Here is a 57,084-nt window from a genome sequence, read left to right as displayed (position 1 = left end):
AGAGATCCCGGTGATGACGTCCGCGAAGTACGGCTCCGACCTCAGCCGCGCCAGGCTCTCCGGGACGACCAGGGCGACGACGTCGGTGCGCGAGGTCACCAGGGACCGTGCCGCCTGGTTGGGTACGTAGCCGAGCTCGGCGACGGCGTGCTCCACGGCCTCCCTCGCCCTGGCGCTCACCTTGGGCGAACCGTTGATGACCCGGGACACCGTTCCCCGGCTGACTCCCGCGCGGGCGGCCACGTCCTCCACCGTCGGTCGCGCGGCAGACCGGGCGCTTCCGGGGCCCGGCCTGTCAGTTCGGGTCATGATCACACTCCGGTGTGGCTCACTCTCGGGAGTGGCCATCCTACACGGCGTGAGAGCGCTCCCACCGGCGCTCCCACCGGCGCTTCCACCGGCGCTCCCACGGGCCCGGCCCGTCGGCCGGTCGGGAGGGTGTCCGACCGGCCGACGGAACCGGCGGTCACAGGGGCATGCCCCGCCAGCCGCCGAGGTTGGTGGGCGTCGTGCCCGTGCGGTAGTAGACGCGGCCGTCCGTGCCGATGGCGAACACGTACAGGACACCGCCGCCGTCGACGAGCGCGGTCGGGTAGTCGAGGACGGTGCCGCCGAGGTCCTGCCAGGCGCCGTAGCCGGCGTTCGGGGCGGTCTGGGCGGTGGTGCTCACGCCGCCGCCGCCGTTGCGCTCGAACAGGACGACCCGCCCGCCGAGGTTGGCCATCGCCGGCTCGCCCACTCCTGCGTGGCCGCCGAGGTTGCCCGGGGACTGGCTCCACGGTCCGCCGGGCTGGGTCTGGTAGCTGACGAGCATCGCGCCGGTGCCGGCCTCGCGGTAGGCGAGTTCGATGCGGCCGTCCTGGTCGAGCGCGGCCTTGGGCGGGCTGGCCGGCCGGGAGTTCGGGATCGGGCCTGGGCCGTTGATGGCGTCGTTCGGAGCGGTCTGCCACCAGTTGACGACCCCGTCGCGGGTGCTGGCGAAGACCTCGATCCTTCCGACGCCGTTGCGGATCGCGGTGACCGGGTCCTGGATGTCGGTGCCGTGCAGGTCATCCCAGGTGGTCGTCCAGGCGCCGTTCGGGCTGGTCTGCCGGATGCTGCTGAGGCCGCCGCCGCCGTTCTTGACGAAGAGCTCCAGCCGGCTGTCCTGGGAGGCGACCACCGCGGGCACGCCGACCTGGCCCGCGTTGTCGAGCCCGGCGTTGGGGTTGCCGAGGTCGGCCCAGCTGTCCCGCCACACGCCGTTGGGCGTGGTCTGCGGGACGGAGACGATGTGGTGGTCGGTGAGGCGGCGGGCGAAGACCTCCATCCGGCCGTCGGCGTTGGTGCCGACGGCGATGCCCGGCGCCAGTCGCCCGCCCGGGTCGGCGAACCGTGCCGGGCCTCCCCAACTGCCGTCCCCCTGGCGCCAGTACGTGTAGAGGGAGCCCGCCCGGACGACGAAGACCTGCGGCCGGCCGTCCTGGTTGAGTCCGACCCAGGAGGTGCCCCGCGACCAGCGGTAGTACATCCGGGAGAACCAGGCGGTTTCGTAGTTCCCCGAGTGGTCGTGGCTGGCGTACTCGGAGACGAACACGCCCTTGGCGCCGACCGTCGCCGGGTCGAGGTTCACCGGGCAGTCGCTGATGTTGTAGTCCCGGTAGTTCACCTGGATCAGCGAGCCGCCGTACTGGCTCGCCGCCACGCCCGCGAACTTCGCGGCGGAGATGTGGTCCGAGTGGTCGTCCTTGTAGCGGGTGTCCGGGAGTTCGTCCTGGGCCCGGAGCACGGTCGGCTGGTACGTCACCATGATCTGCCGCAGCACCTCGACGACGTCCGCCGCCGTGTAGGTCGACGGCCCGGACAGTGGGCTGTCCTTCGGGACGACCGTGGTGTCGGTGCCGCCGTTCAGCACGTTGGCGAGCCCGGCGTCGTGCAGGTTGAGGAAGATCAGGTGCACCGGCCGGTCCTTGAGCATGTACCGCTCGACCTGCTTGCCCGCGACCGTCCACGCCTCGACCGTCCAGTGCCCGACCTCGTCGGTCGCCGGGTCGTTGTCGCCGACCCCGGTCATCCGGGAGTAGGCGTTGACGGCGCCCATCTGGCGGTTCCAGGTGCGCAGTGGGTCGCCGGCGGGGTCCCAGCAGCCGCCCACGCACGGGTCACCGGTGATGTTCCCGGCGGTGACGAACACCGTGACGGACGGTGTGCCGTTGCCGAGGGCGTTGGACAGGTCCGGGTTCATGAACAGGATGTCGTCGTCCTCGTGGGCGACGACCTGCATGAACAGCGGCCCGGAGCCGGCGGCCATACGTGCGGCCGTACCCGTACCCGTACCCGTGGCCGCGGAGGCGCGGGTCGCGGTCCCCTTGGCCAGGACGGGTGCGGCGAGGGCGGTCAGCGCGAGGGAGGTGAGGAGTTGCCGTCGTCCGATTGCCATGTGATTTCCCCTCATTCGAGATTCGAGGTCGGCAGGTGATCACGCCAGGAGGAGATTGGCGGATTGTAGGGCGGGAAGTGCCCGAGACGGTATATCGCAAATCCCGTCAGGCGCGACAGTCAACTGACGTGCAATCAAGCCACTCCGTCTTTTTCTCGCCGATCTTGCCTGTACAGCGCGGTTTCTGCTGGAACTTCCCCATGGTTTCCGCCTGATGTTCCTCCTGGCGAAATCCGGACCGGCGGTGATTGCATGATGGATGGCGAGCGGGCTCCGAGATTTCTCGGCCATTCTCGGACCTCCTCCTTCGGGAAACGGATCGCCACCATTTCTTCGTCACCCGAGCCATGCGGGAATGGTTTTCCGTACCCGGCGAAAGGACTCCTGTGCACGTCACCCACCGCCCACTGCGGGGTCGCCCGTCCGCCATGACGGCAGCCGCCGTCGTCCTCGGCGCGTTCGCCGCCCTGCCGCCCGCGGCCCCGGCGAACGCGGCCGTCGGCTGCGGGCCGGTCCCCGCCGCGCTCCCGTCGGCCCCGGGCGTGGCGCGCCCCGAGTCCTCGGCCTGGACGGGGAGTTGGGGTACCGCCATGAGCCTGGCAGGACCGTCGGCATCCTCGGGCGTGACGGGGCAGCAGACCCTGCGCATGGTCGTCCACACCAGCATCGGCGGCAGCTCCGCCCGGATTCACCTGGTGAACACCTTCAGCCCGGACCCGGTGACCATCGGGCACGTCACCGTCGCGGCCCAGGACAGGGCTTCCGCCCGGAACGGGAATCCGGCCACGGCGGCGGCCACGCCGGCCACCCTGACGTTCGGCGGTTCGGGCCGGACCGTCGTCCCACCCGGCGGCGAGGTCTACAGCGACCCCGTCGCCTTCCCGGTCACCGCAGACGAGAACCTGCTGGTCAGCCTCTGGCTGCCCGACGGGGTCACCACCGCGCCCTACCACCCGTACACGCTCACCACCTCCTACACCTCCGCCCCCGGCGACGGTGCCGACCGCACCCAGGACACGGGCGGCGCCAACCTCTCCACCCCGTACGCCTACTGGGCCTTCCTCGGCGGCCTGGACGTCACGGCCGCCGGCAGCGACGGGACGGTGGTCGCCCTCGGCGACTCGCAGGTGGACGGCGGGCACACCAACCAGGACTCCAACACCCGCTGGGCCGATGACTACGGGCGCGCCCTCAGCGCCCGACCGACGCCCGAGGGCATCGTCAACAAGGGCATCTCCGGCAACCGGATCCTCACCGACGGGACGGGAGGACGCGTCGGCTTCGGTCAGAGCGCGCTCAACCGCTTCGACCGGGACGTCCTCTCCCAGACCGGAGTGCGGAGCGTCGTGCTCTACGAGGGCATCAATGACATCACGATGGACGACGCCTCCGACTCCGCGCTCGAGTCGGGGATCCAGCAGCTGGCCTCACGCGCGCACGCGGCCGGGCTGCGCTTCACCGTTGCCACCATCCCCGCCTTCCAGGGCTACACCGACTACACCGCCGCCCGGGACCGGGTGCGCCAGTGTGTCAACGACTGGATCCGCACGACGACGGCTATCGACGGCTTCCACGACTTCGACCGGGCGACCCGCGACCCGCTCAACCCGAGCGCCGCATTCGCCGGTTACGTCTCCTCCGACCACCTGCACTTCACCACCAACGGGAACACGGCCCTCGCCGAGGTCCTCGCCCCGCGGCCCGCCCCGACCAGCCCCTCCCACACCTTCTCCCAGACGACGGCCGGAGCCTTCCACGGCAAGGGCATCGGCGACCTCGTCGCCCGAGACGAATCGGACGGGCACCTGTACGAGTGGGCGGGGCTGGGAGACGGGTCCTTCACGGCCAGGACCGACCTGACGGCCGGCTGGGGCGCGTTCTCCCAGACCACCGCCGGCGATTTCCGGGGGACCGGTCACGCGGACCTGATGGCGAGGGAGGACGCGACGGGCAACCTGTACATGTGGCCCGGTAACGGGGACGGTACCTTCGCCGGCCGCGTGCTCGTCACCGACGGGTGGGGTCCGTTCTCGCAGACGGTCGCCGGTGACTTCCGGGGGACCGGTCACGCGGACCTGATGGCGAGGGAGGACGCGACGGGCAACCTGTACATGTGGCCCGGCAATGGGGACGGTACCTTCGCCGGCCGCGTGCTCGTCACCGACGGGTGGGGTCCGTTCTCGCAGACGGTTGCCGGTGACTTCCGGGGGACCGGTCACGCGGACCTGATGGCGAGGGAGGACGCGACGGGCAACCTGTACATGTGGCCCGGTAACGGGGACGGTACCTTCGCCGGCCGCGTGCTCGTCACCGACGGGTGGGGTCCGTTCTCGCAGACGGTTGCCGGAGACTTCCGGGGCACCGGCCGTGCCGACCTCATCGCCCGCAACGACACCTACGGCGTCCTCGATGAATGGATGAACACGGGCGGAGCCTCCTTCTCCCACGCCTTCCGGCTCACCGACGGCTGGTGACCGGCCGGTCGGCCCGTCCAACTCGTCCTACCCGGCCAATGCGCTTGCACGGGACCACCGTTCGCAGCGGCGGCCCACCGGGCCGGGCGGCTCGCCGAAGGCGAGGAGGACGTCCAGCAGGTCGCCCGGGGCCTCGGCCGTGACGTCGGGTCCGGCGGGCAGGCCGTGCACCGTCCACCGCGGGTGATGGGCCAGGCGTCGGCCGCGGTCTTCCTGGACAAGGGCCACCCGACGACCGTCTGGAACCGCTCGGCCGGCAAGGCCGAGCAGCTCGTCGCCAAGGGCGCGCCCCTCGCCGGCTCGGTCAGGAGCGCGCTCGAGGCGAGCCCGCTGGTCGTCGTCCGTGTCTCGGACTACGACGCCGTGCACAGGTTGCTGGACCCGGCCGCCTCCTCCCTGGCCGGCCGCACCCTGGTCAACTTGACCATGGCGAGCTCCACCCAGGCCCGGGAGACCGCCGAGTGGGCGGCCGAGGCCGGCATCGACTACGTCGACGGCGCGATTCTGGCGGTGCCCCAGGCCATTGGCACCGCCGAGGCCACCCTGCTGTAAGCCGGCCCGGAGTCCTGGCGCTCGAAGGCACGCGTGAGCGTGCCTTCGAGCGCCCGGACGTCGCTGGCCTCGTGCGGACGGTTGACTCGTCGGCCCCCAGGCAGCGGGCGGTACGGTCTCGGGCCCCCGGATCGGGGCCATGATGCTCCGGCACGACACGTTCATCCGGGACGAGCGGGTCACCCTGCCGGTCGCCGGGCATGACGCCACCGCGACCACGCCGACCGGGCTGTTCCTCCACCCCCACCAGCGCCGCCTACAGCACCACCGTCCGCCCCGACGGCCCCGTTCCGGCGGTACTCACCCAGGGGTGGACGGGCGGCCCCGCCCCGGTCACATCCGCGAGCGTGACCGGGGCGGAGTCCCGCCGGTGGCGAGGGGTGAGCCTGCCGTTCTCAGGACGCGCTGAACCTCAGAAGGAGGCGGGGGCATGGCGCCGCGACCTCCTCCTCGGGAGGAGGGCCCCATGCCGCGAGTGCGGCGGAAACCCCCTGTGGGCCGGATTCCAGATAGCAGATCATGTTCACCGGGTACCGACTGTTGTCGAGCATGTAGCGGTCCATCGGTGTCGGCTCCTCGCTTATTCGCAGCCCTCGCTCTTCGGGTGGGCCGATCCGGTGCCAGTCGGGATGCAGATGGATGGAGCCCAGGATCTCGGCCCCGTCACGGTCCGCCTGCCGGTGAATACGAAGCAGATCCTGCGAGCTGCACCAGAATCCCCGGCGGGGGTTTCGGTAGGCGCTTCCGAAGCACGGCTCTATGGAGCTCGAGAACTCTTCGAGCGCCATCGGGTCGGTGGCACGGACGTTGGTCGCGAACTGGACCGAGGTGATGGCCGCGACACCGTCGTCGACGGTGCCGAGCAGGAGGGCGAAACAGGAGGGTGGTTCCTGCGGGGTACAGGCCTCGTATTCATCGCGCGCTACCGAGATGAACGACTTGACGGCGTCGAATCCGATCAGGGCGGTGTGGGGGGTGAGGGTCACGGCGGCTCCTCCTCCTTCAGCCGACATGCGCATGGTGGTCCGCCGCGGTGGTCCGTGAAGCGAGGTCCAGCGAGTGAACCTCGGCCGGGGAGAGTTCCAGGGTCGCTCCCGGGGTCAGTTCGGCGAGCTGCTCGGGCGTCCTGCTGCTGGCGAGCGGAGCGACGACATGGGGCTGCGCCCTCAGCCAGGCCAGGGCCACCGCGGCGGGGGCGGTGTCGTGCTCGGAGGCGATCGTGTCCAGCGTCCGGAGCACCGTGCGGCCGCGGGGCGTTTCGCCGTACGGTCGTGCCGCGTCGCTGCGGACGCTGGGAACGGCGGGTGCGCCTTCGCGGTACTTGCCCGTCAGGAAGCCCTGCGCCAGGGCGAAGTACGGGACGCAGGAGACGCCCTCGCGCTCGCAGACCGGGGCGATCCCGCTCTCGAAGGGCTCGCGTTCCATGAGGTTGTAGGGAGGCTGGACCGCCACGTACGAGGCGAGCCCCGAACGCTTCGAAACCTCAAGGGATTCAGCCAGCCTGGGACCGCTGATGTTCGAGGCGCCGATATGGCGCACCTTCCCTGCCACGATCAGTGTGTCGAGTGCGGCGAGGGTCTCTTCGAGGGGCGTTTCCGGGTCGTCCGCGTGCGTGTAGTAGAGGTCGATATGATCCGTCCGCAGACGGCGCAGGGATTCCTCCACGGCCTGGTGAACGACCTTCGCCGTGAGCCCGGACAGTCCGTTCAGTCGGCCTACCTTGGTGGCGATGACGAAACGGTCCCGCTGACCGCGCGCGGCCAGCCAGTTGCCGAGGATGGACTCGGACTCCCCGCCGGTGTTTCCGGGGGCCCACTGGGAATAGGAGTCGGCGGTGTCGATGAAGTTCCCGCCCGCGGCGGCGTAGGCGTCGAGGACGCGGAAGGATGTCCGCTCGTCGACGGTCCATCCGAAGACGCTGCCGCCGAGGCAGAGTGGAAAGACGTCGAGCTCGGAGTCTGCGATGGTAACCAATGGACGCCTTCTGGGTTCTTACCGGTTTCGGTGGTCGGTTCCGGTGCGGAGGGTGGGGCGCAGGGGGGCGCGACTCGGCGCAACCCCCCACCTGAGGGGTCGGCTGACGCCCCCGACAGCAATGTCCAATGAATAGCGTGCACTTGATATTCAGTCAGTGTGGAAACCGATACTACCTTCTGGTCCGATGCCATGCCGAGGCGTCGGCTGGATTCCGTCGTGGTCGGGGTGTGCGCCTGCGCCGTCGTTCTGCGCTCGAACAGCTCGACGGCGAGGCCGCCCCCGGTGGTTACCGGGCCGAGGCGGGTCGCGGCCGGGTCGTGGGTCGCAGGCCGTAGGCGCGGGTGGTCCGCGCGTCCACCGCCCTGGTGCGCATGGCCTTCGCATGCCGCGAGGCTGGATCGCCCTCCTGCCAAGGGAGTTCGGGCGAAGGGCGCGGGGTCGGACCAGCGACCGGCATGGGTGGCGGCGCGCTCGACACAGGCCTCCACCGCCTTCGCGGCGGAGTGATCGCTTCCGGGGCGCCGGTCGTACGAGATGTTTCCGGCCCCGCGTCAGTGAGCCGAGAGTCGGCGTCCCCGGTGGGCTTGGCCAGCTCGTCGACCAGCGTGAGGCCTCTCATCCGTCCTGCCGATCGGCCGCGTTGTCCTGGGCCGGGCGCCCTGCGGGCGACCGTCATCCGGGACGGCAAGTGGGTGGCCATCACGGCCGGCCACAAAGTGGATGCGGTCGGGGCGCCGGTCTACCAGCCCTCCTGGGTGGCGAAGGACCGCTATGACGTGCACGTCATCGGGCGGGTCGGCGGGAGGACGCACTGGGTCGACTACCGGAGCGTGGCGGAGTACTTGAACCGTCGCGAGGACATGCTGTACGACTTCGCAAGGATGCTCGCCGTGGTGGGGGAGACGACCTCGACCATTCCGGGCGGTGGCGTCCAGTATTCCCTCCTCCGCCCAGGAGCCGGAGCAGCGGAGTACCCAGGTCGTCAGGATGCAGAGGGTCGTGGACAGACTGGCCAAGTTGAAGCGCCTGGGGATCGGCATCAAGCCTTGAGCGGCCATCGCCGCCCGGCCGGGCTGCCGATCACGGGAGTGAGCGGCTCGCTCCTGTCCCGCCCGCGGCGGCGCCACCAGGTCGTGGCCCACCGGGGTGGCAGGGTGAGGTCCGGGGAGCCGGACGCCGGCCAGGTGGCGGCCGACCGGGAAGGCGCGCCGGCCGGAGCCGGCGAAAACAGAGCGCCAGGGGCCATCCGGCGAACAGGGAAGCCGCTCGGCCATTGGCAGCGGCGAGCGGTTCGACGGGGCGACCGTCGGCGCGTGGCACCTCGCCGCGGAGGAGGCGATCGAGGCCGGCGGGCTCGTGTGGACGATGCTGCGCCCGCCGAGCTTCGCCTCGAACCTCTTGTGGTACCGGACCCTGATCCAGGCCGGAGAACCGATCCCGAACCTGACCGGCGACTCCCGGCAGGCCGTCGTCGACCCGAGGGACGTGGCGGCGGTCGCCGTCGCCGCCATGACCGGCGACGCGCACGACGGGCAGCGGTACGACCTGACCGGGCCGGAACTGCTGACGTCCGCAGACCAGGCGGCGATCCTGGAGGGCGTGCTGGAACGGCCGGTCAGGATCACCGACACGAATGCGCTCGACCAGTTGCCGGCCGGGATGGTCACCGGCATCGGCTGGGCACGCGCCGGCGGTGCGGCGTACGTCACCGACCACGTGCCGCGGGTGCTCGGCCGGCCGGCGGGCACGTTCGAGCAGTGGGTACGCGACCATCGGGAGGCATTCGCGGCAATGCCGTAACCGACCGCCGCCGACGGCCGCCAGGGCTCGGGTAGTTCAAGGGATACAGCCCGTTCTCCTTTGGTGCTCCGCTGGAGCTGGTGAGAACTCGCGCAGATGGGTGTGGGGTCGTGGTCGCCGGGTGGGGCGGTCGTCCCTGCGGTGGGTGGTCCGGGCGCGGCGAATGAGGCTATGCACGGTGATGACGGCATCCGTGAGGTCGAAGAAGGCGTTGATGACGTCGATCCGGTGCACGGTGATGTCGTCGGGCAGCGGGCCCAGGCTGTCCGGAAGATCCAGGGTCGGGGCGAGCAGCGGCGAGTCATGGCAGTTCGCTCCGGCCAGGACGCGGCCCAGCGGGATGCCGTGCCCGTCTGTCATCCCCGAGCGTTTGAGGCCCTGTTTGCCCCGGTCGACCGGTGAGCGTCCGGCAGCTTCTCCGCCTCCGGGTGCTTTGGTGATCGACCCGTCGATGGCGATCTGGTCCAGGACGAGCCCGACGATGCGGTCGTACGCCGGCCAGGGCGATATGCCGGAGCCGGGTACCGACGACCCTCCCTCGCTGGACCCCGCCCGGTGAACGCCCCGGCGTCGTACCTCGGAGCCCAGACGGGCGGGACCGGCGCCAAGGTGTTCACCGGGCGTAGTCGACCTCGGGGAAGTCGGGGGAGGGACCGTCGAGCAGCCGCCCCTGGTCGCGGAGGTGGAGGTCGAAGAAGGCTCGCGGGTAGGCGCGTTGGAACGCCTGTGCCCGGTGCCCGGGAATCGTCCCGACCTCGTCCTCCAGGTCGGCCGGTGGCATGCCCAGGAGAGGGGCGATCAGCGGCAGGATCAGCTCGTCGTCGCCGAACGACTGGTGCGCGGCTCCCCGTACGGTCAGGTGCAGGCGCCAGCCGCGCAGACGCGACCAGAACGCGCGCAGGGCGGGGTTGTTCTCCATGCTGCCCTTGCCCGGGGTGTCCACGACCAGGAACGGACGGTCGAGCCCGGCGTCTACCACCGGGCCGGCCGCGCCCCCGTCCAGGCTCATGCCCGCCGTGATCCGTCCGTCGGTGAGCATCGTCGCGGCGGTGGTGGCGCCGCCCAGGGAGTGGCCGAGCATCCCGACGCGCCGCAGGTCGGGCGCCCCGCGCAGGCCGGGGGGCAGCGGGGTGCGGCAGACGCCGGGGTGGCCGCCCGCGCGGAGGACGGCGAGCCGGTCCAGGACGAAGCGGATGTCGGCGGTACGGACCGCGAGGGCCTTGGCGTAGTCGCTGATCCCGCCCGGCGGATTCGTCTCGACGCGTCCGCCGGGGAAGGCGACCGCCGCCGCGTCGTAGGTGTGGTCGACGGTGACCACCAGAAAGCCGTGACTGGCGAGGTCTTCCACGACGCCGGTGCCGAACGACCGTGACGCGTTGGCGCCGGGAGAGTAGAGCACGACGGGCAGGGGGCCTGGTGGGCCGCCGACGGGAGCGCCCTCGTGGCCGTGGGTGCCTCCCAGCCGTACCCGGCCGGGAGGCAGGCCGACGAGGGCCAGGTACCGGTCGGCCGCCGCCGGAGGCATCCAGGGAACGGTGGGACGGGCCGCGCAGCCGCGGGCGGGGTACCAGATGCTGATCATCAGCTCACGGCAGGGGCGGGAGGGCACCCAGGGGTCCGGCCGCGCGGTGTCGGCCAGGTGCAGCGCGATCGTACCCAGCGGGTACGGTCCGTTCGGGGCGGGCAGCTGGAACCGCACGGGTTCCTCCTGCCCCGGTCGCGCGGCGGCCACCGGCGCGAGCGGACCCGGGATCATGGCGGCGGCCAGTCCGGCGCACGAGGACAGCAGTGTTCTCCGATTCATGGCTCCACTGTTCCGTCCGATGAGCCCGGCGGCTTCGCCCCCGGGGAGTAACCCGGTGTCAGCCCAGGAGGGTACGACGGGCATCGGCCGCGCGGATGACTCAGCCCGTGGGATGACGTCCTCCGGGCTGACGGGCCCCGGGCCCCGTTTGGATAGCGTGGCCGGCATGGGCGACGGGGAGTCACGGCCGCTGGTGGCCAGACGTCTGCGGGACGGACAGTGGCACGGCGTGGACACGGTCGCGGCCGTGCTCCTCGCCCTGGCGTTCGGCGCGAGCGAGACGCGTAGCGGTGGCTGGGGCGCGGGAGCCGTGGCGGCGGTGGTCTGGCTGCCGGTCGCGGTACGGCGTAGACGGCCCGTCCGGGTTCTGTACACGGTCCTGGCCGGAGCGGTCTTCGCCATGGCGTTCACCGGATGGGAGGAGTCCTGGGTCCCGGTCGGGGCCGCCCTGTACACGGTGGCGGCGCGGGAACCGGGGCGCCGGTCCGCGACGGCGCTCGGCTGCTCGCTGGGCGCCGTCGCGGCGGCCATGGCCCTCGTACCGCGACCGGTCCCGGCCTCCGGGGTAGCGTGGGGCGTCGTCTTCGCGTTTTTGATGATGACCCTGCCCTGGCTGGTGGGCACCGCGCTGAGAGAGCAGCGGTCGTACGCGGAACTCGCCGCCCGGCAGGCCGTGACGGACGAGCGCCTGCGGATCGCCCGCGAACTCCACGACGTGGTGGCCCATCATCTGACTGTCATCGCGGTACGGGCCGAGGTGGCCCGTGCGGTGGCCTCCACCAACCCGCAGGAGGCCGAGCGGACCCTCGCACTGGTCGGGACGGCGGGCCGGACGGCGCTCACCGAGATGCGCCGCATGCTCGGCGTTCTGCGATCACCCGGTGACGGAGCCGAGTTGGGGTCCGCCTCCGGTCTGGCGGACCTGCCCGCGCTCGCGGCCGGCGCGGGCCCGCGCGTGGAGCTGTCCGTCGACCCGGATCCACCGCTCCCCCCGGGTGTGGAACTGGCGGTCTACCGGATCGTTCAGGAAGCCCTCACCAATGTCGTCAGGCACGCGGGATCGGCGGACTGCCGGGTGAAGCTGTCCCGGATGGGTCCCGAGGCGGTCGAGATCGAGGTCGTCAACGACGCGCCGTCCCGGCTCCCGTCCCGGCGTCCTGGCGGCGGGCACGGACTCATCGGGATGCGGGAGCGGGCGGCCATGTGCGGCGGGACCCTCTCCGCCGGCCCCCTGGCGACGGGCGGATTCCGGGTGCATGCGCGGCTGCCCTGCGGATCGGAGGCAGCACGGTGAACCGGCCGGTCCAGGTTCTGATCGCCGATGACCAGGCGCTGTTGCGGGCGGGCTTCCGCCTGCTCATCGAGAGCGTGCCGGACCTCACCGTCGCGGGCGAGGCCGTCAGCGGCGAGCAGGCCGTCGAACTCGCCCTGCGGCTGCGGCCCGACGTCGTGTTGATGGACATCCGGATGCCGGGCATGGACGGTCTGGAGGCCACCCGGCGCATCTGCGCGGACCCGGACGCCGTCGGCACCCGTGTGCTGGTCCTCACCACGTTCGACCTGGACGAGTACGTGTACGCGGCACTCCGCGGCGGAGCCAGCGGATTCATCCTGAAGGACATCCTCCCCGCCGACCTGCTGACAGCCCTACGGGTGGTCGCCTCCGGCGACGCCCTGCTCGCGCCCGCGGTCACCCGCCGTCTGATCCGCGAGTTCGCCGGACGCCACGAGCCGCGCCCGCGACTCGCCCGGGAGCTGGCGGGTGTGACCCCACGGGAACGGGAAGTCCTCCGATTGGTGGCCCGGGGACTGCCCAACCACGTGATCGCCGAGCATCTGGGGCTGAGCATCGCGACCGTCAAGACACACGTCCGGCGGCTGCTGGCCAAGCTCCACGCCCATGACCGGGCCCAGATGGTCGTCATCGCCTATGAGACAGGCATGGTCACCGCAGGTGGGAACCTCCCGTCCACAGGCTGACGCCTCACCGGCTGGGATGGTGGACCTGAAGGGGACTTCCCCGGTGGTGCGTAGACTCCGTGCACGGCTTCCGCGACTTCGACGACCGCAACCTGCTGGGCTTCGTCGACGGCACCGAGAACCCGGAGGGCGGGGCGGCGACTGGGGGCAGCTCACCGGCCGCCGGGCCGAAGTCCGTGCCACCGGACGCGGCGTGCACCGCCCCGTACCGCTGGGCTGTGGCTGCCCACCGGGGGTGGCAGCGTCACCACCACCGCTCCTGGCACCGCAGTCACCGGGGAGCGGCAGGACGTTGTTGCCGCTTCCGGGTAGCGGCAGAACAGGAACCCGTCCGCACCGCCGGCCTGCGGCTGCCGGGTGGCCCACCACCGTTGCGTCGGCGGACAGGGCTGGTGCGACGCCGGTGCCGGGGCCCGCCCGGCCGGACTGCGGCCGGGCGGGTGCGTAGCCGGCGGGCTGGGGTCAGCGCGCGAGGACGAAGCCCTCGAAGTCCTCGTCGACGAACGCCGCCGGCTCGCCGCCCTCCCGCAACGCCCCTCCGCCTGGGTGGAAGTCGAGACCGGCCAGACCTTCGCCGATGCCTGGACCCAAGCCGACCAGGAAAGGCGCCGCCAACTCCTCCTCGGCCTCAAGGCCCGCCTCTACATGACACCCACCATCGAAGGCTGGTACCTGCCCGCCGAAATCGAAGCACGAGTATCGAAGCTGGACCGCGCTGGAAGGTCGGCGTAGATCGCGAAGCGGACGAGCAACTGGCGGCCGTCATCGACAGATTCGACGGGCCGCTTCCGTGCGGGGGAGCGGCTACGGCGCTAGCCTCTACCGTTGGCTGCTGGTAGCACCGCCGTGGATGCCCTCGACCACGAGTGGGCCACCCTGACACTCCGAAGTGGCCACCCTCCGGGCCACCGGATTGGCTGCCTCCGATGCCGTCGACCACGGCCTCGGCTACAGCTCTCCCCAACAAGCCGAAGATAAGCGATGAGTTGGTCGAGCGTCGGGCACTGTAGTCATCGAGGAGTTGGCCACGATCAAGCCCGGATCTGCCGAATCATCCAACCGAGGAGTCCTGGGCTGGCAGGATGGTCGGACCGGTAGTTGACGCCGGTGCTGGACGAGGAGCATGTGTGGGACCGCATGTGATCAACGATCGCTTCCTGCTGGTGGGAGACAGCGCGCGCAGCGGCGGTCTGTCGAAGGTGCGAAAGGCCGTCGACACGGCAAATAGCGACAGTGACAGGCAGTTCGCGGCGATCAAGTTACTCAAGCGGCGCGACGACGAAATCATCAAGGTCTTCCTGGAACGGGAGACCGCCGCACTCAAAGCTGTCGAGCACCCTCATATCGTGCGGATGCTGGAGTCGGGCTGGGACCCGGTTCTGGAGCGGTACTACATCGCCCTGGAGTGGGTGGAGCGGTACTACATCGCCCTGGAGTGGGTGGAGCGCAGCCTGAAGGACGATCTACAGGCTCGTCGGCTGGGACGCCTACTTCGAGAAGATCGTGTCACCACCTTGTAACAGTCAGCGATGATCAAGGAGCGGCACAGTGTCGGGCCCACCGGCCGGGACCGCGCGGCGAAACCCCGGACGGGCATCGCTCCGGGTGAGAGGTTCGCCTGTTCGGCTCAGCGAGGATGACGGCCAGGAGACGGCGCCCGGAGACCCTCCTACCGTTGGACCCCGGGAGGCTGCATCCCCGCGGAGCCCGGCCGAGGACCTCTCGCCCGTCGGCCACCGCTCACGCCGAACCCGGCAGTCGACTTCCACCGTGACCACGCAGGGTCCGGGTCGAAGGAGATGAAGGACATGAACACCACGCGCACCGCCCGCACGCCCGCGACACCCGCACTGAACGGGTGCCGGACATCACGCCACCGCCTTCGGGCACGGATCGGGCTCGCCGTGACCGCCACGGCCCTGTCGCTGCTGCCGATCGCCCCGTCCACCGCCAGCGCGGCACCCCATCTCCCGCTCACACAGATCGTGCGGGAGGCCAAGGTGAAGGCGCAGCAGGAGCACCCCGGCTCGCAGTTCTACGACGCGGACGCCGTCCTGCTGACACCCACGACCAACCCCAATGACGTCCAGGCCTGGTGGATCCGCTTCCGGGCCAAGGGCTCGGAGCCGTCCTTCGAGTACAAGTACTCGACCACCGGTCAGTACCAGAGCACGCAGCCGTGGAGCGTCCCGATCGGGATCCAGGCCATCTCCCCGTTCACCATGACGGAGGTCCAGGCCCACGATCTGGCCGTCAAGGCCGGGCACACCGGCGCGTTCAAGCCCCTGTACCTCAATGAGCCCGTCGTGCAGAACCCGCATCCCACCTACTACTTCTGCATTCCCAGCGAGGGCAGGACGGTGGCGGTGGACACCGTGACGGGCCACGTCACCACGCCGTGGTCGTGCTAGTGACCACGGTGTGAGCCCTGTTCGGTGGCCGTCACCCAGCGGGGGTGACGGCCATCGGCGGCTGGCGACCCTTGCCCTCCGCCCGCTCGGTGCCGCCGACCGGGCGGGCGATAAGGGTCGCCAGCCTGGAGCGCGAAGAGCCGGCTGCCGCCGGTCAGCCGGGCCCGGGTACGAGCGGGGGCCGTGCCGGTTCGGCCGGTCGCCGCGGATCCGCGCTGGCCGTTGCGGCCAAAATCCACTCCGGGAGTGCCGTGCGACTTCCTTCGCCGCTGGCGTATTTGCTACCGAGAGGAAGCCCCGACGTGTGGAATGCCCCGCGTCGGGGCCGCCTCTTGATTCTGTCGAACTACCAGTTTCTGCTGCCTAGTTGTTCAGATCGAACACTGCCGTGACCGGTGCGTGGTCGGACCAGCGCTCGGTGTGGGTGGCGGCCCGCTCGACGTAGGCCTCGACGGCCTTGGCAGCGAGGGTGGGGGTGGCGACCTGGAGGTCGATGCGCCAGCCGGAGTCGTTGTCGAAGGCGCGGCCGCGGTAGGACCACCAGGAGTAGGGGCCGGTGCGGTCGGGGTGGAGGGTGCGGACGACGTCGACGTAGCCGGCTTCGTCGTAGACGCGGGAGAGCCAGGCGCGTTCTTCGGGGAGGAAGCCGGCGGACTTCTGGTTGGCCTTCCAGTTCTTGAGGTCTTCGGGGCGGTGGGCGATGTTCCAGTCGCCGCAGACGACGACCTCGCGGCCGTCGGCGGCTGCGCGGGTGCGGAGGGTGGTGAGGTGGACGAGGAATTCCGCCATGAAGCGTTCCTTCTCGTCCTGGCGTTCGGTGCCGACCTCGCCGGAGGGGAGGTAGAGGCTGGCGACGGTCAGCCCGGGCAGGTCGATTTCGACGTACCTGCCCGTGTTGTCGAACTCCTCGGACCCGAATCCGATGACGGTCCGCTGCGGCTCCTGGCGGGACAGGACGGCGACGCCGGCCCGGCCCTTGGCGACGGAGGGGGCCCAGACCGCGTGCCAGCCGTCGAGGTCGCGCAGTTCGACGGGCAGTTGCTCCGGCTCGGAGCGCACCTCCTGGAGGCAGACCACGTCCGCCTCGGTGCCGGCCAGCCACTCGACGAAGCCCTTCTTGGCTGCCGCCCGGATTCCGTTCACGTTCACACTCGTCACCACGATCACCCGGGCAGCCTACCGAGTGCCGGGGCCTGCGCCGAAGCGTGACGCGCACCAGCCGTGGGATGACGTGAACGCGGCATGAATGTGTGCGACAGTCGCACCAAGCCGCGCCATTGGTCTTGACCATCTCCGGACGATGCACCTAGGGTCGCTTACTGCAAAGACCTTTAATAAAGAAGGACGGATAAAAGCCCGCTCTCCCACCTGCCGCATCCGCGGACAGCGGGCCCGGGATCCGACCTCCTTACCGCAGGGTGGACAAGCAGGGTGGAGGACACGGTGGGGACGACTGGACAGCTTTCGGCGGTGCCGGAACCGAAGTACTGGCACCTGCGCACGGTGCTGCTGCGGGCCATCGACTCGGAGTTCTCCACCGGCCAGGTCCTGCCCAACGAGCGCGAGCTCTCCGCCCGCTTCGGGGTCGCCCGGGCAACCCTGCGGCAGGCCCTCGACCAGCTGGAGCTGGAGGGCCGCCTGGTGCGCCGCCGGGGGATCGGCACCCTGATCGCCGCCCCGCGGGTCGGCGTCCCGGTCAACCGGCAGGAGGAGGGCTGGCCCGGCGTCGGCCGCAACCAGGCCTGGCGGACGGTCGACTGCACCACCGCCCCCGCCCCGGCGCAGCTGGCCAAGGGCCTCGGCATCGCCGAGGGCGCCACCGTGCACACCGTCCGCCGGGTTCGCCTGGTGGAGGGCCGGGCGGTGGCCACCGAGTCGCTGCACGTCCCGGCCGCCGCGCTGCCGCACCTGCCCGGCTTCCGGGCCGAGAGCGACCGGGCCCGCTCGGTGCTGCGCCAGCTGGAGCGGCTGGAGGTGGACGGCGAGTCCCGCGCGGTCGAGCTGGGTGTCGCCGAGGCCGCCGAGGGCGCCCTGCTGGAGCGCCCGCCCGGCTCGCCGGTGCTGGTGATGACCACCCAGTACGCGTCGGCCGGCCGCCTGGTGGCGCTCGCCGTCGCCACCTACCGGGCCGACACCTGCAAGCTGACCTTCGGCTCGACCGGGCTGGTCGAGGTCACCCCGGTCGGCGCTGCGGCCGAGGTCCGCACCGCCTCCTGAACCACTTTTCCGACACCCTCAGACCGAGGCCCGAACGCCCGACCGGCGTCCGGGCCTCGGTCGTTGTGCGGGCGGATTTGCCCGGGCGGAGCTGAGTTCGGACCTCAGCCCGGGACCGGTCCCGGGCTGAGGTCCGGGCCCGTCAGGCGCGGCCGTTGCCGGTGGTCGGCGGGTCGACGGCGAACAGCTGGTCCTCGACGTGGTCGAGGGCGACGCGCAGCGCGCCCATCGCCACGACCTCGGAGCCGAGCGCGGCGAGCGCCACCTCGGGGGCGCGGAGGGTGAACTGGGCGAGGCGCTCGCGCAGCGGTTCCAGGACGCCGTCGAGGCCGGCCGCCCAGCCGCCGATCACGACGAGCTGCGGGTCGATGGCCAGGACGAGCGCGGCGACGCCCTGGACCAGGCGGGTGAGGAAGCGGTCCATGGCGACCTTCGCCACCTCGTCGCCCTCCCGCGCGAGCCGCAGGACGCGGGCGACGGCGGCCTCGTCGAGCGGGTTGAGCGGCTTGCCGGTGGTGGAGAGGAGCCGCTCGGGGGTGACCTCCTGGCCGAGCAGGTGGAGGGCGCCGATCTCGCCGGCCGCCCCGCCGTAGCCGCGGTGCAGCCTGCCGTTGATGAGGGAGCCGGCGCCGGGGCTGAGGCCGGCCATGACGAAGACGACGTCGCCGGCGCCGACCGCCGCGCCCTGCCAGTGTTCGGCGATGGCGGCGAGGTTGGCGTCGTTCTCGATCAGGACGGGGCAGCGGAAGGAACGCCGCAGCCGGGCGCCGAGGTCGAGACCGGTCCAGCCGGGCATGGCGGTGCCGAGTTGGATGGTGCCGTCGCGGTCGACGATGCCGGGGGTGCCGATGCCGACGGCCCAGAGGTTGTCGCGGGAGATGCCGGCCTTGCGCAGGACCTCGGCGACGGCGGTGCGGACGGCGGCGAGCCGGTCCTCGGCGTCCAGGGTCTCGTCGACCGGCTTGAAGTGACTGCCCACCACCTCGCCGGTGAGGTCGGCGAGGATGACGCGGATGTCGTGCACGCCGACCTCGATGCCGAGGATGTGCCCGGCCTCGGCGCGGAAGCGGAACCAGCGGGCCGGTCGGCCGCGCCGGCCGGTGCCGGGCTGGCCGTCCTCCTTGGGCTGGTCGACCTCGGCGACCAGCCCGGTTTCGACCAGACCCTCGATGACGCCCTCGACGGTCGGGCGGGAGAGCCCGGTCTCGCCGACGAGCTGAGTGAGGGTCACGGAGTGGCCGGTCCGCAGCGCCCGAAGCGTGACCGCCGCGTTGATCCGCCGCAGCAGCGAGGAGTCTCCTCCGGTGAGCCGATCCGCCAATGCGATGCCCTTCGCCGTTCGCGCGACTGCCCTGGCGCGCGGTGTCGAGTGCGCGGTGCCCACCGAATGGCCCGCGGGGGGTGTGCCACCCCCGGAACGCGGCACGGCGGCGCGGGGCCGCCTGCGCCAGGGCCGGAGGACAAGCGGAGCCTACCCGGGGGTGGGCCCGGTGGGCGAGAATCCTTGCAGCTCATCCAGGCTTCGGTATCGAAATGGTACGCATCGGGTGGTGGTGCGCGACCCGGGCTTCACGGCCCGGCCACGGGCCGCCCGCCGCCGGGCCGCCGGGACCGTACCGACCAGCGGGAACGGGCGGAGAGCAGCGAGCCGAGGCTCAGCCGGGAGCCGGCCGACAGGGCGCTGAGCACGGAGCCGGCCGACCCGAGGGACAGGACGCTGCCGGCGGACCCGACCGAGAGGACGCTGCCGGCCGACCCGATCGAGAGGACGGAGCCGGCCGAGCCGATCGACAGCACCGAGCCGACGGACCCGACGGAGGCGATGGAGCAGACGGAGGCCAGGGATGACAGGGAGGCCAGGGAGGCCTTGGACCGGAGCGACCGCGGCCGCCGCTGGGGCTGGAAGGGGCGCAAGGACGGCAAGCGCCGCAGGAACTGCACGGGGGAGTCGGGCACGGCCCGATGGTAGCGGCAGCTCAGGGCATCCGCGCCGCGAACAGCCGCTGCCCGAGCAGTCCCATCGGGTGCCCGTCCTCGGGCAGCGCGAGGACGGTCGGGCAGCCGGCGGCGGTGAGGGCGGCCCGCCAACGCTCGGCGGGGAGCGCCGGGAAGGCGGGGGCGGCGGAGACCGCGGCGGCAGGGGAGGCCGGGGAGTCGGCGCCGGCCTCGGCGTCCCCCGTGATCAGCAGGTCGAGCTGTTCGCCGGTGGGCGCGAGCAGCAGCAGCTGCCCGCCGGGCGCGAGCAGGTCGACCAGCTCCGGGACGGCGGTGTCCGGGTGGCCGGTCGCGGTGGCGACGACGAGGTCGTAGCGGCCGCCGTCGGGCAGCTGGTGGTGGTCGGCGCCGGGGCGGGGCCGGGTGGCGAGGGCCCGGGTGACGGTGGAGTCGGCGTCGTCCTGGCCGAGTTCGAGGATGCGCAGCGGCTGTGGCCCGTCGTGGGTCTCGGCGAGGCCGCGGACCAGCGCGCCGAGGGCGGCGCCGAGGTAGCCGCGGGCGGCCGTCCAGCGGATCGGGGCGGCGGCCGGGCGGGGTGGCTCCTCGCCGGTGATCAGCCGGGGCAGCCGTAGTGCGCCGCGCCGGATCCGGTCCAGGGCGGCGACCGGGCCGAGCCCGTCGTTCCAGGTCTCGACGGCGGGCCGCCAGGCCTCCCGGACCTCGGCCGCGGTGAGTTCGGGTCGGCCGTAGTGGACGTCGTCGTGCCGGGTGATCAGGCCGTGTCGGGTGAGTGCGTCGAGCCAGCGGCCGACCCGGGGCCGCTGGGCGGGGGTGACGAGGGCGGCGGTGAGGATCTCGGCCTCGGTGTGCCCGCGCCCGGGGTCGGTGAGGACGCCGCTCTGCTGGAGGGTCAGCAGCAGTGCGGACAGGACGGCGTGGTCGAGGTGGGTGCCGAAGGCCTGGACCTGTTCGGCGGTGACGCCTATGGCGTGTTTCCAGGCGATGGCGTCGGCGGCGTCGGCGGCGGTGCGCAGTCGCCGGTCGGCGGTTTCGGCGTGGCTGTGCGGGGCGCGGACGTGGGCGAGGACGGCGCCGAGCGCGTCGACGGCGGCGTACACGTCGTCCTGCCGGGGTTCGGGGCCGACGTGCAGGACGAGCCGCAGGGCGCCAAGGTCGTGGTCGGCGAGGTCGGGGCGGCGGCTGAGGCGCCACAGCAGGGTGGAGGGCAGGCTGAGGTGGGTGGTGGCGCTGGCGGCGAGGTCGACGAGCTGCTGCTCGGGGTCCTGCCGGGGGTCGCCGCAGTGGACGGTGCCGCCGGCGAGCAGGGTGGCGAGGGCGAGTTCGACGGCGAGGTCGGTGGCGGGGTGGAGCACGGTGTGCCGGATGGGCGGCGGGCCGAGGACGCCCGCCCAGTGCCGCAGCCGCTGTTCGGCGGTGCGGGCGGCGGAGGGCGGCAGCGCGGCGTGGGCGGCGACGTGCTGGGCGAGGGCCCGGGGCAGGCCGCCCGGCGGGGAGACGCCGAGCAGCAGGCCGATGCCGCTGATCGCGCGCCCGTCGGCGACGACGGCGGGTCGGTCGCCGAGTTCGCGCAGCGCGCTGACCAGGGCGGGAGTCGTGGGCACGGTGATCACTCCGGGGTGCGGGGGAGAAACCGCACTACTGAACCACGTGGTCGGGCCGGGTGATGCCGTGCACGGGTCAAACTTCCGTAATGATTTTCATATCGGCTAGCCAAGGTGGACGCCCGATCTCCACCCGAAGTGGTCGGAACTTCGCATTCCGGATCCGGCGTGCGACCCCTTGACAGCCGGTACGGGCGCTGGGTTACTTGGCGTGAGGGTCGCCCTGACCGAACGATCGGTCGGTGCGCCCGTCCTGGCCGACCTGCGGAGGAGCGACGATGACCGGCAGCGCACCCGCCCCGCGCCCGTACGGCGAAGAGCCCGCCTGCGGTGAAGAGCCCGGCCGTGGCGAAAAGCCCGCCCGGCGCCTGGGTGAGCCGATTCCGCCCGCGCTGCTGGACGCCGGCGAGCGGATGGGCGTCGACGAGCTGCGCGCCCACCAGCTCACCCGCCTCCGGGCCACCCTGCGCCACGCGTACGACAACGTCGAGCTGTACCGCCGCAAGTTCGACGCGGCCGGCGTCGGCCCCGAGGACTGCCGCACCCTGGCCGACCTCGCCCGCTTCCCCTTCACCACCAAGGCCGACTTGCGCGAGGGCTACCCGTTCGGCATGTTCGCCGTCCCGATGGAGCAGGTCCGCCGGATCCACGCCTCCAGCGGCACCACCGGGCGCCCGGCCGTCGTCGGCTACACCGAGCACGACCTGTCGATGTGGGCCGACGTGGTCGCCCGGTCGATCCGCGCGGCCGGCGGCAGGCCCGGGCACAAGGTGCACATCGCGTACGGCTACGGGCTGTTCACCGGCGGGCTGGGCGCGCACTACGGCGCCGAGCGGGCCGGCTGCACCGTCATCCCGGCCTCCGGCGGCATGACGGCCCGGCAGGTGCAGCTGATCCAGGACTTCCGTCCCGAGATCATCATGGTCACCCCCTCCTACCTGCTCACCCTGCTCGACGAGTTCGAGAAGCAGGGCGTCGACCCGCGCAGCACCTCGCTGCGCATCGGCATCTTCGGCGCCGAGCCGTGGACGGAGGAGATGCGGCGCGAGATCGAGGACCGGCTCGACCTGCACGCCGTCGACATCTACGGCCTCTCCGAGGTGGTCGGCCCCGGCGTGGCGCAGGAGTGCGTGGAGACCAAGGACGGGCTGCACATCTGGGAGGACCACTTCTACCCGGAGATCGTGGACCCGTTCACCGACCAGGTGCTGCCCGACGGCGAGGGCGGTGAGCTGGTCTTCACCTCGCTCACCAAGGAGGCGCTGCCGGTCATCCGCTACCGCACCCGCGACCTCAGCCGGCTGCTGCCCGGCACCGCGCGGCCGGCCTTCCGGCGGATGGAGAAGGTCACCGGGCGCAGCGACGACATGATCATCCTGCGCGGGGTGAACGTCTTCCCGACCCAGATCGAGGAGGTGCTGCTGCGGACCCCGGGCGTCGCGCCGCACTTCCAGCTGCGGCTCACCCGGCAGGGGCGGCTGGACCACATGACCGTCCGGGTCGAGGCGAGGCCGGACGCCCCGGCCGAGCAGCGGGCGGCGGCGCGGGAGGCGATCGTCCGGGCGGTGAAGGACGGGGTGGGCGTCACGGTCGCGGTCGAGGTGGTGGAGCCGTACGCGCTGGAACGCTCGGTCGGGAAGATCCGGCGGGTGGTCGACGAGCGGGGGTGAGGCCTGAGGGGGCCCACGGCCCTGGACGCCTGGGGCCCGGGGGCGTGGGGCCTGCGAGGCCGGAGGCGTAGGGCTGTCCGGGGGGTGATGCCCTACGCCTCCGGCGTCTACAGCAATGTAGACGGTCAGGCGGCGGAGCGTCCAGCCGCCCTCCGCCGCCGGCGCGCCCGGGCCGCCAGGCCGAGGGCGGCCACCATCAGCACCGCCAGCGCCAGGCTCACCGGGCCGGTGCCCAGCCCGAGGCCGCCCCGGTCGGCGCCCACGCCCAGCCAGTCCGCGAACGAGGCACCCAGCGGACGGGTCAGCACGTACGCCCACCAGAACCCGGCCACCGGGCCTACCCAGCGGGCCCGCGCCGCCACCGCCGGGACGGCGATCAGCACGGCGAAGCCCAGACCGGCCAGCAGGTACCCGGTGTGCAGCGTGGCCGCCGTCAGATCGCCCAGCGCCGTGCCCAGGGCGAAGGTCAGCAGCACCGCGGCCCAGTAGAACAGCTCCCGGCGCAGCCCGGTCACCCGGTCGATCGCCAGCGAGCCCTCCACCCGGTGCCAGAGCACGAACAGCGCGGCCAGCGCCACCGCCAGCCCGCCCGCCGACACCGCGTACGGCACGCCCAGCGCGACGTGCGCGACATCGGCGACCATCGTGCCGAACACGCTGACCAGCACCACCACCGCCCAGTACACCCCGGGCACGCAGCGGCGCAGCCGCAACTGGACCAGCAGCGCCACGGCGAGCAACAGCCCGGCCGCCGCAACCGCCGGCACCGGGCCGACGGTGTGCGCCAGGAAGTCCGACAGGGTCTCGCCCATGCCGGTGGTCAGCACCTTCACCAGCCAGAACCAGCCGTCCACCGCCGGGACCTTGCTGGCCCCCACCGGGGCTCCCTCGGCTGGGGTGCCCCCGGCCAGGGCGTCCGGGCGGGCCGCGACCCGGGTCATCGTCGCAGCCCGGGCCGTCGTCGCGTGCCGGATCGTCGTCGCGTGCCGGGCCACGTCAGCGCCCGGACCCGTCGACGACCGTGTTCCCGGTCAGCTCACCGCTGGTGCCGTCCACGGTCACCAGGTGACGCACGCCGTCCGGGCCCACGACCACCACGGCCCAGGCGGCGGAGCCGCCCTGCTGGGCGACGCGCCGCAGCGACTCGGCCCGCCCGCCGGGGACGGCGCCCTGCGCCTTCTCCAGTGCGGTCGAGGCGGCGAGGGAGGGGAGCGGGGCGGGGGCGGTCCGGCCGCGCTTGGCGTGTCCCTCGCTCCGGTCGCTCCGGGCGCTCCTGGCGGTTCCGTCGGTCCCGTCGTGCGCGCTGCGGTCGCCGTTGCCGCCGCCGTGCTCGTCGGACGAGCCGCCCTCGGCCCGGCTCAGCCCGCGGTGCTCCCCGCGCCCGTGCTCCTCGTGCGCGACCGCCAGCGCCACCAGCCCGCCCGCGCCGATCAGCGCGACGGCGGCCACCCCGGCGGCGATCCGGCGCTCCCGGCCGCCCGCCCAACCGCGCAGCCGCGCCGCCCGGGGCCGCTTCGACTGCGGCTGCTGCGCCTGCGAAGCCTGCTCCGGGCCCGCCGGGCCCGCCGGGCCCGCCGGGCCCGCCGGGCCCGCCGGGTCCGCCGGGCCTTCCGGGTTCTCCGGGAGCGGGGTGGTGGACGACGTGGCGTCGCTCATCGGGCGTTCTCCTTGCCTTGGCTGCTCAGCGCGCCCGGATCCCCCCGGGCGCGCCCGGCGATCATGGCGGACCGTTCCTGAACCCCCGCTTAAGCCGCCGACGGACCGCGCGGAACCACCTGGCACCCTGAACGGATGCACATACTCGTCGTCGAGGACGAACGCCGGATGGCCACCGCGCTGCGCCGCGGCCTGGAGGCCGACGGCCACACCGTCGACACCGCCCACAACGGGCCCGAAGGCCTCGCCCTCGCCGACCGCCACCCCTACGACGTGATCGTCCTCGACATCATGCTGCCCGGCCTCAACGGCTACCGGGTCTGCGCCCGGCTGCGCGCGAGCGGCTGCCGGGCCGGGATCCTGATGCTCACCGCCAAGGACGGCGAATGGGACGAGGCGGAGGCCCTGGACACCGGCGCCGACGACTACCTGTCCAAGCCGTTCTCCTTCGTCGTGCTGCTCGCCCGGCTGCGCGCCCTGCACCGCCGGGTCGACCAGCGGCGCCCGCGCCTGCACACCCTCGGCGACCTGGTCCTCGACGCCAACGCCCGCACCTGCGTCCGGGCCGGCCACCCCACCCAGCTGACCGCCCGCGAGTTCGCGATCCTGGAGTGCCTGGCCGCGCGCGCCGGAACGGTGGTCTCCAAACGGGAGATCCTCGACCACGTCTGGGACGCCGACCACGACGCCGACCCGAGCATCGTCGAGGTCCACATCCACGCCCTGCGGCGCAAGATCGACGCCCCGTTCGGCCGCGCCGCCCTCCAGACCATGCGCGGCGCCGGCTACCGGCTCGCCCCCGACGGCGGCTGAGATGCGCCCGCGCCCGCCCCGGCTCCTCGCAGTGCTGCGCCGCCTCCCCACCCCGCCGCGCCGCCCCGGGCTCCCGCGCCCGCTGCGCGGCTTCGTCCCCCGGTCCGTGCGCGCCCGGGCCACCGCCGCCGCCGGTACGGTGCTCGCCGCAGCCCTGGCCCTGGCCGGCGCCGGACTGCTGACCGCCCTGCACGCCGACCTGGTCGCCTCCGCCGCCTCCGCCACCCGGCAGCAGGCCGAGTCCGTCGCCCAACTCGCCGTCCAAGGGCGGCTGACGCCCGTCCTGCACGCCGGCCACGGCACCGACTTCCTCCAGGCCGTCGACGCCCACGGCACCGTCCTCGCCGCCAGCCCCAACCTGGCCGGCCGGACCGCCCTCACCGCCGCCCACCGCACCGGCTCGCGCACCACCGACGACGTCGACCCGCTGTACGACCACCACCGCCAGCGGCTCACCGCCGTCACCGCCGACACCCCGGGCGGGCCGGTCACCGTCTACGCGGGCGCCTCGCTGCGCGCCGCCGACGAGGCCCTCGACACCACCCAGGCCGCGCTCGCCGTCGCCTGCCCGCTGCTGCTGCTCATCGGCGTGGTCGTCACCTGGCGGGTGACCGGGCACGCGCTGCGGCCGGTGGAGGCCATCCGCGCCGAGGTCGACGCGATCACCGGGCGGGACCTGCACCGGCGCGTCCCCGAGCCCGGAACCGCCGACGAGATCGCCCGCCTGGCCGCCACCATGAACGCGATGCTCGACCGGCTGGAGGCCTCCGGACGGCGCCAGCGACAGTTCATCGCCGACGCCTCGCACGAACTGCGCAGCCCGCTCGCGGTGCTGCGCACCCAACTGGAGGTCGCCCACACCCACCCCGACCCGGCCGTCCGGGCCGAACTGGTGCACGGCGCGCTCCAGGACACCGACCGGCTGCAGAGCCTCGCCACCGACCTGCTGCTGCTCGCCCGGCTCGACGCGGGCGGCGGCGCCGAGGACCGGCCCCGGCAGCGGATCGACCTCACCGCGCTGGTCGCCGCCACCGTGCTCGGCCGCCCGGCCGGCCCGCACCGGCGCACCACCGACCTGGCCCCCCTGGTGGCCGTCGAAGGCATCCCGCTCTGGCTCGGCCGGCTGCTCACCAACCTGCTCGACAACGCCGACCGGCACGCGGCGGGCGCCGTCCACGTCCGGCTCGCCGCCGACCGCGCCCGGGGCCTGGCCGTCCTGGACATCGAGGACGACGGCCCGGGCATCCCGCCCGCCGACCGTGAGCGCGTCTTCGAACGCTTCACCCGCCTCGACGACGCCCGCAGCCGCGACGAGGGCGGCAGCGGCCTGGGCCTGCCGATCGCCCGCGACATCGCCCGCCACCACGGCGGCACCCTGGCCGTCACCCCGACGCCGTCCGGGGCCCGGCTCACAGCAACCCTTCCGCTGGCCGCCGCCCCGCCGGCCCCCGACCCACTGGCCCCCGCCCCGGGGCCTGCCGTCGCGCCAGCCTCCGCCTCGCGGACGCCTTTTGACGGACACCCGCTGACGGAGGCCTGAGACCCATTCGGCGCACCGGGATCGTGGTCGCGGCCGAAGGTTCCCAGACTCGAACGAAAGAGGGGTGGACCCAACCAATCGGAAAGGCATCCTCATGAGCATCGGGCTGCGCCGCGTCCTCGCGGTGACCGCAGCGATTTCCCTCGGCCTGGGCGCGGCGTCCTGCGACAGCGCGTCGCAGTCGTCCAGCGGCGGCTCCGGCGGCGGACCGGCTCCCCTCCCGGCCGCGGCCGGGAGGGGAGCCGGGCGGATAGCCCTGCTGCTGCCGGAGGCCAGGACCACCCGCTACGAGCAGTTCGACCGGCCGCTGATCGAGAAGAAGATCAAGGAGCTGGCGCCGGACGCGCAGATCGACTACTACAACGCCGGCCAGGACGCCGCCGTCCAGCAGACCCAGATCGACGCCGCCGTGAAGAAGGGCGCCAAGGTGCTGATCCTGGACGCGGTGGACGCCAAGTCGATCCAGGCGTCGATCCAGAAGGCGCACGACGCGGGCGTCAGGGTGGTCGCCTACGACCGCCTCGCCCAGGGGCCGGTCGACGCCTACGTGTCCTTCGACAACCGCAAGGTCGGCGAACTGCGGGGCCAGGCCGCGGCGGCGGCGGTGGACGGCAAGGCGGATGGCGGCGAGACGATCACGACCAACGACTCGCCAGCCGATCCCAGCGCGGTCGGCTCCAACGCGGCCGACCCCAGCGCTACCGCCCCCAACGCGGCCGACCCCAACGCGGCCGACCCCAGCGCTACCGCCCCCAACGCGGTCGGCTCCAACGCGGCCGATTCCGAGGCGTCCGGCCTGAGTGTCCCGCTGACCGGCCAGGACTTCCAACTCGACGGCGTGCAAAGGATCCTGGCGGGCGCCCAGGCCATGTCGGTCTACAAGCCCCTCAAGTCGGAGGCCGACGTGGCCGCGCAACTGGCCGTCGACCTGGCCTATGGCCAGGAAATCGGCGGCGCCCTCGTGCCGACCACGGTGACCAGCGGCAGCAGCGACAAGGTGCCGACCGGCCTGATCGCCCCGGTCGCGCTCACCAAGGACAACGTCAAGGCCACCGTGGTCGCCGACGGCCTCTACACCGTCGCCCAGATCTGCACGCCGGACTACGCCGCCGCCTGCTCCGCGGCCGGCCTCCAGTAGCTGCGGCGGGTGCCGGCTCGCTCGCCCGGCGCGTCCGGACGGCGGCCGGGCGGGCGTGAGCACCCCCGCGCGGGCCCTATGCTGCGGAGATGTCGAGTGAGCTGCGCACTCTCAAGCCGGAGACCGACCAGCCGGAGACCCACCCGTCGGAGACCCACCCGTCGGAGACCGATCAAGCGGAGACCGACCAGCCGGAGGCCGATCAACCGGAGACCCACCAGTCGGAGGCCGACCTCGCCTTCATCCGGCGCGAGACCGAGCTGAAGCCCGTCCCGTTCGTCCCCGAGGTCGGCCTGCACATGGCCGAGGACGCGATCACCCTGTGGGAGACCACCGAGCGGGCGCGGGGGGAGGTCGGACTGCCGCCGCCGTTCTGGGCGTTCGCCTGGGCGGGCGGGGTGGCCGTCGCCCGCCATGTGCTGGACCACCCCGAGCTGGTGGCCGGGCGGGCGGTGCTCGACGTGGCCGCCGGGGGCGGGGTGGTCGGCGTCGCGGCCGCACTGAGCGGCGCCGCGTCCGTGCGCGCCGCCGAGATCGACGCCTACGCGGTGGCTGCCATCGGCCTCAACGCCGAGGCCAACGGCGTGCGCGTGGAGGCCGCCCTGGTGGACCTGGTGGACGGCGACGGCGCCCCGGCCGACGTGGTGCTCGCCGGTGACGTCTTCTACGAACGGGCCATGGCCGCCCGCTTCCTGCCCTTCCTGGAACGGGCCGCCGCGCGCGGCGCCACCGTCATCGTCGGCGACCCCGGCCGGGCCTACCTGCCCCGGGAGCGGTTCACCGCGCTCGCCGCCTACCAGGTGCCGGTCGTCGCCGACCTGGAGGACACCGCCGTCAAGACCACCACGGTGTGGCAGCTGGGCTGACGGCCCGTCCGTCCAGGCTGCGGACGCCCTCGGCCACCGCACTTGGCAGGCCGCCGGTTACCGTCCCGAACCGGAGTGGAGCCGCTGGGTCAAGCCGCTGACCGCCTGATCCCGCCCCCGTCCGGACGGGCGCCGAGCGCTGGCGGCCGTGCCCGGAGCGTGGTCCGCTGGGGCCGATGCGTGTGCGAACGACCATGTTCCGGCACGCCGCCCAGCCCACCCCGCGAAGCCCGGAGAAGGACTGCCATGACCGACGACACCCGCACCCTCGCCTCTCCCGAGGCGGCCGCCGAACAGCTCACCCGGATGACCGACCTGGAGCAGGCCCTCGCCTACTTCCACCAGCACGTGGCGTCCCCCAAGGCGGTCAACCTGTCCGTCGCCGAGAACGTCCTGCTCTACCACCACTCGATGAAGAAGAAGGTCTTCGACAACATCCAGCTGATCCCCGAGCGGTACATCCAGTACATCGACCCGGCCGGGACCTTGGAGGTGCGCCGGCCGGTCGCCAAGCTGCTCACCCTGGCGCTCGGCGCCGAGGTCGACGAGGGCGACGTGTTCGGCGTGGCCGGGGTCTCCTCCGCGCTGGAGTGCATCGCCTTCGCGCTCAAGGGCGCCGACCCGGTCGGCCCGCCGCTCAAGGACGGCGACGAGGTGCTGATCCCCGCGCCGTACTGGCAGGGCTTCAACTGGTCCTTCCAGGAGCGGCCCAGGCTCAAGTGCGTCCCGGTGAACCTGCCGACCACGGGGGAGGACCGGTACCGGCTCACCCTGCCCCTGATCCAGAAGGCCTACGAGGACCGGAAGGCGGCCGGCCACACGCCGCGCCTGCTCGTCCTCACCAACCCGCACAACCCGCTGGGCGTGAACTACTCGCGGGCCCTGCTGGACGAGATCTACGGGTGGGCGCTCCACCACACCGACCTGCACATCATCTCGGACGAGATCTACTGTCACTCCCAACTCGACAGCAGCACCACGAAGTTCACCAGCGCGCTGGCCCTGAAGGCGTACCAGGAGCAGCCCGACCGGATCCACGTGGTCTGGGGCTTCGCCAAGGACTTCGGCCTGTCCGGCTTCCGCACCGGCTTCGTGATCTCCCGGAACCTCGCCGTGCGCAACACCATGCTCGGCAACAACGACCCGGCCGAACCGACCCACCCGCTGCCCTGGTTCAGCCCCTTCGACTCGCTGAAGACCTACGTCATCCAGGACCTGCTGAGCGCCCCCGCCAACGGCTCCGGCGGCGAGCTCTACACCACCTACGCGATGCGGGAGTACCGCACGCTGCTCAAGACGAGCTTCGACAGGGTCAAGGGCGCCCTGGACGCCGCCAAGATCGACTACGTGCACCGGCCCGGCGACAACGCCGCCCAGTTCTTCTGGCTCGACCTCTCCAAGTACCTGGGCAAGCGCCCCGGAGTCGGCCAGGAGGAGGTGGCCGGGCTGCCGCTCGCCCGGCCGAGCGGACTCGACCCGAAGGAGGAGTGGCTGTTCAAGTACCTCATGGCCGAGCCCACCGAGGTCACCCTGCTGCCCGGCGGCACCATGCACAACCCGGCACCCGGCTTCTTCCGCCTCTGCTTCACCGCCCGCCAGCCCGAGGACGTCGTCGCCGCCGTCCAGCGGGTGGGGACGGCGCTGGGGAAGCTGAAGTAGCCGGTACCGTGCGGCACCCGGGCGTTCCCGGGTGCCGCACGGCCGTGTCGCGGCTCAGCCGCGCAGTTCGGCGAGCCAGGCCTCGACCTCGGTGGAGGTGCGGGGGAGGCCGGCCGACAGGTTCTCGTTGCCGTCCTCGGTGACCAGGATGTCGTCCTCGATCCGGACGCCGATGCCGCGGTACTCCTCGGGCACCGTCAGGTCGTTCTGCTGGAAGTAGATGCCCGGCTCGACGGTGAGCACCATGCCCGGCTTCAGCGGGCCGTCGACGTGCTCCTCGGTGCGCGAGTGGGCGCAGTCGTGGACGTCGATGCCGAGCATGTGGCCGGTGCCGGCCAGGGTGAAGCGGCGGTGCAGGCCCAGCTCGTACACCTTGTCGGCGGTGAGGTCGCCGAACAGGCCCCAGGAGGTGAGGTGTTCGGCGAGCTCGCGCTGGGCGGCGTGGTGGAAGTCGCGGAAGTCGGCGCCGGGCTTCACCGCGGCGATGCCGGCCTCCTGCGCCGCGAACACCGCGTCGTAGACCTTGCGTTGCAGGTCGGTGAAGCGGCCGCTGACCGGGAGGGTGCGGGTGACGTCGGCGGTGTACAGGCGGTTGGTCTCCACGCCGGCGTCGAGCAGCAGGAGGTCGCCGGGCTTGGCGTGGCCGTTGTTGCGCACCCAGTGCAGGGTGGTGGCGTGCGGGCCGGCCGCGGCGATGCTGCCGTAGCCGATGTCGTTGCCCTCGATCCGGGCGCGGACGAAGAAGGTGCCCTCGATCAGCCGCTCGGGGGTCTCGGTGTCGGTGCCGAGGATCCGCACCACGTCCTCGAAGCCGCGGGCGGTGGCCTCGCAGGCGAAGCGCAGCTCGGCGATCTCGAACTCGTCCTTGACCAGGCGCTGGCCGGACAGGAAGACCTCGAACTCCGCGTCCCGCTCGGCGACGGCCCGGCCCTGGAGGGACTGCTCCACGCCCGCGTCGTGGCGGCGCAGCACGCGCACCGGGCCGGTGGCGGCGCCCAGGTCCGCCCGGACGGTGCGGACGTCCCGGCAGGGCAGGCCGAGCAGCTGCTCGTTCTCGGTCAGGCTGTTGCGGCGGCCGTCCCACAGCTCGCCGTGGTTGTCCAGCCAGAACTCGCCGTTGTCGGTCCGGGAGCGGTCGCGCAGGTAGAGCACAGCCCGGTGGCCGGTGTCGCCGGTGGGCTCCAGGACCAGTACGGCGTCCTGGGACTGGTCGCCGGTCAGGTAGACGTAGTCGGAGGACGGGCGGAACGGGTAGTCGGTGTCGTTGGCCCGTACCTTCGGGTTGCCGGACGGGACCACCAGGCGCTCGCCGGGGAAGGCCGCGGACAGCTCGGCGCGGCGGCGGGCGGTGTGCGCGGCCTGCGGGATCGGCTCCAGGGCGAGGCGCTCGGTGTCGGCCCAGCCCTGCTTCATGTTCTCGGCGAGCTCGTCCGTGACGCCGCGGGTGAGGCCGTTCTTGCGGTACTTGATGGTCTCGGCGGGTTCGGTCACAGCAGACTCTCCAGGTGAGGGTGGTGGATGCGAGGCGCTTCGCTACGCTGACCTGCCCGGTACGTAACAAGCGTTATGTACGGTATATCGAGCAGGGTTCGAAGAGAAGGGCTTGACACCTCGCGGACCCGGCCGACTTGCCTGGCGGCCAGGCCTTCCACCTGCGCAACGACAACGTCACCCGGCGGCCTGGATCTCAGACGGTGCCGAAGTCGCCGGACTTGACGCCGGTGATGAAGGACCGCCAGGCGTCGGCGCCGAAGGCGAGTCGAGGGCCCTCGGGGTCCTTGCTGTCGCGGACGGGGAGGATGCCGGTGAGCCCGGGTGCGACCTCGATGCACTCGCCGCCACCGTTGCTGTACGAGGACTTCAGCCAGGACGTGGGCTTGACCGTCGCGATGGGGAACATGGCGTGGAACTCCTTGAGACGGGCGCGGATGAGGGCCAACGAGTCCTCGCACGAGAGGGCTTGGGCCTGGAGCCAATGGTAAGTCCTTGTGAGGGAGCGGATCTTGTTCTCGTCCTCGCGTTCGACGTAGCCCCGCTGGATGGTTTCGAGGTAGGCCATCCACTTCTCGTCCGGGCGGGTCAGCAGCGTGAACGGCGTGGTCGCCGGGAGGCCTTCACCGAGGCTGGACGGCGCGATCTGCAGCATGACGTGCGGAAGGCCGGCCACGCTCTCAAGCCGGCGAAGCTGCTCGGCCATGACGAAGGGGCCGCCAACGGTTCGCAGACAGCTCTCCTCCATGACGATGTGGATGGAGGGAGGCGGTTCGCGGTACAGCAAGGCCTGCCGTGCCATGCGGACATTCAGGCGTTCGATGACTTTGTCCTCGGGGATCTCACCTCGTTGGGCTGCGGCGTTGATGAGCGCCGATGCGTAGCCCCGCGTCTGGAGCAGTCCCGGGATGACGTTCAGCTGGAAGATCTTGAAGGCGGTGGCCTTGGCCTCGTGCTCGATGTACGCGAGGTACCCGCCGATCAAGGTGGTGCTCTTGGCGGTCCAGTACAAGAGCTCAAGCGCCTCGCAGGTGTCGAGTTCCTTGTCGCATCGCCGGACGAGGTTCAGCGGCGCGGGACGGTCTCCGTTCTCGATCATGGAGATGAGTGAATCGCTGTAGTTGGTCCGCCGCCCGAGCTCGATCTGAGTGAGCCCTCTCGCCTTGCGGAAGCGCCGGAGCTGGACGCCGATGGCTGCGTTCGGAGATGAGGTTGGGTCAACTTCCCGCTGAGGCATGGTAACCACCCATTTCCACAGTATGCGCTGTCAAAGTGAAGCTCTTCCGATGCTAGCCGCGATTGGCCACTCTTGGTGAGGAGTTAGCAACAGAGAGGAGTTATTCGGTGGATATGACGAACGTTCAATCTGGCGAAAGCATCATCCTGCGGCGGAACTTTCCGCCCTGCCGGTGCCCGCAGTGCGGCGATTCCGTTCCCGAGGCGCGGATGGGCAGTGGCGCCATCGCCCCGGCGGCGCCGCCCGTGCGACGGGTGGCGCCGCCGTCCGAGCCCTACCGGCCGACGGTTGTCGGCGAGCGGGTCTACGACGTCCGCTCCGGGTGCTGGGCCGTCTTCATGGGGTGGCAGCACGGGCTGGCCTTCCTCCGGCCCCTCGGCGGCGGCGTGGAGTGGGACACCGAAGCGCGTTGGATCACGAACAGCGAAGAGTGCGATGCCCCATGAGCAGCATGATCGACAAGATCACGGCCGAGGACCGTCGCACCGCGGCCGACATCCTCGACGACCTCCAGGCCGTCCTGCACGCCGCCGAGGTCAAACTGCCCTCCCTCGGCATCGACTGGCTTTCGGCCAAAGCCACCGGAGTCATCCTGATCGACCTCGGGGCCGCCCGGCCGGACGTCATCGAGCGGCTGGTCGTCGTCCTCCGCAGGGGAATGCGACCGTAATCGCCTCCGGTGCCATCACCATCGGGAGTTTCGCGCTCGCGGGTGTGGTTTTCCTCGCGATTCCTGAGTGTGTTCCCACCGAGGCGAGTGCCTTGGTGTGCGTCCTCGTCTTCATCGCCTTCTCGACGGGTGGATTCGCGCTCGCCGCAGGGTGGATGAGGGTGCAGGCATGACGGCGCGGGCTTCGAGGGGTCTCGAAGCCCGCGCCGAAGTTCCGGTGTCAGGCGCCGTTGAGGGCGTAGGTGCGGAAGGTGGCCAGCAGGGGGAGGACCTCGGTCTGGCTCGGGTCCTCGGTCACGGCGCGCATGGAGTCGATCACCGCGTGGGCGATGGCCTTGGTCACCGCCAGGTCGTCCCGGGGCGCGAGGGTGCCCCAGGTCTTCAGGGCCTGGGTGAGCAGGGCGCTCATCCGGGCGCCGATGTTGGAGCTCACCGCGTCGGAGAGTTCGGCGAGCTCCTCGTCGCTCATGGTGGACCGCAGGCCGAAGGCCAGGGCCATCAGGGTGTCCATCGCGTGCTCGCCGTACGCGGCGACCAGCGCCGGGAGCGACCGCTCGTCCGCACCGCCCGCGGCGAGGGCGGACAGCGCCTCGTCGTCGTCCTTCCACGCAGCTTCCAGGGCGGCCAGGGCCCGAAGAGACTCGTCTACCGTCATCCCGTCTGTCATAGGAGGAACGGTATTGAGCCCGTAGCGTCCGAACCCAGGGTTCGGGCGCCGGAATCACACCTTCGAGCGAAGCCGGGCCTATTCGGGCCGATGGGTGCGCGTGAAGTGCTCCGCGTTCCAGGTGCCGCCCAGCTCGGGGGCCAGCGAGGCGAGGGCGAGGGCGGCGAAGTCCGCGGCGGCTGCGGCGCGTTCCGGCAGGGCGCCGAGCAGCGGGGCGCCGGCCGAGCGCGGCAGGTCGGCGAGGTTGCAGCGCTCGGCGAGCCCGGGGGCGGTGGGCCAGGAGCCGACGAGCACGCCCGTGAGCGGCAGCCGGCGGGCGGCCAGGGCCTCCGCGGAGAGCGCGACGATGTTCAGTGTGCCCAGCCCGGCGGAGGCGACGAGCAGGACCTCGGCCGGCAGCCCGGCGTCCAGGACGGCCCGCGCCTGGTCGGCGAGCGTGCGGCCCTCGTCGTCGTAGCGGACGAGCAGCCCGCCCGCGCCCTCGACCAGCACCAGGTCGTGCCCGGCGGCCAGTTCGGCGACGGCGTCGGTCACCTCGGCGGGGGAGAGGAAGGGCATCCCGGCCCGCCGGGCGGCGGTGGCGGGCGCCAGTGGCTCCGGGTAGCGGACCAGCTCACTGACCGTCAGGTCACCGGCCAGGCGCTGGACTTCGGCGGCGTCGCCGGGTTCGCCGGGGGCGATCCCGGTCTGCCCGGGCTTGAGCACCGCGACCCGCAGACCGGCCTGCAGCGCGGCCGAGGCGACCGCCGCCGTGGCGACCGTCTTGCCGACCTCGGTGTTGGTGCCCGTCATGAACAGGATCCGCGCGCTCATCCGGCCACCGCCGCAGCGGTCACGGCGTCGGCGATGCGTGCCACGTCCTCGTCCTCCGTCACGTAGGGGGGCATGGTGTAGATCAGGTCCCGGAAGGGGCGCAGCCAGACGCCGGCCCGGGCGGCCGCCTCGGTGGCCGCCGGGACGTTGACCGGGTGGTCCAACTGGACGACGCCGATGGCGCCCTGGACCCGGACGTCCCGGACGCCCGGGAGGTCGGCGGCGGCCGCGAGCCCGTCGGCCAGTCCGGCCTCGATGCGCTTGATCCCGACCGCCCAGTCCTGGCTCAGCAGCAGCTCCAGCGAGGCGTTGGCGGCCGCGCAGGCCAGCGGGTTGCCCATGAAGGTCGGCCCGTGCGCGAGCACCGGCATCTCGCCGCGGCTGATGCCGTCGGCGATCTCGCCGGTGCACAGCGCGGCGGCGAGGGTCAGGTAGCCGCCGGTGAGCGCCTTGCCCAGGCACATCACGTCCGGCGAGACGCCCGCGTGGTCGGCGGCGAACAGCGCGCCGCTGCGGCCGAATCCGGTGGCGATCTCGTCGAAGACGAGCAGCACCCCGTACCGGTCGCAGAGTTCGCGCAGCATCCGCAGGTAGGCGGGGGAGTGGAACTGCATCCCGCCGGCGCCCTGCACCACCGGTTCGACGATGACGGCGGCCAGCTCGTCGGCGTGCCGGGCCATCAGCTCCTCGAACTCGGCCGCGTACCCGGCGTCGAGCGGGGCGTCGAACCCGGACGGCGGCTGCGGGGCGAACAGCTGCCCGGGCAGCACCCCGCCCCACAGGTGGTGCATGCCGCCGTCCGGATCGCAGACGGACATCGGGTGGAAGGTGTCGCCGTGGTACCCGCCGCGCCAGGTCAGCAGCCGGCGCTTGGCCGGGCGGCCGGTGGACTGCCAGTACTGGAGGCACATCTTCAGCGCGACCTCGACGGCCACCGAGCCCGAGTCGGCGAGGAAGACGTGCTGCAGCGGCTCGGGCGTGATCTCGACCAGCGTCGCCGCCAGCCGGACGGCGGGCTCGTGGGTGAGCCCGCCGAACATGACGTGGCTCATCCGCCCCAGCTGCTCGCGCACGGCCTCGTCCAGCACCGGGTGCCGGTATCCGTGGATGGCCGCCCACCAGGACGACATCCCGTCGACGAGCTCGCGCTGCCCGCCCGCGACGGGCTCGGCGAGGCGCAGCCGGACTCCCGAGGCGGATTCGACCACGTACGGGGTGGCGGTGCCGGGCATCGGCCCGTACGGGTGCCAGACGTGGGCGCGGTCGAGGGTGAGCAGCGTGTCCGCGGACAGCTGGGGCATGATGCGTCAGTCTCCAGAACTATCAGGCATTGGGCGCGAGTTCGGTGCCGGCGCCGCGCAGCCGGACCTTGACGAGATCGCTGCGCAGCTCCCCGTCCGAGGCGTCGGCGGCGTCGGCCGCGACGGGGGCGTCGGCCGGCGCGTGCGCGTGCCCGCCGCACGGGCCGCAGCCGCCGCCGCTGCCGCAGGCCGAGGCCGCGGTGCCGCAGGAGGAGGCCGCCGCGACGTCCGCGCGGTGGCGGGGCAGGGTGGCCTCGCCGGCGCCCTCGACCTCGAACCCGGCGTCCTTGATCATGTCGAGGTCGGTCTGCCCGGCCTGGCCCTCGCTGGTCAGGTAGTCGCCGAGGAAGATCGAGTTGGCGACGTGCAGGCCGAGCGGCTGCATCGAGCGCAGGTGCACCTCGCGGCCGCCGGCGATCCGCACCTCGGTGTCCGGGTTGACGAAGCGGACCATCGCCAGGATGCGCAGGCAGCGCTGCGGGCTGAGGTTCCACTCCTTGGCGAGCGGGGTGCCCTCGAACGGGATCAGGAAGTTGACCGGGACGGAGTCCGAGCCCAGCTCGCGCAGCGCGAACACCACGTCGACCAGGTCCTCGTCGCTCTCGCCCATGCCGGCGATCAGGCCGGAGCAGGCGGACAGGCCCGCGCCGTGCGCCTTCTGCACGGTGTCCACCCGGTCCGCGTAGGTGTGGGTGGTGGTGATGTCGCCGTAGGTCTTCTCGGAGGTGTTGAGGTTGTGGTTGTAGGCGTCGGCGCCGGCCGCCTTCAGCCGCTCCGCCTGGTTGTCGGAGAGCAGGCCGAGGCAGACGCAGATCTCGACCTCGGGGTCGGCGTCCTTGATGGCGGCCATGGTGTCGGTGACCCGGTCGATGTCGCGGTCCGTGGGGCCGCGGCCGCTGGCGACCAGGCACACGCGCTTGGCGCCGCCGGCCACCCCGGCGCGGGCCGCGTCGGCGGCCTGGTCGGGCTTGAGCCAGGTGTACTTGAGGATCTCGGCCTTGGAGCCCAGCCGCTGCGAGCAGTAGTTGCAGTCCTCCGGGCAGAGCCCGCTCTTGAGGTTCACCAGGTAGTTGAGCTTCACGCGCCGGCCGAACCACCTCCGGCGGACCTTGCCGGCCGCGGCGACGACGTCCAGCAGCTCGTCGTCGGTGGTGGCGAGGACGGCCAGCGCCTCCTCGCGGGTCGGGACTTCGCCGCGCAGGCCCTTGGCGGTGAGGGTATCGAGCAGATCCATGGGGCCGATCCTGCCTGGTGGCGCTTGAATGGCGCCAGAGGGAACCCGCCAGAAGATCGGCGGAAGGATGTGCCACTTGCCACAGTGTCGAAGCTCACGGTGTCGTCGCTGGTCACAAGCTTGACGCCGGTGCGAATCGGAGGTTACCGGCCGGTAGGGCGTGGTCGCGGCGAAGGGCCGGGGAGACCGGCGCAGGGCGGTCGCCGGGCCGCGCGCCGGACGGTCGCGGGCGCCGGCACGCGGCGGTGACCGGCAACCCCCCACCCCGTGATCCACGCCACCCGACGGTTGCTTAGAATCTGCGCCATGACCACGCAGGGGGAGCGCACCCCGACTCCGGGAGAGGGCCAGAACGGCCAGGCAGTGCGGCGGACCGGCGGGGCCCCCGCCGGCGCGGGCGCGGACTTGAGCGGCAGTCGGGTCGGCGGCAGGGGCAGGCGGCTGACGGCCCGCCGGGCCGTGGGCTGGGTCGTCGTGGTGGGGGTGGTGGCCGCCGGCGGATGGATCATCACCCGCCCGATGCCCGGCGACTACATACCCGGGCTCGGCCCGTCCACCAAGGACGCGGCCAGGACGCCGCCGGTGGTGGGGACCCCGCCGCCGCGCACCGACCCCGAGGGCCTCAATGCCGACAGCCTCTTCCCCGCCCAGCGGCCGGTCGAGGTCGCCGGGTACAAGGCCCGGCGTGGCGCCATCCGGCAGGGCGGCAACTGCACCGAGGTGCTGCAGGACCGCACCCAGGAACTGCTCAAGGACACCGGCTGCCAGGCCTACCTGACCGTCAGCTTCACCGGCCAGGACCGCCCGGTGCTCAGCAGTGTCACCGTCCTGCGCTTCGGCGACCAGGCCGCCGCCACCCGGGCCGCCGACACCCTGCGCGGCAAGCCCGGCGCGCTCGCCTTCATCCTTCCGGACACCAACGCCGCCCCCGCGCCGTCCTCCGGCGGGCCCAAGTCGGCCGAGCCGCGGGTCGAGGCGGTCGGGCACTACGTGACGGTGGCGAGCTCCCGGCTCAGCGACGCCCGCACGCCCGGCCCCGGCACCCAGTCCACCCCGGCCTCGACGCCGTCGGGCCCGGCGCTCACCACCGAGCAGACCCTGGAGGAGGCGACCCGCGCGCTCTCCTACGCGGCGGGCGCGCCGTTCGTCTGGATGTGACGCCGGGCCGGCCCCCCGCTCCGGGGGGCCGGCGACTCCGCAAGCGGGGGTTGACGGTCCGTCAGCCGCCCAGCCGGTCCACCGCGGTGACCCGCAGCACCGCCCGGCCCTCCTCGTCCGAGCCGTACAGGTCGACCTCGGCGCTGATGCCCCAGTCGTGGTCGCCCTCCGGGTCGTCGAAGATCTGCCGGACCTTCCAGGCGGAGTCCTCCTCCTCGATGATCAGCATCTTGGGGCCGCGCGCGTTCGGGCCCGTGCCGAGGTCGTCGTACTCCTCCCAGTACCCGTCCATGGCGTCCGCCCAGCGGTCCGCGTCCCAGCCGTACGAGCCGTCCAGCTCGGCGAGCTCCGCGTAGTGCTCCAGCGCGCACAGCTCGACCCGGCGGAACAGCTCGTTGCGCACCAGCACCCGGAACGCCCGCGCGTTCGCCGTCACCGGCGCCGGCTTGTCGTCCAGCGTCACCTCGGGGGCCTGCGGGTCCGTCGGGTTGGCCAGCTGCTCCCACTCGTCCAGCAGGCTGGAGTCGACCTGGCGGACCAGTTCGCCGAGCCAGGCGATGACGTCCTTCAGGTCGTCGGTCTTCACGTCCTCGGGGACGGTCTGCTCCAGCGCCTTGAACGCGCCCGCCAGGTAGCGCAGCACGATGCCCTCGGTGCGCGCCAGCTCGTAGAAGCCGACGTAGTCCGAGAAGGTCATCGCCCGCTCGTACAGGTCGCGGACCACCGACTTCGGCCGCAGCTCGTGGTCGCCGATCCACGGGTGCGCCCGGCGGTACACCTCGTACGCGTGGGTGAGCAGTTCCTCCAGCGGCTTCGGGTAGGTGATCTCCTGGAGCCGCTCCATCCGCTCCTCGTACTCGATCCCGTCGCGCTTCATCTCGCCGATGGCCTCGCCGCGCGCCTTGTTCTGCTGTGCGGCGAGGATCTGGCGCGGGTCGTCGAGGGTCGCCTCGACCACCGAGATCACGTCCATCGCGTACGAGGGCGAGGTCGGGTCGAGGAGCTCGAAGGAGGCCAGGGCGAAGGTGGAGAGCGGCTGGTTGAGCGCGAAGTTCTCCTGGAGGTCGAGCGTCAGGCGCACGATCCGGCCCTCGGCGTCCGGCTCCGGCAGCCGCTCGACCACGCCGCCCTGCAGCAGGGAGCGGTAGATCGCGATCGCGGTGCGGATGTGCCGGCGCTGCGCCGCGCGGTCCTCGTGGTTGTCGGTGAGGAGCTTGCGCATCGCCTCGAAGGCGTTGCCGGGGCGGCCGATCACCGACAGCAGCATCGCGTGGCTCACCTTGAACCGGGAGACCAGCGGCTCCGGGTCGGCGCCGATCAGCTTGTCGAAGGTCTCCTCGGTCCAGCCGACGAAGCCCTCTGGGGCCTTCTTGCGCACCACCTTGCGCTTCTTCTTCGGGTCGTCCCCGGCCTTGGCGATCGCCTTGTCGTTCTCGATCACGTGCTCGGGCGCCTGCGCCACCACCTGTCCGACGGTGTCGAAGCCGGCCCGGCCGGCCCGCCCGGCGATCTGGTGGAACTCCCGGGCGCGCAGGATCCGCACCCGCTGCCCGTCGTACTTCGACAGGGCGGTGAACAGCACCGTGCGGATCGGCACGTTGACGCCGACACCGAGCGTGTCCGTCCCGCAGATCACCTTCAACAGGCCGGCCTGGGCGAGGCGTTCGACCAGTCGGCGGTACTTCGGCAGCATGCCCGCGTGGTGCACGCCGATGCCGTGGCGCACGAAACGGGACAGGTTGCGGCCGAACTTGGTGGTGAAGCGGAAACCGCCGATCAGGTCGGCGATGGCGTCCTTCTCCGCCTTCGAGCACATGTTGATGCTCATCAGCGACTGCGCCCGGTCCACCGCCTCCTTCTGCGTGAAGTGCACCACGTAGACCGGCGCCTGGCCGGTCTGCAGCAGCTCCTCCAGGGTGTCGTGCATCGTGGTGCGGCGGTACTCGTAGAACAGCGGCACCGGGCGGGTCGTGTTGCGCACCACCGTCGTCGGGCGGCTCGTCCGGCGGGTCAGGTCCTCCTCGAAGCGGCGCACGTCGCCGAGCGTCGCCGACATCAGCAGGAACTGTGCCTGCGGCAGCTCCAGCAGTGGGATCTGCCAGGCCCAGCCGCGGTCCGGCTCCGCGTAGAAGTGGAACTCGTCCATGACCACCTGGCCGACGTCCGCCCGGAGCCCGTCGCGCAGCGCGATCTGCGCCAGCACCTCGGCCGTGCAGCAGATGATCGGCGCGGTCGGGTTCACGCTCGCGTCGCCGGTCATCATGCCGACCTGCTCGGTGCCGAACATCTTGACCAGGTCGAAGAACTTCTCCGACACCAGCGCCTTGATCGGCGCCGTGTAGAACGTCCGCTTCCCCTCCGCCAGCGCCGCGAAGTGTGCGCCCGCCGCCACCAGGCTCTTGCCCGACCCGGTCGGCGTCGCCAGGATGACGTTGTTCCCCGACACCAGCTCGATCAGCGCCTCCTCCTGCGCCGGGTACAGCGTGATCCCGCGCTCCTCCGCCCACGCGGCGAAGGTCTCGTACAGCGCATCGGGCGTGGCGGGCTTCGGCATCAGATCAAGGAGGGTCACCCGGCTATCTTGCCTGCTCGCCGCCACCCCCGGCAAAGCCCGCCCTCCGCCGGCACCCGCCCCGGGACTGTCCGGATCGCTGCACCGGCGGCCGCGAAGCTGTGCGCGGCCGCCCATTGATCGCGGCGGCGGGGCCGTGCCAGAGTGCCGGGCATGGTCCAACCGCTCGCGTCCGGAACGCACACCACCGACCTGGCCCCGGCGGCCGTCTTCGACTGGCTCGACGAGGCCGCCGAGCTGCGGGCCGAGGCCGGGCTGACCCGCCGGCTGCGCAGCCGCGTGGCGCAGGACCCGGTGCTCGACCTGGCCGGGAACGACTACCTGGGGCTGACCAGGCACCCGGCGGTGACGCAGGCGGCCGCCGAGGCGGCGCTGCGCTGGGGCGGAGGGTCGACCGGGTCGCGGCTGGTGACCGGGACGACCGCGCTGCACACCGAACTGGAGGAGGAGCTCGCCGCGTTCTGCGGGGTCGAGGCGGCGCTGGTGTTCTCCTCCGGGTACACCGCCAACCTGGCCGCGCTGACCGCACTCACCGACCCGGACACGCTGATCGTGTCGGACGCCTACAACCACGCCTCGCTCATCGACGGCTGCCGGCTCGCCCGCGCCGACGTCCACCGGGCCCCGCACAGCGACCCGCAGGCCGTCCGGGAGGCGCTGGAGCGCCGGACGCAGCGGCGGGCGCTGGTGGTCAGCGACTCGGTGTTCTCGGTGGACGGCGACGCCGCCCCGCTGGCCGGGCTGTCCGCCGCCGCTCGGGCGCACGGCGCCGCGCTGCTGGTCGACGACGCGCACGGGCTGGGCGTCCTCGGCCCCGGCGGCGCCGGGGCGCTCGCGGCGGCCGGGCTCGCCGGGCAGCCGGACACCGTTGCCACCGTCACGCTCTCCAAGTCGCTCGGCTCGCAGGGCGGCGCCGTGCTCGGGCCGCGCCGGGTGATCCGCCACCTCACCGAGACCGCCCGCACCTTCATCTTCGACACCGGCCTCGCCCCGGCCGCCGTCGCCGCCGCCCTCGCCGCGCTGCGCCTGCTGCGCGCCGAGCCGCACCGCGCCGACCGCACCCGCGAGGTGGCCCGCGGCCTCGCGGCCCGGCTGACCGCCGCTGGGCTCCGGGCCTGCGAGCCGGACGCGGCCGTGGTGTCGGTGCGCGCCCCGGGCGCGGAGGCCGCCGTCGCCTGGGCCGCCGACTGCCGGCGGGCCGGGCTCGCCGTCGGCTGCTTCCGCCCGCCGTCCGTCCCGGACGGGGTGTCCCGGCTGCGGCTCACCGCGCGCGGGGACCTGACGGACGCGCAGCTCGCGGAGGCGGTCCGGATCATCGCCGAGCTGGCGCCGGAGGGCGCCCGGGTCGGCTGACACCTGCCGGGAGGGGCGCGCGGCGGCCGGCTGCCTGGCCGCCCTGCCGCCCTGCCGCCCTGCCGCCCTGCCGCCCGCTTGGTCGCCTGCTTGGCCGCCCGTGCAACCGTCCGGCCGTCGGTGGCGTCACCCCAGCGGGGGTGAGCCGATGGGGGTGGCGGTGCGGCGGTGGGGGCCGGTGGCGGCCGGGGTGCTGCTGGTGTGGCTGGCCGGGTGGCTGGTGGGCGGGCCGGTGCGGCAGTTCGGGCAGGCGGCGGGCCTGGTGGGGGTGCCCGGGACGTTCCGGGCGGAGCGGTGTCTGATCCCGGCGTACGAGGACGGCCCACCCCCTTCGGACTGCCGGGGCGCGTTCCGCCCGGACGGCGGCGGCCCGGTGCACGGGCACGCCCGGATGTGGGCGGGCGCGCCGGTCGGCGAGGACGTCTGGGCGGTGTGCGAGGGCGACGAGTGCCACCTGGTGTCGGACGCCGAGGTCGCGCGGACGGTGATGCTGCTGGCACTGGCCCTGGCACCGGGGGTGGCGGGCGTGCTGCTGACCGGCGTCGGCCTGCGCGAGCGGCGGGTCGGCCGGGGGCTGCTGCTCTCCGGCGCGGTCGGGGGCGTCCTGCTGTTCACCCTGGTGGTGCTGGGCGGCGTCCTCTGGTTCGTGCTGGCTATGACGGGGGTGTGAAGACACGCCCTACGCTTTCCGGGCCCGGCTCGGCTGCACCCTGGTCGGCTCGCCGGCCGCCTTGGGGTGGTCGGGCGGGTACGGGAGCTCGCCGAGGCCCTCGTCGCGCAGCTGCTTGTCGTACAGCTCCAGCAGGCCGTCCAGCCGGTACGCCCGGCCGTCCATCTCGGCGTTCAGGTCGCCGAGTTCGGCGAAGCGGGCGGGGACGGTGCGCAGGTCGAAGTCCTCGGGGGAGGCGTCGTCGAGCTCCTCCCAGCGCAGCGGGGTCGAGGCGGTGGCGCGCGGGCGGGCGCGCAGGGAGTAGGCGGAGGCGATGGTGCGGTCGCGGGCCATCTGGTTGTAGTCGACGAAGATCCGCTCGCCGCGCTCCTCCTTCCACCAGGCGGTGGTGACCTGCCCGGGCATGCGCTGCTCCAGCACCCGGCCGAGGGCGATCACCGCGTGCCGGCCGTCGGTGAAGGTCCACTCGGGCACCAGCGGGACGTACACGTGCAGGCCGCGCCCGCCGGAGGACTTGGGCCAGCCGCGCAGCCCGTACTCCTCCAGCAGGGCGCGCAGTTCGTGGGCGATGCGGACGGCGTCGTGGAAGTCGGTGCCGGGCTGCGGGTCGAGGTCGATGCGCAGCTCGTCGACGTGCTCGGTGTCGGAGCGGCGGACCGGCCAGGGGTGGAAGGTGAGGCAGCCGAGGTTGGCGGCCCACAGCACGGCGGCCGGCTCGGTGGGGCAGATCTCGTCGGCGGAGCGGCCGCTGGGGAAGTTGATCCGGGCGGTGGGCAGCCAGTCCGGCAGGCCCTTGGGGGCGCGTTTCTGGTAGAAGAACTCGCCGTCCACGCCGTCCGGGAAGCGCTGCAGGGTGGTGGGCCGGTCGCGCAGTCCGCGCAGCACCCCGTCGGCGACGGCCAGGTAGTACTGCGCGACGTCCAGCTTGGTGAAGCCGCGCTCGGGGTAGTACACCTTGTCCGGGTTCGACAGCCGGACGCTGCGCCCGGCGACATCCAGTTCCACGGCTGAGCCCATGCCCCTCACGCTAAGGGCGCCGTGCCCCGCGCGCGCCTTTTCGTCGCGGGCCCTCTTCGTCGCGGGCCTTCTCGTCGCGCGCCCGATCCTCGTGTGCCCTTTCGTCGCGCGTCTTCCGGCCGTGCGCGCGAGGATCGGAGCCATGGACCTGCCCGTGATGCCGCCGGTGGCGCCGATGCTCGCCAAGTCGGTGGCGAAGATCCCGCCGGGGATGCAGTACGAGGCCAAGTGGGACGGCTTCCGGACGATCGTGTTCCGCGACGGCGACGAGGTGGAGCTCGGCAGCCGCACCGGCAAACCGCTGACCAGGTACTTCCCCGAGCTGGTCGCCGCGCTGCGGCGGGAGCTGCCGCCGCGCTGCGTGCTGGACGGCGAGGTGGTGATCGCCCGGGACGGCCGGCTGCGGTTCGAGGAACTGCTGGAGCGCATCCATCCGGCGGCCAGCCGGGTGCGGCTGCTGGCGGAGCGGACGCCCGCCTCCTTCATCGCCTTCGACCTGCTCGCGCTCGGTGACGCCCCGCTGCTGGACGAGCCGCTGTCGGTGCGCCGCGCGGCCCTGGAGACGGCGCTCGGCGCCGCCCGCGACCCGGTGTTCACCGCCCCCGCCTCCACCGACCGGGACGTGGCGCAGACCTGGTTCGCCGAGTACGAGGGCGCCGGGCTGGACGGCGTGGTGGCCAAGCCGCTGGACCAGCCGTACCGGCCGGGCGAACGGACCATGTTCAAGATCAAGCACGAGCGCACCGCCGACTGCGTGGTGGCCGGCTACCGCGAGCACAAGAGCGGCCCGGTGGTCGGCTCGCTGCTGCTCGGCATCAACGACGCCGAGGGCCGGCTCCAGCACGTCGGCGTCTGCGCCGCGTTCTCGATGGCCCGCCGCCGCGAACTCGCCGAGGAACTCGCCCCGTTGCGGATGACCGACCTCTCCCGCCACCCGTGGGGCGGCTGGGCGGACGAGGCGGCGCACGCCGAGGGCCGGCTGCCGGGCGCGGTCAGCCGGTGGACCGGTGGCAAGGACCTCTCCTGGGTCGCGCTGCGCCCCGAGCGGGTGGTCGAGGTCGCCTACGACCACATGGAGGGCACCCGCTTCCGGCACACCGCGCAGTTCCGCCGCTGGCGGTCGGACCGCACGCCGGAGAGCTGCACCTACGCGCAGCTGGAGGAGCCCGTCTCCTACGATCTGGCCCGCGTGCTGGGCAGCTGACGGCGCGCCGGAGGCCCGGCCCGGTGATCCGGGCCGGGCCTCCGGCGGGTCTGGCGTTCAGACGTTCAGACGTTCAGGCGGTCTGGCGCTCAGGCGTTGACCGTGGTCGGCGCGCCGGAGGGGGACCCCGGGGCGCCGGGCGAGGCCGGGGACGAGGCCGACCCCGATCCAGAGGGCGAGAGCGACGGCGACGGCGACGCGGACCCCGAGGACGAGGCCGACGGCGAGGCCGTGTTCATCGGCGGGATCGAGTAGACGTTCTTCGGCGAGACGATCTGCGTGATCGCCTTCGCGAACAGCGAGGACGGCTCCGAACCCCGGTACGGCACATCGGTGTTGAGCAGGATCACCAGGGTGGCCTGGGACTGCGGCAGGTACACCGCCACGGTCTCGTAACCGGGCAGCGAGCCGTTGTGCCCGATCCACCCGTTGTTGTTGAACAGCCCGAGGCCGTAGCCGACGCCGGGGTCGCCGGTCGGCTGGGTCTTCAACCGCTGGGACTGGGTGTCCTGCTTCAGCAGGGAGCCGGTGGCCAGGGACTTCGCCCAGTTCTGCAGGTCGGTGAGGTTGGAGATGACCGCCCCGGCCGACCAGGCCCAGGACGGGTTCCAGTCGGTGGCGTCCGTGGTATGGCCGTTGGGCGTCTGGTCGGTGTAGCCGCGGGCGTGCGGGTCGGGGAAGGTCGCGTCGGTCGGGAAGACCGTCCCGTTCAGCCCGGCCTGGCTGAACACCTGGTCCTTGAGGAACTGGCCCACGGGCTCCCCGCCGGCCTTCTCGATGACCTTGCCGAGCAGGATGTAGTTGCTGTTGCTGTACTGGAACTTGCTGCCCGGCGGGAAGTTCGCCGGGTGCTTGTACCCGTAGGCGAGCAGCTGGTCGGGCGTGAACACCCGGTTCGGGTCGCTGATCAGCGCGTTCACGAAGTCCGGGTCGGAGGTGTACGGGAACAGGCCGCTGCGCATCCCGGCGAGCTGGCGGATGGTGATGTTGTCGCCGCCGGGCACGCCGTCCACGTACTTGGAGACCGGGTCGTCCAGGCCCACCTTGCCCTGGTCGACCAGCCGCAGCACGCCGGTCGCCGTGAAGGTCTTGGTCACGCTGCCGATCCGCATGTTCAGATCGGGCGACATCGGGGTGCCGGACTTGTCGGCCTGGCCGAAGGCCCGCTGGTAGCTGCCGTCGGGGGTGGTGATCCCGACGATCACGCCGGGGGTGGAGGTCTGGCCCAGCACCTGCTTGATCGCGGCGTCCAGCTGGTTGGCGACGTCGGGGGTCAGCGGCACCACCGCGCCGGCCGAGCCGCTGGCCGCGCCCGAGCCCGATGCGGACGGGCTGAGCGCGGCCGGCTCGGCGGTGAGGGCCGCGCCGCCGGCCGGCCGGTTCGGCGGCGACCCGCCGGAGCAGGCCGCGGTCGCGAGCAGGCCGGTCAGCACCAGGGCGGCGCAGGCCGCTCGGCGGGTGGAACGGGACGCGGCCGGGTGTGGCCGTCGGATCGTGGTCATAGGTCGAGGCGCCTCTCTGCGGCGGACGGCCCCGGAGCGCTGCTCCACGAGGCCGACGGGGGAGCGCCGCCACCGTAAGCACCGCCGGTGCGGCCCCGCGCGTCGGCCGCCGCGGGGCTGACCCGAACGGACCCAGCGGTCAGCCGACTGCCCCGGCCGGCTGGCGCACATCGCCTCCCGTGTTGTCAAGGACCGCTGCCCACTGGGGGATTGGTGTCGCGGAAGCGGGCTCGCGCTCGGCCGAACAGGTGAGCACCGGCATGCCGCACCCGCCCCCGGCCCCAGCTCGGGCACGATCGTTTAGCCCAGCTGTGGCCGCCCTTAAGAATTCCTCGATGGACCGAACCCGCTCTCACCAGGCAGATTGCTGCCTGCCCGGAACGCGTCCGCCAGGAACGGCCACACCGGGGCCACTCGGCCTGCCCACCCGCGAAGGCCGCCCCACTCGCACGTCAGGAGCCGTCGCCCGTGAAGGCACTCGTCAAGCAGAAGGCCGAGCCCGGGCTCTGGCTGGTGGACGTCCCGAAGCCGGAGATCGGCCCCGGCGAGGTGCTGATCAAGGTGCTGCGGACCGGCATCTGCGGCACCGACCTGCACATCCGCAACTGGGACGGCTGGGCCCAGCAGACCATCACGACCCCGCTGGTGCTCGGCCACGAGTTCGTCGGCGAGGTCGCCGAGATCGGCGCCGGCGTCGCGGACATCGCGGTCGGCGACCGGGTCAGCGGCGAGGGCCACCTGGTCTGCGGCAAGTGCCGCAACTGCCAGGCCGGCCGCCGCCACCTGTGCCGCAACACGGTCGGCCTCGGCGTCGGCCGGGACGGCGCCTTCGCCGAGTACGTGGCCCTGCCCGCCTCCAACGTCTGGGTGCACCGGGTGCCGGTCGACCTGGACGTGGCCGCGATCTTCGACCCGTTCGGCAACGCCGTCCACACCGCGCTCTCCTTCCCGCTGGTCGGCGAGGACGTGCTGATCACCGGCGCGGGCCCGATCGGCATCATGGCCGCTGCCGTCGCCAAGCACGCCGGCGCCCGCAACGTGATGATCACCGACGTCTCCCCGTACCGCCTCGACCTGGCCCGGGAGGTCGGCGTCACGCTGGCGCTGAACGTCGCCGAGCACACCATCGAGGAGGGCCAGCAGAAGCTCGGCCTGCGCGAGGGCTTCGACGTCGGCCTGGAGATGTCCGGCCGCCCCGAGGCGATGCAGTCGATGATCGCCAACATGACCCACGGCGGGAAGATCGCCGTGCTCGGCCTGCCCGCCGAGCAGTTCCCGATCGACTGGGCCTCGGTCGTCACCTCGATGCTCACCATCAAGGGCATCTACGGCCGCGAGATGTTCGAGACCTGGTACGCGATGTCCGTGCTGCTGGAGGGCGGGCTGGACCTCGCCCCGGTGATCACCGGCCGGTACGCCGCCGACGACTTCGCGGCCGCCTTCGACGAGGCCGCCAGCGGCCGCTGCGGCAAGATCATCCTCGACTGGACCGCCTGAGCCCCCCCGTTCGTCCTCGTTAGGAGTCCGCAGTGTTCGACAACGTGCGCGCCGACATCGCCATCACCCTCGACGAGATCCGCGAGGCCGGGCTCTTCAAGCCCGAGCGGGTCATCGGCACCCCGCAGAGCGCCGCGGTCACCGTCACCGGCGGCGGCCGCCCCGGTGAGGTGCTGAACTTCTGCGCCAACAACTACCTCGGCCTGGCCGACCACCCCGAGGTGCTCGCCGCCGCCAAGGACGCGCTGGACCGCTGGGGCTACGGCATGGCCTCGGTGCGCTTCATCTGCGGCACCCAGGACGTCCACAAGGCGCTGGAGGACCGGCTCTCGGCCTTCCTGGGCCAGGAGGACACCATCCTGTACTCCTCCTGCTTCGACGCCAACGGCGGCGTCTTCGAGACCCTGCTCGACGACCGCGACGCCGTCATCTCCGACGCGCTCAACCACGCGAGCATCATCGACGGCATCCGCCTCAGCAAGGCCCGCCGCCACCGCTACGCCAACCGCGACCTGGCCGACCTGGAGCAGCAGCTCAAGGAGACCCAGGACGCCCGCCGCCGCCTGATCGTCACCGACGGCGTGTTCTCGATGGACGGCTACGTCGCCCCGCTGCGCGAGATCTGCGACCTGGCCGACCGCTACGACGCCATGGTCATGGTCGACGACTCGCACGCCGTCGGCTTCGTCGGCCCCGGCGGCCGCGGCACCCCCGAACTGCACGGCGTGATGGACCGCGTGGACATCATCACCGGCACCCTCGGCAAGGCGCTCGGCGGCGCCTCCGGCGGCTACGTCGCCGCCCGCCGGGAGATCGTCGCCCTGCTGCGCCAGCGCTCCCGCCCGTACCTGTTCTCCAACTCGCTCGCCCCGGTGATCGCGGCGGCCTCGCTGAAGGTGCTCGACCTGGTCGAGCAGTCCAACGAGCTGCGCGAGCGGCTGGCGGCCAACACGGCGCTGTTCCGCAGCAGGATGACCGAGGCCGGCTTCGAGATCCTGCCGGGCGACCACCCGATCGCCCCGGTGATGATCGGCGACGCGGCCAAGGCCGGCCGGCTCGCCGAACTGCTGCTGGAGCGCGGCGTGTACGTGATCGGCTTCTCGTTCCCGGTGGTCCCGCACGGCCAGGCCCGGATCCGGGTGCAGCTGTCCGCCGCGCACTCCACCGAGGACGTCGAGCGCGCCGTCGCCGCCTTCGTCGACGCGCGCGCCGCGCTGGGCGAGTAGGCCCTGTCCGGCGCTGAGTAAGCCGGCAGCCCCATGAGCTGCCCGCGGGCCGGTCCGCTCGGAACCGGACCGGCCCGCGGGCTCACCATCGTCGTGCGGTGGGGGCGCATCGATCCGCCCCCACCGCATGGCCCACCAACCATCTGCCCCACCCTCCCGCTTCGGGGGCGGGACGCCGGCCCGGCCGACGTCCCGCCCCCGTACGCGGTTCACGGTGCGAGCGGTGGTTGACGGTCAGTCGTCGCTGTCCTGGCCTTGGTCCTGGTCCTGGTCGTCGCCCTGGACGTCGCCGTGGCCGTGGTGCGCGGTGGCGCGGGCGAAGACCTGGGAGTCGGTGGTCGCCGGGCCGCCGGTGCCGGCGAGCAGGTTGCCGCTGGTCGAGCTGAACACCACCGTGCGGCCGCGGGCGTCCACGACCGGGTCGGCCGAGGAGCCGTTGCCGAGCGAGCCGTCCGCGGCGGTGGCGACCCGCTCGGTGCGGCCGGTGCGCAGGTCGTGCCGGTAGACGTCCCAGCCCGGGTGCTGCGGGCCCGCCACCAGGTTGTCGGCGGCGGAGGCGAAGTAGACCCAGCGGTTGTCGGTGGTGATCCGGGCGTGGTCGGAGGAGCCGACCGAGGTGGTGCCGGGCAGGCCGCCGCTGATCTTCGTCACGGTGCCCTTCCCGAGGTCCCGGACGTACAGCACGGTGTGGAACCGGTGGCCGCCGGTCGACCCGCCGGGCTCGGGCAGGGCGTAGATCGCGCGCCGCCCGTCGGGGCTGATCGTCGCGCCGAAGCTCGGGGCGCCGAGCTTGCCGTCGAGGTCGAGGCTGGCGGCGGAGATCCGGCCGGACTCCACGTCGTAGGTGTAGTAGGGGGCGGTCACCGGCCGGGCCAGGTTCGGGGCCAGGCCCTTCTGTGCGCTGCGGGGCAGGGCCGGGGCGATGCCCGGGGCCAGCTCCACGTCGGCGGGGGCGGCGGCGCCCCCGGCGGCCGGGGCGGGGGTCTGGTCGGCGGGCAGCAGGTTGTCGGCCATGGAGGTGAAGCCGATGGTGCGGCCGTCCGCGCTGATCGTCGGGTGGAGGGACATGCCGTCGCCCGGCTTGCCGTCCACGCCGCGGGTCACCAGCTTGGTCTTCCCCGTCCAGCGGTCGGTGACGTAGATGTTGTAGTCCCAGGTGTAAGGCCTGGCCAGCGAGGGGTCGCCGCCCTGGAGGTCGGGGACGAGGTCCTTGCGGCTGGAGCCGAAGACCACGTAGCGGCCGTTCGCGCTGATCGAGGGCGCGTAGGAGGCGTGGAACTTGTCGGTGTCGGTGCCGGTGAGTCCGCCGCTGATCAGCTCGGTGCGGCCGGTCTTCCGGTCGCGGACGTACACCTCGTCGCGCCCCTGGACCTGCATGCCGGGCACCACGTTCTCGGCGTCGCTGTCGAAGGCGACGTAGCGGCCGTCGGCGTTGATCGCGACGTTGTCGGTGAAGCCGTTCAGCGCGCTGCCGTCGGCGGCCAGGTTGATCCGCTCGGTGCGGCCGGTCCTCAGGTCGCGGACGTAGGCGTCGCGGGCGCTCTTCGCGGGCTGGGACACCAGGTTCGTGGCCCAGGAGGTGAACAGGGCGTAGCGGCCGTTGGCGCTGATCGCCTGGCTCCACGACTGGTTGTCCGGCGCGGCGCCGTTCACCCCGACGCTGACCTGGACGGTGCCGCGCGGCGCCCGGTCGGCCCGGTCGGCCTGGGCGGGTGCGGCGGTCACGGCGAGTACGGCGGTGGCCGCGAGAATGCTGCCGCCGCCGGCCAGCCACCGGTTGCGGGTGGTACGGGTGCTGCGTGTCATGACGTCTGCCTCCCCGGGGATCGCCCGGCCGGGCTCCCTCCCGGCGACGGGCTTTCGGGAGAGCCAATCGTCGGGAGGGCCGGTGGTCAACGCCCACGGGTGATCTCGGCCGAAAATACGTCAACGGACGTATGCGGCAGGAGAGTCAGGACGTCACGGGCGGCGCAGGAAGACGTCCAGGAAGGTGTTGGTGTCACCCGGCACCAGGTCGCCGTCCGAGGCGTCGAAGATCACCGTGTCGCCGGTGGCGTCCACGTACGGGCCGTAGGAGGAGGCGGTGCTCTGCCCGCCGCTCCGGGTGAGGCTGATCCGCTCGATCCGCCCGGTCCACAGGTCGCGGCGGAACACGTCACTGGCGGAGTTGGTGTCGTCGGGGACGAGGTTCTCGGCGGCGGAGTCGAAGTAGACCCAGCGGTCGTCGAGCGTCATGACGCCACCGGACGAGGACCACTTGGCGGTGGTGCCCGGCAGGTCGGTGTTGACCTTGGTGATCTTGCCGGTGGCCAGCTCGTGGACGTACACGTCCATCCGGATGCCGTGGGCCGGGGCGGGGGCCCCGCCGATGAACACCGGGAGGCTGTAGATCGCGTAGCGGCCGTCCGGGCTGAGCCGGCCGTCGCGGCCGCCGTCGCTCAGGGCCCCGGTGTCGTCCAGGCTGGCGCCGGCGATCTTGCCGGTGCCGGCCTTCCAGACGTAGTACGGGTAGAACTTGGGCCCGGCCAGCTGGGGTGCCCCGGCCCCGGGCGTCGGGTCGGTGGTCGGGGTCGGGGCCGGAGTGCCCGGGAGCAGGTTCCCGGCCCGGGAGCCGAAGCCGACCGTCGAGCCGTCCGCACTGATCGTCGGACTGAAGGAGTTGTTGTCGGCGCCCTCGCCCTCCGTGCCGGAGGTGACCAGCCGGGTGGTGTGCGTCCAGCGGTCGGTGACGTAGATGTTGTTCTTGCCGCGTTTCACGCCCGGGGCGAGGTCGGTGCGGCTGGAGGCGTAGGCGACGAAGCGGCCGTCCCAGCTGAGGGTGGGGCTGTCGGCGGTGCGGATGCTCTGGTCGTCGGTGCTCGCCGGGCCGGCGGCGGTGATCAGCTCGGTGCGGCCGGTCCAGCGGTCGTGGACGAAGACGTCGCTGCCGTGCTTCGGCTGGCCGGGCAGCACGTTGGTGGCGGCGGTGCTGAACGCCACGTACCGGCCGTCGCCGCTGATCGCGGCCTGGTTGGTGGCGGCGTCCAGCTTGGAGCCGTCGGCGGCGACGCTGACCCGCTCGACGTGTCCGTTGCGCAGGTCCCGCACGTAGACCTCGTTCGAGTTCGGGGTGCCGGCCCCGGGCAGCAGGTTGGTCGCGGTCGAGGTGAACAGCGCGGAGCGGCCGTCGGCGCTCAGCCCGAGCGCGGACGAGGTGCCGTCGAGCTGCTCGCCCTTGGGCCCCTCGCTCACCCGGGAGGTGTCGCCCTTGAGCGGCCGGGCCTCGGCGGCGGGCATCGCGGCCCCGGCCACGGCGGCGGCCACCAGGACGCCGGCGGTGCGGGCCAGCCAACGGCGGGTTCGTGCGGTGGTCATGGACATCCTCCCCTGATGACGGCGCCGGGCCCTCGTCACCCCCGTGGCCCGGCTCGGGAAGAGCCAATCGCCGCCCGGGCCGGGTGGTCAACCGGGCGAGGCGATCTCGTCCGGAAATACGCCACCGGTCGTATCGCCCCTTACGCGGCCCCGGCCCGAATCCAGGCCCGGACCCCGCCCCGGCTCCGGGCCCGGTCCGGATCGTCCCGGCACGCTGGCAGAATTGGTCCGTGATCGACGCCCGACGGCTGCGGACCCTGCGGGCCGTGGCGGACCACCGCACCGTGACCGCCGCGGCGGCCGCCCTCTACCTGACCCCTTCCGCCGTCTCCCAGCAGCTGGCCGCCCTGGAACAGGAGACCGGCCACCACCTGCTCGCCCGCGAGGGCCGCGGGGTGCGGCTGACCGCCGCCGGGGAGATCCTGCTCGGCCACGCCGACGCCGTGCTCGCCCAGCTGGAGCGCGCCGAGGCCGACCTCGCCGCCTACAGCGCGGGCGTCTCCGGCGAGGTCACCGTCGCCTCCTTCGCCACCGGCATCGCGCTCGTCCTCGCCCCGGCGATCGGGCTGCTGGCCGCGCAGGCGCCCGGGGTGCGGCTCAAGGTGCTGGACGCGGAGGGCGACGCCAGCCTGCCGATGGTCCTCGACGGCCGGGCCGACCTCGCGGTGGCCGTCGAGTACCGGGGCGCCCCGCGCGCCGACGACGCCCGGCTCACCCGCGTCCCGCTGTACGCCGAGCCGTTCGAGGCGGTGCTGCCGCTCGGCCACCCGCTGGCCGCCGACGGCGGTCCGCTCGCCGTCGCGGCCCTCGCCGACGAGCGGTGGATCGGCCCCTACCCGGGCAACCCCTGCCACGACGTCGTCCTGCTGGCCTGCGAGCACGCCGGCTTCCAGCCGCGCCTGGTGCACTCCTCCGACGACTTCCGGGCCGTCGTCGCCCTCGCCTCGGCGGGCGCCGGCGTCGCCCTCGTGCCGCGCTCGGCGTTGCGCGGCGTCGACCTCGGCCGGATCGCCGTCCGGCCGGTGGACAGCGAACTCGCCACCCGCCGGGTCTTCGCCGCCGTCCGGGCCGGCGCCGACGGGCACCCGCTGATCCGCCCGGTCCTGGACGCCCTCGCCGAGGCGGCCGCGGCGGGCGCCTGAGCCCGGACCGGTCTGCGCTCGGCGCCTGGGCTCAGGCGGGTCGGGGCGTCGTGCGCGTGCCGTTGACGACCACCCGGAACATCCAGGACAGCCGGTCCTCCGGCGCCCCGGACACCAGGTCGTCCCCGAGTGCGGCGATCCTCGGGTAGGCGGCGGCGGGCGCCGCGCGGAGCGCGTCGGTGAGCGCGCCGTGTTCCCGCTCCGCCTGCTCGCCCTGCCGGGCGGACTGCTCGGCGGCGGTGGCGGTGGCCACCTGGAGCAGCACGTCCACGCCCCAGGCCGCCTGCCCGTCCGGCACCCCGCCCTCGTGCAGCAGGGCCAGGACCGCCTCCACCAGGGCCAGGTAGTGCGGCCCGGACGGCCTCGCCACCAGTGCGGCGTGGGCGAGCGCAGGGTGCCGGAACAGCACCCCGGTACAGGAGTTGAGGACGGCGGCCAACCGCTCGCGCCAGTCCCCGGCCGCCGTCACCGGGCTCAGGTCCACCTCCCCGAGGAACTCCTCCAGGATCGCGGCGTGCAGTTCCGCGGCGTTGGCCACGTACACGTACAGCGAGGCAGGCCCGGTGTCCAGCTCCTGGGCCAGCCGCCGCATGGTCACCCGTGGCAGGCCCTCCGCCTCCAGCACCCGTACGGCGGCGGCGACGATCGCCTCGTGGCTCAGCGCGGGCTTCGCCGGCCGCTCGCGGCGGCTGCGGGGTCGGGAGGGGGAGCTCGTCATACCGGCCAGCCTAGCGACCGTGTTCGTGACGAACTAGTTCGCCGAGGGTGTGCCCGCCGGGGCGGGCTGGTCCGGGGCGGGCTGGGCCGGGGCGGTGAACTGGTCGAGCAGGCCCTGGAGGCCGTCGGGGCCGAACATCAGCTCCAGGCTGGCGGCGGAGGCGGCGGCCGAGGCCTCGCTGCGCGGGAAGAGGGCGCGCTCGTAGGCGGTCAGGGCGGCCTCGGGGTCGCCGGGGTGGTGGGCGAGGGCCTTGCCGAGTTCGGCGCCGTCGAGCATGGCGAGGTTGGCGCCCTCGCCGGCGAACGGGGACATCAGGTGGGCGGCGTCGCCGAGCAGGGTGACGCCGGGGGTGCGGTCCCAGCGGTGGCCGACGGGCAGGGCGTGGATCCGGCGCGCGACCAGGTCGCCGTCGGCGTCGGCGAGCAGGGCCCGCAGGCCGTCGGCCCAGCCGTCGAAGCCGGCCAGCACGGCCGCCTTGGCGGTGTCGGGGGCGGTGGTGTCGATGCCGTCCAGCCAGTCCTCGCCGGCCCGGACGGCGGTGTAGACGTGGATGCTGCCGTCGCCCTCGCGGTGGGCGAGGAAGCCGCGACCCTCGGCCACGGAGAGGAAGAACCCGCCGCCGACCAGGGCGGCCGCCTCGGGGTGCCGGGTGTCCGCGTCGTGCAGGTCGGCCTCGACGAAGGAGATCCCGGTGTAGGCGGGCCGGGCGTCGGACAGCAGCGGCCGGATCCGGGACCACGCGCCGTCCGCCCCGACCAGCAGGTCCGTGGTGACGGCCGTGCCGTCGGCGAAGGCGACCTGGTGGCGGCCGTCGCCCAGCGCGTGGGTGCGGACCACCTTCCGGCCCCAGTGCACGGTGCCGGCGGGCAGGGAGTCCAGCAACAGGTCGCGCAGGCGGCCCCGGTCGACCTCGGGGCGGCCGCCGGTGCCGTCGTCCTCCTGCTCCAGCCGGACGGCTCCGTCCGGCCCCACCACCCGCAGGGCCTCGCCGCCCGCGTGGACCAGGGCCAGGAACCGGTCGTGCAGCCCGGCGTCGTGCAGGGCCCGCTGGCCGGAGTCGTCGTGGATGTCGAGCAGGCCGCCCTGGGTGCGGGCCTCGGGCGAGGGCTCCAGGTCGAAGACGGCGGCCCGGATGCCGTGGACGTGCAGGACCCGGGCGAGCACGAGGCCCCCGAGCCCGGCTCCGATGACGGCGACGGGAACGTGCTGGACGGTCATGGCCATTCCTTGGGTCGGTATCGGTCCGTGTCGGTCGGCGCGGGTTCGCCGCCCGCCCCTCCACGGTAACGAACATGTTCGTAACGAACAAGTTCGTCCCCTGGAGCGGCCAACCGGACAACCCGGGATCCCACCGGACGGGAGTGTGAGAACTTCACGATCCGGACATGGCGGGATCACTGGCGCGCCGCGAGACGAGGCGGGCAGACTCGGTGCCGGAGAACCAGCTGACGGGAGGCCGTGGACGTGGGATTACCGGTTGCGCCGGACGGGCCCGGCCCCCCTTCGCGGTCGGCCCGTTCTCGGGTTCCTGGCAACTGGTCACGGCTGTTGTTCCCTCACGAGTGGGTGGTGGTGGTCCGTCTCACGAGTGGGTGGGGTGGTGGTCCGTCGCGGCCGCCGAGGAAGAGGGGTTACGGCGGCCCGCTGCCGCCAATTCGATAGCGAGGTGCGAGGTACGCCCGACGTCCGGGCACGCCAGCACCCGTCCGAGCATGTCCCAAGAGT

Annotated in this window: 48 protein-coding genes and 1 pseudogene (1 of these 49 only partly in view); 24 read left to right on the top strand and 25 right to left on the bottom strand. The window is 72.8% G+C overall.

Annotation, left to right across the window (positions count from 1 at the left end; translation table 11 throughout):
* Positions 1–309 carry the beginning of a LacI family DNA-binding transcriptional regulator gene (locus tag AB0R04_RS29395; protein WP_063346285.1) on the bottom strand. Its footprint begins 741 nt before the window's first position, so the window shows 309 of its 1,050 coding nt (coding positions 1–309); its start codon is at positions 307–309; its stop codon lies off the left edge, out of view.
* Positions 310–466: 157 nt separating this feature from the next.
* Positions 467–2,419, bottom strand: a complete 1,953-nt coding sequence (locus AB0R04_RS29390; RefSeq protein WP_363376543.1) for a PIG-L family deacetylase — start codon at positions 2,417–2,419, stop codon at positions 467–469.
* Between the two features lie 428 nt (positions 2,420–2,847).
* Here AB0R04_RS29390 and AB0R04_RS29385 point away from each other — a divergent pair, with 428 nt between their 5' ends.
* Positions 2,848–4,893 (top strand): FG-GAP-like repeat-containing protein, encoded by a 2,046-nt coding sequence (locus tag AB0R04_RS29385; RefSeq protein WP_363376542.1) that lies wholly within the window; start codon positions 2,848–2,850, stop codon positions 4,891–4,893.
* Positions 4,894–5,079: 186 nt separating this feature from the next.
* Positions 5,080–5,445, top strand: coding sequence for an NAD(P)-binding domain-containing protein (locus tag AB0R04_RS29380; RefSeq protein ID WP_079135381.1), 366 nt, complete (start codon positions 5,080–5,082; stop codon positions 5,443–5,445).
* A 395-nt stretch (positions 5,446–5,840) separates the two neighbouring features.
* Here AB0R04_RS29380 and AB0R04_RS29375 read toward each other — a convergent pair whose 3' ends face one another.
* Together AB0R04_RS29375 and AB0R04_RS29370 are read right to left on the bottom strand one after the other, a co-directional pair.
* Positions 5,841–6,431, bottom strand: a complete 591-nt coding sequence (locus AB0R04_RS29375; protein ID WP_363376540.1) for a hypothetical protein — start codon at positions 6,429–6,431, stop codon at positions 5,841–5,843.
* Positions 6,432–6,447: 16 nt separating this feature from the next.
* Complete coding sequence (locus AB0R04_RS29370; protein ID WP_063346282.1) at positions 6,448–7,419, bottom strand: aldo/keto reductase; 972 nt, start codon at positions 7,417–7,419, stop codon at positions 6,448–6,450.
* A gap of 1,368 nt (positions 7,420–8,787) precedes the next feature.
* Between AB0R04_RS29370 and AB0R04_RS29365 the strand changes: the two genes are divergently transcribed.
* A complete protein-coding gene (locus AB0R04_RS29365; protein ID WP_363376538.1) occupies positions 8,788–9,222 on the top strand; it encodes a hypothetical protein in 435 nt (144 codons plus the stop codon).
* A gap of 36 nt (positions 9,223–9,258) precedes the next feature.
* Here the strand turns inward: AB0R04_RS29365 and AB0R04_RS29360 are convergent.
* Both AB0R04_RS29360 and AB0R04_RS29355 read right to left on the bottom strand, forming a co-directional pair.
* Positions 9,259–9,717: pseudogene (locus AB0R04_RS29360) on the bottom strand (transposase); the annotation flags it as partial.
* Between the two features lie 118 nt (positions 9,718–9,835).
* The gene (locus AB0R04_RS29355) at positions 9,836–11,026 is read right to left on the bottom strand and encodes a lipase (protein ID WP_363376536.1); all 1,191 of its coding nucleotides are present in this window, start codon (positions 11,024–11,026) and stop codon (positions 9,836–9,838) included.
* Between the two features lie 166 nt (positions 11,027–11,192).
* Between AB0R04_RS29355 and AB0R04_RS29350 the strand changes: the two genes are divergently transcribed.
* From AB0R04_RS29350 to AB0R04_RS29330, 5 genes are all read left to right on the top strand, one after another.
* Positions 11,193–12,320: a sensor histidine kinase gene (locus AB0R04_RS29350; protein ID WP_363376534.1), complete on the top strand. Its 1,128-nt coding sequence runs from the start codon at positions 11,193–11,195 to the stop codon at positions 12,318–12,320.
* Positions 12,317–13,006 carry a response regulator transcription factor gene (locus AB0R04_RS29345; protein ID WP_363376532.1) on the top strand — a complete coding sequence of 230 codons (690 nt, stop codon included), beginning with the start codon at positions 12,317–12,319 and terminating at the stop codon, positions 13,004–13,006. The genes AB0R04_RS29350 and AB0R04_RS29345 overlap by 4 nt, the downstream gene beginning before the upstream one ends.
* Positions 13,007–13,363: 357 nt before the next feature.
* Positions 13,364–13,738 (top strand): hypothetical protein, encoded by a 375-nt coding sequence (locus AB0R04_RS29340; RefSeq protein ID WP_363376530.1) that lies wholly within the window; start codon positions 13,364–13,366, stop codon positions 13,736–13,738.
* A 395-nt stretch (positions 13,739–14,133) separates the two neighbouring features.
* Positions 14,134–14,526 (top strand): hypothetical protein, encoded by a 393-nt coding sequence (locus AB0R04_RS29335; protein WP_363376528.1) that lies wholly within the window; start codon positions 14,134–14,136, stop codon positions 14,524–14,526.
* A 384-nt stretch (positions 14,527–14,910) separates the two neighbouring features.
* Positions 14,911–15,417, top strand: a complete 507-nt coding sequence (locus tag AB0R04_RS29330) for a hypothetical protein (RefSeq protein WP_363376527.1) — start codon at positions 14,911–14,913, stop codon at positions 15,415–15,417.
* Positions 15,418–15,780: 363 nt separating this feature from the next.
* Here the strand turns inward: AB0R04_RS29330 and AB0R04_RS29325 are convergent, their stop codons facing one another.
* A complete protein-coding gene (locus tag AB0R04_RS29325; protein ID WP_363376525.1) occupies positions 15,781–16,584 on the bottom strand; it encodes an exodeoxyribonuclease III in 804 nt (267 codons plus the stop codon).
* 276 nt (positions 16,585–16,860) lie between these two features.
* On the opposite strand from AB0R04_RS29325, the gene AB0R04_RS29320 reads away from it, so the two are divergent.
* Positions 16,861–17,634, top strand: coding sequence for a GntR family transcriptional regulator (locus AB0R04_RS29320; RefSeq protein WP_363376523.1), 774 nt, complete (start codon positions 16,861–16,863; stop codon positions 17,632–17,634).
* Positions 17,635–17,776: 142 nt separating this feature from the next.
* Here AB0R04_RS29320 and AB0R04_RS29315 read toward each other — a convergent pair whose 3' ends face one another.
* From AB0R04_RS29315 to AB0R04_RS29305, 3 genes are all read right to left on the bottom strand, one after another.
* Positions 17,777–18,955 carry an ROK family protein gene (locus tag AB0R04_RS29315; RefSeq protein WP_363376521.1) on the bottom strand — a complete coding sequence of 393 codons (1,179 nt, stop codon included), beginning with the start codon at positions 18,953–18,955 and terminating at the stop codon, positions 17,777–17,779.
* Between the two features lie 248 nt (positions 18,956–19,203).
* Entirely contained in the window at positions 19,204–19,476 is a 273-nt protein-coding gene (locus AB0R04_RS29310; protein ID WP_167745879.1) for a hypothetical protein, read from the bottom strand.
* Between the two features lie 134 nt (positions 19,477–19,610).
* Positions 19,611–21,191 (bottom strand): hypothetical protein, encoded by a 1,581-nt coding sequence (locus tag AB0R04_RS29305; protein ID WP_363376519.1) that lies wholly within the window; start codon positions 21,189–21,191, stop codon positions 19,611–19,613.
* Between the two features lie 413 nt (positions 21,192–21,604).
* On the opposite strand from AB0R04_RS29305, the gene paaK reads away from it, so the two are divergent.
* A complete protein-coding gene (gene paaK / locus AB0R04_RS29300; RefSeq protein ID WP_363376567.1) occupies positions 21,605–22,861 on the top strand; it encodes a phenylacetate--CoA ligase PaaK in 1,257 nt (418 codons plus the stop codon).
* Positions 22,862–22,986: 125 nt separating this feature from the next.
* On the opposite strand, the gene AB0R04_RS29295 is transcribed toward paaK, so the two are convergent.
* Positions 22,987–23,739, bottom strand: coding sequence for a hypothetical protein (locus AB0R04_RS29295; protein ID WP_363376518.1), 753 nt, complete (start codon positions 23,737–23,739; stop codon positions 22,987–22,989).
* Between the two features lie 118 nt (positions 23,740–23,857).
* Positions 23,858–24,517, bottom strand: coding sequence for a hypothetical protein (locus AB0R04_RS29290; protein ID WP_363376516.1), 660 nt, complete (start codon positions 24,515–24,517; stop codon positions 23,858–23,860).
* A 135-nt stretch (positions 24,518–24,652) separates the two neighbouring features.
* Here AB0R04_RS29290 and AB0R04_RS29285 point away from each other — a divergent pair, with 135 nt between their 5' ends.
* From AB0R04_RS29285 to AB0R04_RS29265, 5 genes are all read left to right on the top strand, one after another.
* A complete protein-coding gene (locus tag AB0R04_RS29285) occupies positions 24,653–25,330 on the top strand; it encodes a response regulator transcription factor (RefSeq protein ID WP_363376514.1) in 678 nt (225 codons plus the stop codon).
* A 1-nt stretch (position 25,331) separates the two neighbouring features.
* Positions 25,332–26,870 carry an ATP-binding protein gene (locus AB0R04_RS29280; RefSeq protein WP_363376512.1) on the top strand — a complete coding sequence of 513 codons (1,539 nt, stop codon included), beginning with the start codon at positions 25,332–25,334 and terminating at the stop codon, positions 26,868–26,870.
* Positions 26,871–26,964: 94 nt separating this feature from the next.
* Positions 26,965–28,008, top strand: a complete 1,044-nt coding sequence (locus tag AB0R04_RS29275) for a substrate-binding domain-containing protein (RefSeq protein ID WP_363376510.1) — start codon at positions 26,965–26,967, stop codon at positions 28,006–28,008.
* 89 nt (positions 28,009–28,097) lie between these two features.
* On the top strand, positions 28,098–28,874 hold the full coding sequence (locus AB0R04_RS29270) for a 50S ribosomal protein L11 methyltransferase (protein WP_363376509.1): 777 nt from the start codon (positions 28,098–28,100) through the stop codon (positions 28,872–28,874).
* 246 nt (positions 28,875–29,120) lie between these two features.
* Positions 29,121–30,533: a pyridoxal phosphate-dependent aminotransferase gene (locus AB0R04_RS29265; protein ID WP_363376507.1), complete on the top strand. Its 1,413-nt coding sequence runs from the start codon at positions 29,121–29,123 to the stop codon at positions 30,531–30,533.
* Between the two features lie 54 nt (positions 30,534–30,587).
* Here AB0R04_RS29265 and AB0R04_RS29260 read toward each other — a convergent pair whose 3' ends face one another.
* Together AB0R04_RS29260 and AB0R04_RS29255 are read right to left on the bottom strand one after the other, a co-directional pair.
* The gene (locus AB0R04_RS29260) at positions 30,588–32,024 is read right to left on the bottom strand and encodes an aminopeptidase P family protein (protein WP_363376505.1); all 1,437 of its coding nucleotides are present in this window, start codon (positions 32,022–32,024) and stop codon (positions 30,588–30,590) included.
* A 196-nt stretch (positions 32,025–32,220) separates the two neighbouring features.
* Positions 32,221–33,261, bottom strand: coding sequence for a Scr1 family TA system antitoxin-like transcriptional regulator (locus AB0R04_RS29255; protein WP_363376503.1), 1,041 nt, complete (start codon positions 33,259–33,261; stop codon positions 32,221–32,223).
* Between the two features lie 107 nt (positions 33,262–33,368).
* Here AB0R04_RS29255 and AB0R04_RS29250 point away from each other — a divergent pair, with 107 nt between their 5' ends.
* Together AB0R04_RS29250 and AB0R04_RS29245 are read left to right on the top strand one after the other, a co-directional pair.
* The gene (locus tag AB0R04_RS29250) at positions 33,369–33,707 is read left to right on the top strand and encodes a hypothetical protein (protein WP_363376501.1); all 339 of its coding nucleotides are present in this window, start codon (positions 33,369–33,371) and stop codon (positions 33,705–33,707) included.
* A complete protein-coding gene (locus AB0R04_RS29245; protein ID WP_363376499.1) occupies positions 33,704–33,931 on the top strand; it encodes a hypothetical protein in 228 nt (75 codons plus the stop codon). The genes AB0R04_RS29250 and AB0R04_RS29245 overlap by 4 nt, the downstream gene beginning before the upstream one ends.
* 220 nt (positions 33,932–34,151) lie before the next feature.
* Here the strand turns inward: AB0R04_RS29245 and AB0R04_RS29240 are convergent, their stop codons facing one another.
* From AB0R04_RS29240 to bioB, 4 genes are all read right to left on the bottom strand, one after another.
* Positions 34,152–34,586, bottom strand: coding sequence for a hypothetical protein (locus AB0R04_RS29240; protein WP_079135370.1), 435 nt, complete (start codon positions 34,584–34,586; stop codon positions 34,152–34,154).
* A gap of 90 nt (positions 34,587–34,676) precedes the next feature.
* The gene (gene bioD / locus AB0R04_RS29235; protein WP_363376497.1) at positions 34,677–35,411 is read right to left on the bottom strand and encodes a dethiobiotin synthase; all 735 of its coding nucleotides are present in this window, start codon (positions 35,409–35,411) and stop codon (positions 34,677–34,679) included.
* Entirely contained in the window at positions 35,408–36,712 is a 1,305-nt protein-coding gene (locus tag AB0R04_RS29230) for an adenosylmethionine--8-amino-7-oxononanoate transaminase (protein WP_363376495.1), read from the bottom strand. Before AB0R04_RS29230 ends, bioD begins: the two co-directional genes overlap by 4 nt.
* Before the next feature lie 22 nt (positions 36,713–36,734).
* Positions 36,735–37,946, bottom strand: coding sequence for a biotin synthase BioB (gene bioB / locus AB0R04_RS29225; protein WP_363376493.1), 1,212 nt, complete (start codon positions 37,944–37,946; stop codon positions 36,735–36,737).
* Positions 37,947–38,252: 306 nt separating this feature from the next.
* On the opposite strand from bioB, the gene AB0R04_RS29220 reads away from it, so the two are divergent.
* Entirely contained in the window at positions 38,253–39,104 is an 852-nt protein-coding gene (locus AB0R04_RS29220; protein ID WP_363376491.1) for a hypothetical protein, read from the top strand.
* Positions 39,105–39,165: 61 nt separating this feature from the next.
* On the opposite strand, the gene AB0R04_RS29215 is transcribed toward AB0R04_RS29220, so the two are convergent.
* Positions 39,166–41,676: a DUF3516 domain-containing protein gene (locus AB0R04_RS29215; RefSeq protein WP_363376488.1), complete on the bottom strand. Its 2,511-nt coding sequence runs from the start codon at positions 41,674–41,676 to the stop codon at positions 39,166–39,168.
* Positions 41,677–41,829: 153 nt separating this feature from the next.
* Between AB0R04_RS29215 and AB0R04_RS29210 the strand changes: the two genes are divergently transcribed.
* Both AB0R04_RS29210 and AB0R04_RS29205 read left to right on the top strand, forming a co-directional pair.
* On the top strand, positions 41,830–43,029 hold the full coding sequence (locus tag AB0R04_RS29210) for an 8-amino-7-oxononanoate synthase (RefSeq protein ID WP_363376486.1): 1,200 nt from the start codon (positions 41,830–41,832) through the stop codon (positions 43,027–43,029).
* 148 nt (positions 43,030–43,177) lie between these two features.
* Complete coding sequence (locus AB0R04_RS29205; RefSeq protein ID WP_363376484.1) at positions 43,178–43,699, top strand: hypothetical protein; 522 nt, start codon at positions 43,178–43,180, stop codon at positions 43,697–43,699.
* 9 nt (positions 43,700–43,708) lie between these two features.
* Here the strand turns inward: AB0R04_RS29205 and ligD are convergent, their stop codons facing one another.
* Positions 43,709–44,716 (bottom strand): non-homologous end-joining DNA ligase, encoded by a 1,008-nt coding sequence (gene ligD, locus AB0R04_RS29200; RefSeq protein ID WP_363376482.1) that lies wholly within the window; start codon positions 44,714–44,716, stop codon positions 43,709–43,711.
* 142 nt (positions 44,717–44,858) lie between these two features.
* On the opposite strand from ligD, the gene AB0R04_RS29195 reads away from it, so the two are divergent.
* Entirely contained in the window at positions 44,859–45,920 is a 1,062-nt protein-coding gene (locus AB0R04_RS29195) for an ATP-dependent DNA ligase (protein ID WP_363376480.1), read from the top strand.
* A gap of 89 nt (positions 45,921–46,009) precedes the next feature.
* Here the strand turns inward: AB0R04_RS29195 and AB0R04_RS29190 are convergent, their stop codons facing one another.
* A complete protein-coding gene (locus AB0R04_RS29190; RefSeq protein ID WP_363376478.1) occupies positions 46,010–47,422 on the bottom strand; it encodes a serine hydrolase domain-containing protein in 1,413 nt (470 codons plus the stop codon).
* A gap of 468 nt (positions 47,423–47,890) precedes the next feature.
* Here AB0R04_RS29190 and tdh point away from each other — a divergent pair, with 468 nt between their 5' ends.
* Positions 47,891–48,919, top strand: a complete 1,029-nt coding sequence (gene tdh, locus AB0R04_RS29185; protein ID WP_063346237.1) for an L-threonine 3-dehydrogenase — start codon at positions 47,891–47,893, stop codon at positions 48,917–48,919.
* Positions 48,920–48,951: 32 nt separating this feature from the next.
* Positions 48,952–50,145 (top strand): glycine C-acetyltransferase, encoded by a 1,194-nt coding sequence (locus AB0R04_RS29180; RefSeq protein WP_063346236.1) that lies wholly within the window; start codon positions 48,952–48,954, stop codon positions 50,143–50,145.
* Between the two features lie 234 nt (positions 50,146–50,379).
* On the opposite strand, the gene AB0R04_RS29175 is transcribed toward AB0R04_RS29180, so the two are convergent.
* Complete coding sequence (locus AB0R04_RS29175; protein WP_363376475.1) at positions 50,380–51,951, bottom strand: hypothetical protein; 1,572 nt, start codon at positions 51,949–51,951, stop codon at positions 50,380–50,382.
* Between the two features lie 153 nt (positions 51,952–52,104).
* The gene (locus tag AB0R04_RS29170; protein WP_363376473.1) at positions 52,105–53,499 is read right to left on the bottom strand and encodes a hypothetical protein; all 1,395 of its coding nucleotides are present in this window, start codon (positions 53,497–53,499) and stop codon (positions 52,105–52,107) included.
* A gap of 230 nt (positions 53,500–53,729) precedes the next feature.
* Here AB0R04_RS29170 and AB0R04_RS29165 point away from each other — a divergent pair, with 230 nt between their 5' ends.
* Entirely contained in the window at positions 53,730–54,641 is a 912-nt protein-coding gene (locus tag AB0R04_RS29165) for a LysR family transcriptional regulator (RefSeq protein ID WP_063346233.1), read from the top strand.
* Between the two features lie 31 nt (positions 54,642–54,672).
* Here AB0R04_RS29165 and AB0R04_RS29160 read toward each other — a convergent pair whose 3' ends face one another.
* On the bottom strand, positions 54,673–55,359 hold the full coding sequence (locus AB0R04_RS29160) for a TetR/AcrR family transcriptional regulator C-terminal domain-containing protein (RefSeq protein WP_363376470.1): 687 nt from the start codon (positions 55,357–55,359) through the stop codon (positions 54,673–54,675).
* Positions 55,360–55,392: 33 nt separating this feature from the next.
* The gene (locus AB0R04_RS29155; protein ID WP_363376468.1) at positions 55,393–56,577 is read right to left on the bottom strand and encodes an NAD(P)/FAD-dependent oxidoreductase; all 1,185 of its coding nucleotides are present in this window, start codon (positions 56,575–56,577) and stop codon (positions 55,393–55,395) included.
* Positions 56,578–57,084 lie beyond the last annotated feature (507 nt).

The organism is Kitasatospora sp. NPDC056731, from assembly GCF_040687675.1.
Lineage (GTDB): Bacteria > Actinomycetota > Actinomycetes > Streptomycetales > Streptomycetaceae > Kitasatospora.
Note: the sequence above shows the minus strand (reverse complement) of the source record. Positions and strands in the feature narration are given on the sequence as shown.

Excerpts from the sequence above, each read along its gene's own strand:
- AB0R04_RS29285 (WP_363376514.1), top strand. The coding sequence starts at position 24,653 with ATGCACATACTCGTCGTCGAGGACGAACGCCGGATGGCCACCGCGCTG.
- AB0R04_RS29380 (WP_079135381.1), top strand. The coding sequence starts at position 5,080 with ATGGGCCAGGCGTCGGCCGCGGTCTTCCTGGACAAGGGCCACCCGACG.
- AB0R04_RS29355 (WP_363376536.1), bottom strand. The coding sequence starts at position 11,026 with ATGAATCGGAGAACACTGCTGTCCTCGTGCGCCGGACTGGCCGCCGCC.
- AB0R04_RS29220 (WP_363376491.1), top strand. The coding sequence starts at position 38,253 with ATGACCACGCAGGGGGAGCGCACCCCGACTCCGGGAGAGGGCCAGAAC.
- ligD (WP_363376482.1), bottom strand. The coding sequence starts at position 44,716 with ATGGGCTCAGCCGTGGAACTGGATGTCGCCGGGCGCAGCGTCCGGCTG.
- AB0R04_RS29385 (WP_363376542.1), top strand. The coding sequence starts at position 2,848 with ATGACGGCAGCCGCCGTCGTCCTCGGCGCGTTCGCCGCCCTGCCGCCC.
- paaK (WP_363376567.1), top strand. The coding sequence starts at position 21,605 with ATGGGCGTCGACGAGCTGCGCGCCCACCAGCTCACCCGCCTCCGGGCC.
- AB0R04_RS29255 (WP_363376503.1), bottom strand. The coding sequence starts at position 33,261 with ATGCCTCAGCGGGAAGTTGACCCAACCTCATCTCCGAACGCAGCCATC.
- AB0R04_RS29240 (WP_079135370.1), bottom strand. The coding sequence starts at position 34,586 with ATGACGGTAGACGAGTCTCTTCGGGCCCTGGCCGCCCTGGAAGCTGCG.
- AB0R04_RS29275 (WP_363376510.1), top strand. The coding sequence starts at position 26,965 with ATGAGCATCGGGCTGCGCCGCGTCCTCGCGGTGACCGCAGCGATTTCC.
- AB0R04_RS29175 (WP_363376475.1), bottom strand. The coding sequence starts at position 51,951 with ATGACACGCAGCACCCGTACCACCCGCAACCGGTGGCTGGCCGGCGGC.
- AB0R04_RS29245 (WP_363376499.1), top strand. The coding sequence starts at position 33,704 with ATGAGCAGCATGATCGACAAGATCACGGCCGAGGACCGTCGCACCGCG.
- AB0R04_RS29350 (WP_363376534.1), top strand. The coding sequence starts at position 11,193 with ATGGGCGACGGGGAGTCACGGCCGCTGGTGGCCAGACGTCTGCGGGAC.
- AB0R04_RS29160 (WP_363376470.1), bottom strand. The coding sequence starts at position 55,359 with ATGACGAGCTCCCCCTCCCGACCCCGCAGCCGCCGCGAGCGGCCGGCG.
- AB0R04_RS29365 (WP_363376538.1), top strand. The coding sequence starts at position 8,788 with ATGCTGCGCCCGCCGAGCTTCGCCTCGAACCTCTTGTGGTACCGGACC.
- AB0R04_RS29280 (WP_363376512.1), top strand. The coding sequence starts at position 25,332 with ATGCGCCCGCGCCCGCCCCGGCTCCTCGCAGTGCTGCGCCGCCTCCCC.
- bioB (WP_363376493.1), bottom strand. The coding sequence starts at position 37,946 with ATGGATCTGCTCGATACCCTCACCGCCAAGGGCCTGCGCGGCGAAGTC.
- AB0R04_RS29155 (WP_363376468.1), bottom strand. The coding sequence starts at position 56,577 with ATGACCGTCCAGCACGTTCCCGTCGCCGTCATCGGAGCCGGGCTCGGG.
- AB0R04_RS29290 (WP_363376516.1), bottom strand. The coding sequence starts at position 24,517 with ATGAGCGACGCCACGTCGTCCACCACCCCGCTCCCGGAGAACCCGGAA.
- AB0R04_RS29270 (WP_363376509.1), top strand. The coding sequence starts at position 28,098 with ATGTCGAGTGAGCTGCGCACTCTCAAGCCGGAGACCGACCAGCCGGAG.
- AB0R04_RS29195 (WP_363376480.1), top strand. The coding sequence starts at position 44,859 with ATGGACCTGCCCGTGATGCCGCCGGTGGCGCCGATGCTCGCCAAGTCG.
- AB0R04_RS29205 (WP_363376484.1), top strand. The coding sequence starts at position 43,178 with ATGGGGGTGGCGGTGCGGCGGTGGGGGCCGGTGGCGGCCGGGGTGCTG.
- AB0R04_RS29210 (WP_363376486.1), top strand. The coding sequence starts at position 41,830 with ATGGTCCAACCGCTCGCGTCCGGAACGCACACCACCGACCTGGCCCCG.
- AB0R04_RS29265 (WP_363376507.1), top strand. The coding sequence starts at position 29,121 with ATGACCGACGACACCCGCACCCTCGCCTCTCCCGAGGCGGCCGCCGAA.
- AB0R04_RS29170 (WP_363376473.1), bottom strand. The coding sequence starts at position 53,499 with ATGACCACCGCACGAACCCGCCGTTGGCTGGCCCGCACCGCCGGCGTC.
- bioD (WP_363376497.1), bottom strand. The coding sequence starts at position 35,411 with ATGAGCGCGCGGATCCTGTTCATGACGGGCACCAACACCGAGGTCGGC.
- AB0R04_RS29190 (WP_363376478.1), bottom strand. The coding sequence starts at position 47,422 with ATGACCACGATCCGACGGCCACACCCGGCCGCGTCCCGTTCCACCCGC.
- AB0R04_RS29390 (WP_363376543.1), bottom strand. The coding sequence starts at position 2,419 with ATGGCAATCGGACGACGGCAACTCCTCACCTCCCTCGCGCTGACCGCC.
- AB0R04_RS29230 (WP_363376495.1), bottom strand. The coding sequence starts at position 36,712 with ATGCCCCAGCTGTCCGCGGACACGCTGCTCACCCTCGACCGCGCCCAC.